This window comes from Streptomyces sp. ISL-96 (assembly GCF_018614035.1).
Lineage (GTDB): Bacteria > Actinomycetota > Actinomycetes > Streptomycetales > Streptomycetaceae > Streptomyces.
The window spans coordinates 1-55,334 of record NZ_JAGGPA010000039.1; the positions used below are offsets into that span (position 1 = coordinate 1).

Genomic DNA, 55,334 nt, shown 5'->3' on the forward strand with positions numbered 1-55,334 from the left:
GGGGTGGAGAGTGCGACGGGCTCCGAGGGGCGGGGTGGGTGTGCTATGGCGCTAGGTGGTCCGTATAGGGCAGGGGTACAGGGTGCGTAATCATGCAGTTCATTGCATGGTGATTTGTCAAAGCAGAATTCAGAATCGAAAATCATGAAATTCATTTTTTAGTTGTTCATTGATGCATTGGCATTGCATCATGCATTGCACATGCTGAGTCAATACCATGCGCAGGGCGCAGGGCGCAGGGCATGGGCCATGGGCCATAGGGGGTAGGCGGAGCGGGGGTGTGGGCTATGGGTATGGGTATAAGCCATATGTGCATAGGCATATGGGCCATGCGCTATGCGTGCATGGGTGCATGCACGCATAGGCATATAGGCATGGGCTTATGGGGTTAGGAGCTATGGACTATATGGCTATATCACCATGAGCTATGAGTGTATGGTTATAGGCGCATATGCATAGGTGCATAGCACTATATGACATAGGGTTATACGCATATGGGTGGTGCACCCCCGCTCACCCCCAGCGGCCAGCGGGGGTGGAGCCGCCACCCTTGGGAGGGGCCGTGATACCCAAGGGTGGCGGCAGCTTCAGTTGCCGTCAGCGTCGCTGTCCGGCAACGCCCGCCACAGTTCGACCGGAATGCCTTCCCGACGCTCCCCCTCCACGACCTCGTGCCACGCCTTCTCGGCGGCCTCTGCGTTGTGCTGGGCGACGTCGACGAGCACCTCGAAGCCGCCCATCACGCACGCACCCCCGTGTCGACCACGAACGCAGTCGGCTGGAAGAGCTGCACGTCTGCCCGCAGGTGGGCCAGGAACGCTACTTGGAGGTTGTCGGCGTACCGCTCACGCAGAAACTCCAACTCAAAGCCGGTACGGATACCGATGCCGAGCATCCGCCAGTCGGCGGTGTAGATCTCGGAGCAGTCCGTGCTCGTACCGACCGTGAGATTGGTCGGCACCTGCTTCGTGTTCAGCCTCAGGATATTGGCCAACGCTGCCGGAGGAGCCAGGTACGCGTTCTGAGCGTCCTTCAGCTTCGACAGCGACGTCTCCGAACGCGGTGCCTGAATCTGCGCGTTCGGCTCGAAGTTGTTGTTGCGAATCGTGCCCACCGCGTCGAGCCACCAGTCGTAGTTGGTGATCGCAGCGCCGTTCGCGCCGTGTGTCGTGATGGTGATACCCGACGCGTTGAGCACGCCCCTGGGCTCGGGTGCGGTGCCAGAGCCGCGCAGAGCGACGCGGTCCAGTTCCAGGGCGATCTGCTGCGCGAAGCTGTGGGCGATGATGCCCTCGGCGGAGGGGTCGGAGTCCTCGAACAGCTCCCTGGAGAGCTTGACCATCCGCGCCATGGAGTGCGCCTGGAAGGTGACGGCGTCGAACGCAAGGTCGGTGTCGGTGATCGCGGCGTTCTCGTTCCGCCACGCGGGCGTTCCCTCGCCGGTCAGCCGGGGCACCTTCAACGTCGATGACGTCATCGGGACGAAAGTCGCCCCCGCCTGCGCCACCCGCATCTGGTTGCGGGCCATGTCGATGATCGACCCTGCGAGCGGCGTCGGCACCACGTGTCCGCCCGCCGTCAGGGTGCCCTCGTTCATCGCCTTCCGCTCGGCGTCGGCTCCCTTCCAGTTGCCGGTCACGAGCCCCTTCAGGTACCGGTCGAAGCTGAGGTTCTCGGTGTCCGGGTCGCTGTGCCCGTTGCTCTTCATCCAGCGGCTGACGGACTGGCCCTTGGCCAGGGTGAGCGCGCCCTGGAGGCCGCCACGCGGTGCACCGTAGGCGGCGTACGACGCGGCGTCGATGCGGGCCCCGTCGCCCGATTCAGCGGCGTACCGGCCAGCGTTTACGGCGTCATGCGTCGCCGTCAGCGCGTCGATCTCGTGGTTGAGCTTCTTGATGTGGCCGAGGATTTCGGCGTGGGTGCCGCTGATGCACTTGACACGGCCCAGGTCGAAACCGATGCCCTGGCCGGCTTCGTCGATGATGCGCTTGAGCTCAGCCTTCTTGGCTTCCAGCGCAGGGAAATACGAGTTCATGGTGTGTCCTGTCTTGGAGCAAGCAAATGTGAGGCTTTGCTCCGGGGACGGACCACGACCTAATCCACCGGTTTTCCACAGCTACGGCTGCGCGGCGCCAATGGGCCGGAAAGCCGACCAGACCCGTTGAGCCGGTTCGCTCCCCCGAAGGAAAGCCACCGCTGTCCGCACCATGAGCGTTCGCGGCGGCTCCCTCCGATACGGAGATATTCGAATTGTACCCGAAAGAGGGCCCGATAACCATTCCTTCGGGCGGGGAAAATTTTTAGTCCTGGTCATTCTCCCAGTGCCTTACGGACCTCCTCCTCGGCCCTGCGGTGCTCCTCCATCATTTCGTCCCTAAGCCATTCCTGGATCTGCATCAGTTCGTCGAGCCGGGCATTGGCGGACTCCCCCGTGAAGTCGCCCCGGTCCGCGAGCGTGCCCAGTTCCTTTGCACGGGCGTCGATGCGATGGCTCAGCTTCTGGATCAATTCGGTTACGTCTGCGTTCATCGGTCAGGTCCTCTTCGTCGTGATCTTCGCTTTCGGCCGCGCGGTCATGGTGCAGCTAGGATCGTGCCGCCCAGTGATCGACAGCTCCAGGTCAAGCACGTAGTAAGGCGGCGGCGGACATTTCGTCGATGGTCGACCATGGGGGCGTCCAGCGCCTCGGCCGCTTCCGTTCCATTGTCTTCCAATTGCGTTCCCCCGTTCATAATGACCGATCGGTTTCGCAAGGACCCCGACCAGGGGCGAAAGGGGTGGTGGAAGTTCATCGGTAACGATCTTCGGACCTGAACCCTTCGGCGTCGATTTCCGATCTTCGGGGTTTACCAGTTTCGTCGGTACCTCTGTATAGGTTTGTCGTCCTCCCCTCTCGGAACCCTAAGAACCATCTACTGACAAATCTGGTGAACTAATCCCAACGCGCAGGGCAGTGATGTCGACACCGTCAGTGATGGTGTAGATCCAACGGGTCTTGTCGCCGTAGGCCATCTCGTCCACGGTCATCAGCCCCAGAATGTGGAGCGCCTGCAACTGGCGGTCCACCGTTGCCCGGGGCTTGTCCACCCGCTTCCTGATCTCGCCGGTGTGGCTGTTCGGGTTTGCCGCCACGTCTTCGAGCAGCGCCAGCCGCAGAGGCGGCATCGAATCCCGCGCGCACCGGATGGCCAGCCGCAGCGCGTCGGCGCGGTCCATGCCGACCGCGACCGCGCCGCGCACTACCTGCGTGAGCTGCTTGGCGAAGCGCGTCGGCATCTCCGGCGCGTGCGCGTCAATCACTTCCCCCCGGTAGTCGTACTCCACGCCGGTGCGGGCGAGCGTGACCACGTCGGCAGCGGCCAGCAGCCGCTGCGTCTCGGCTTCGTCGACCGTGATACCCGCGTCGGGATCGACCCCGGCCAGCACGCCGCCGACAGCGGCCGACAGCTCGGCGCGCATCGCGACTTCGTCGCCGGTGTTGCTGATGGCACGGTGTCCGGCCCCGACGCGGCCCTTGGTGGAGTCACTGCGGATGAGCACGAACCGGTCGCCCATGGTCGCTACGACGGCGTGGGCCGCGTCCCAGGCCGTCGTTACGGCACCGACCACCGTTATGCGGCCCCTCCAGGGCAGCGTCAGACCACCGTCCGTGCCCAGGTTGCGTTCCCAGTGGCCGTCGTACACCTCGCGGAGCGCGGCCAGCACCGTTGCGCGGGCGTCGCGGTTCGCGGAAAGGATCGAGGTGACGTCCTTGATGACCAGAACGCCGGCTGCCCCCATCTTGCGCAACAGCCCTCCGGTCGCCGCCTTGCTCCGCTCCTTCTTCGGTGAACCGGACAGCAGCGCCGCGTCCGATGCGATCGTGGACGTGACCGTGGCCCCCGCCCCCGCCAGCGCCTGCACCGTCTCGGTCTTGGCGTTGCCGGGGCCGGACACCACCAGGAGCCAGAGCGGGTCGCCATCCAGCCGCTCGACTGCCGCCGCCGCGAGGGTGGCGTTCAGGGTGTCCATGTCGTAGTCCGCGCCGAACCACTTCCGGAACACCGCGTGGGCCTCAGTGAGGGTGATGACCGCCTCCGCGTAAGCGGCCTGATGGGCCGTCGCGTCGCGGCCCGCATTGCAGCCCTTGAAGAGGCACGGCAGGTACTGGTGGTGCTGCGCGCACACGGGCGGAGTCACGTCGCCGCCCTCGGCCCGGGGGGCTGCACAGACCCCCACAAGGGCGTGCTGACCGTCTTGTAGTCGACCCGGGCCGCCCGGAAGAGCCGCCAGCAGCGCGGGCAGGGAAGGAGCGTGCCGGTGCCGAACAAGCTGGTCACCACCCAGCACGCACAGGCAACGTCCAGGTGGTCCAGCTCAGTGGTCACGCGAGCCGCCCCCACCGGCGAAATGACGACGGAGGAAGGGCTGCACTTGGCCTCACCGTCGTGTCGGCGGCGGGGGCGCTGGTTGTTGTCGTGCATGCGGTGGTGTCGTCTCCGTCTCTGGGTGGCGCCTCCGTCGCGGGTTCCGGGGGCTTCCGGTCAAGATCGCCTTTGTTCGTCGTGCTGAACACCCTGCGATCACTTAGGTGGATCTCTACGCGGCTCTTATGCGGCGGCGTCGCCGCGCGCGTTCCTGTCGAGCCAGCGCTCCACGTCGACCCACCGGTACCGCGTGTAACGGCCGACCTTGATCGACCGAGGTCCCTTCCCCAGGTAGCGCCACTGGCCCACCGTCCTCAGTGGCACACCCAGAAAGCGGGCCAAGTCCTCCGGCGTGGCGAGGCCGTCCATGCCCCCTGTTGCCATATCAATCTGTTCCGATCGTCTCACCTATCAAAAATGAAGCATCACCGTTCAAGAGTGCACGGCCGGATGGGACCTGTCAAGAGCGATGGGGCTGGCGTCGAGATGTGTTGCGTTGCTATCAAAAGCGAGCCACCATGGGGGCATGGCAAAGAACCCACTGGGTCCCATCGGTGAGAACGTGCGAGACAACGTGAAGCGCCTCAGGCAGGAGCAAAACCTGACGCTGGCGGAGCTGGCTCGTCGACTCTCCAAGATCGGCAGATCGATTCCATCTCTTGGTCTCTCGCGCATTGAGAACGGTGAACGGCGCGTAGACGCCGATGACCTGGTCGCGCTGGCCAGCGTCCTTGGGGTCTCCCCGGCGGCGCTGTTGTTGCCGCCCGTCGACCTCGGTGCCCCTGTGGGCCTCGTAGAGAACGAGGAGTACGCAGTGCCGTGGGAGCGCGCTTGGCGGTGGGCAACGGGTGACAGGCCCCTGCATGAGCCCACGGACTGGAACTTCGCCCGATGGGCGTCGGAGCGGTTGCAGTACCAGCTTCAGAACCGGCCGTACCTCACTAAGGAGGAGGTTCAGCGCATGACTAGCGCCGAGCTTGGAGTCAAATTCAGCCAACCCGCTCCACTGGATGAGAACGCCGACTACTCCGACCCGGACCCGATGGAAGAAGGTGACGATGATGGCCCAGGTGGTTGACCGGTGGCATCTGTCCCGGCCCAAGAGGGGTGCGACGCCCTGCGCCGAGCACAACAGCAAGACCCGGACGCTGGTGCCCAGTGCCGACCATGGCAAGGGCATGCGGTGGTCGGTCCGGTACCGCGATGTGAAGGGGCAGCAGAAGAAGGAGAACTTCGCCCGGAAGCCGGACGCCGATGCCCGTGCCGCTGCGGTTGAGACGGATCTGAACCGGGGCGAGTTCGTTGATCGCAAAGCCGGCCAGGAGACGTTCCGCGCCGCTGCCGAGCGCTGGCGAACCTCTGCCGTGCACCGCCCGTCGACGGCGGCCAGTGTTCGGCAACGGCTGGAGACCCACGTGTATCCGTCGATCGGGGACCGCCCGATAGGTCAGATCCGCCCGTCCGAGATACAGGCTTGGATCAAGGGCCGGTCGTCCGTGCTTGCTCCGGTGAGCTTGCGCAACACCTACGCGATCATCGTGACCGTCATGCGTTCGGCAGTGCTGGACGGGGGCATCCGGTCGTCACCGTGTGACGGCGTGAAACTTCCCTCCCGCCGTCGGACCGAGGTTGTGCCGCCCAGTGACGCGGCGGTGCGGGCGCTCATTGACGCCGCGCCGACCCTGAGGGAACGGGCACTGATTCTGCTGGCAGCGGCCTCTGGCCTCAGGCAGGGCGAGCTGTTCGGTCTGGAAGTGGATCACATCGACTTTCTTCGCCGTGAGGTGCGGGTTAAGCAGCAGCTCGTCTGCGTAACCGGCAAGCAGGCGGTAGGTGTCTACCTTGGCCCGCCCAAAACGCACGAGGCGACGCGCACGGTGCCCCTGGCCAAAGCGGCTGTCGAGGCTGTGGCGATATACCTCGCTCACTGTCCGGCGGCGGAAGTCGAGGTCTGGGACCGTACGGACCCACGCAGACCAGTGCAGCGCAAGGTGCGGTTGCTCTTCCCGAACGCCGCTGGCCGCCCCACCCAGCGCTCACCCTGGGCGCGGACATGGTGTGCCATCGTTGGGGAGGCGAACGCCGCCCTGGAGGCTGCCGGGAGCGTCGTGCGGGTGCCTGCTGGGACGACCCTGCATGACCTTCGCCACTACTACGCCAGTCTGCTGATCAAGCACCGGGAGTCGGTGAAAACCGTGCAGAAGCGACTGGGCCACTCCAAGCCGAGCATCACGCTCGACACCTACTGCCACATGTGGCTGGACGACGAGGACACGACCCGGGCGGCCGTGGAGGCGGCCCTGGGAGATGTGCCCCCGATGTGCCCGGAGAGGAGGGTGGGATGACCTTTTCGCAGGTCGGAGCCGTGCGGACCCCACTCAGGGCGGATAAAGGGTATCTGTACGAGCGAACGCCTGACCTGCACTCGTGCTCGAAACTGCGGGTGACCTGCTGAAACCGGCCTTGGCAGGCTCGGCCGAGGGGTGCCCCGAACGTGCCGTTCCCGGCGCCCGGTTCCACAATGGAGCTGTATCCGCCAACGAGGATGATCGTCATGAAGCGCATGCATCCCACTGGTCCGAGCCGCCGGGAAGACCACATCCACACGGCCCTGCTCCTGCTCGACGCGAGGATCTCGGGCGATCAGCAGACCGTCGACCAGATCAGGCGCGAGCATCCACCGGAGTTCCTGCTCGACGGGCTGCTGGAGGTCGGCGCCTGCCTCGCCCCGCCGACGTGGGGCGGCGCCCGACCCGAGCCGGAGCCGAGCTTCGAGGGCAGTGAACCCGGGGCCTGACATAGGAGAGGCGCCCGTCGGCGGAACGTTCCGTCGACGGGCGCAAGAGGGTTGTAAACCGGTCAGTGGATGATTCCGGTGCGCAGGGCTACCGCGACCATTCCGGCACGGTCGCCCGTGCCGAGCTTGCGTGCGATGCGTGCGAGGTGGCTCTTGACCGTCAGGGCGGAGAGGCCCATCGAGACGCCGATCGCCTTGTTCGACTGGCCTTCCGCGACCAGCCTGAGCACCTCGACCTCGCGGCCGGAGAGCTCTCGGTAACCGCCCGGGTGGCTCGGGGCGCCCGGGGGGCGGCGGTGCATTCGTGCGGCCGCGGCGCCGATGGGGGCGGCGCCGGGGCGGGTGGGGTGCCCGATGTTGTTGCGCGTACCGGTGACGACGTAGCCCTTGACGCCGCCCGCGAGGGCATTGCGTACGGCGCCGATGTCGTCGGCGGCGGAGAGGGCGAGCCCGTTGGGCCAGCCCGCGGCGCGGGTTTCGGACAGCAGGGCCAGCCCGGAACCGTCGGGCAGGTGGACGTCGGCAACGCAGATGTCGCGCGGGCTGCCGACGCGGGGGCGTGCCTCCGCGATGGACGACGCCTCGATGACGTCACGTACTCCAAGGGCCCACAGATGGCGGGTGACGGTGGAGCGGACGCGTGGGTCGGCCACGACGACCATGGCCGTCGGCTTGTTTGGGCGGTAGGCGACCAGGCTTGCGGGCTGCTCGAGGAGAACGGACACCAGGCCTCCTGGGGGAGTGGCGGAATCCGCCGGCTCGGGGAAGTAGCCGGGGAACCGTGCTGAAGGGTCATTGACTCCTTCGGCAGCAGTGCCGCTCTCCTTTAGGGAAAGATCACGATTTGGTGAGTAACAATTCGGGCAATTCGGACGCGTGATCGATCATGTGAAGAATTGCCGGACCGGCCACACGAAAGAGGGCGCGCCTCCTCGGCGCGCCCCCGCGTTGCCTGCTAAGGCGCCTGCGGGCCCCGCCGCTGCGGCAACGACACCACACCGGCACCGGCACCGGCACCTGCACCTGCACCTGCACCTGCACCGGCGTCCACGGAACCCGGCCCGTGGCCGGCCACCGGAGGCAGCCCGGCGATCTGCGCCAGCAGGTCGCACCAGGCCGCCAGATGCGCCGCCGTGTCCGGCACCCCGCCGCGCCCCTCGCGGGGCGTCCACGACGCCCTGATCTCGATCTGTGTGGCGGGCCTGCGCTCGGCCAGACCGCCGAAGTAGTGCGAGCCGGCCCGCGTCACGGTGCCGCTCGCCTCGGCGTACGACAGGCCGCGTGCCTCCAGCGCGCCCGTCAGCCAGGACCAGCTCACGTCGGGGAGCAGCGGGTCGGCCGCCATCTCCGGCTCCAGTTCCGCCCGTACGAGCGTCACCAGCCGGAACGTGCCGTGCCAGGCGTCGTGGCCGGCCGGGTCGTGCAGCAGCACCAGCCGCCCGTCCGCCAGATCCTCGTCGCCCTGTACGACCGCCGCCTCCAGCGCGTACGCGTACGGCGCGAGGCGCTGGGGCGGGCGGGTCGGGTCCACCTCCACCTCGGGGCGCAGGCGCGCCGAGCACAGGGCCTCGACCGCCTGGCGGAAGGCGGGCGGGGCGGAGTTGTTCTCCGCGCCGCTCCTGTCGTCAGCATCATCCGAAAGTCGTCCCTGCGCCGGAGCCATGCGGGGAAGAGTAGGCGGAACGTGGGCCTCGTGCAGGGAAGGACACCCGCCCCGCGACAACCGCTTCGGCCCGCGTGCGAAGATTTGGGCGTGAGTGCCAATGACCGCCGCCCCGTGGGCAGCCCGCAGAGCCAGACGTACGACTCGGCCTTCCTCAAGGCGTGCAGGCGCGAGCCGGTGCCGCACACGCCGGTCTGGTTCATGCGGCAGGCGGGGCGATCGCTGCCGGAGTACCTGAAGGTGCGCGAGGGCATTCCGATGCTGGAGTCGTGCATGCGGCCCGAGCTGGTCACCGAGATCACGCTGCAGCCTGTGCGCCGGCACGGCGTCGACGCGGCGATCTTCTTCAGCGACATCGTGGTGCCGCTGAAGGCGATCGGGATCGACCTGGACATCAAGCCCGGGGTCGGTCCGGTCATCGCGGAGCCGATCCGTACGCGGGCCGACCTGGCCCGGCTGCGGGACCTGACGCCGGACGACGTCACGTACGTCACCGAGGCGATCGGGATGCTCACGGGTGAGCTCGGGTCCACTCCGCTCATCGGATTCGCGGGCGCGCCTTTCACTCTCGCGAGTTACCTCGTGGAGGGCGGGCCTTCGCGCAATCACGAGCACACCAAGGCGCTGATGTACGGCGACCCGCAGCTGTGGGCGGATCTCCTGGACCGGCTCGCGGAGATCACCGGAGCCTTCCTGAAGGTGCAGATCGAGGCCGGCGTGTCCGCCGTGCAGCTCTTCGACTCCTGGGTCGGCGCGATCGCGCCCGCCGATTACACGCGCTCCGTGATGCCCGCTTCCGCGAAGGTCTTCGACGCGGTGGCGTCGTACGGCGTACCGCGCATCCACTTCGGTGTCGGTACGGGCGAGCTGCTCGGGCTGATGGGCGAGGCCGGCGCGGATGTCGTCGGCGTGGACTGGCGGGTTCCGCTGGACGAGGCGGCGCGGCGGGTCGGTCCCGGCAAGGCGCTTCAGGGCAACCTCGACCCTGCGGTTCTCTTCTCGACGCCGGACGCGGTCATGGCGAAGACGGACGAGGTGCTGGATGCGGCGGCGGGTCTTGAGGGCCACATCTTCAACCTGGGCCATGGTGTCCTGCCGACGACCGACCCCGACGCGCTGACCCGCCTCACGGAGTACGTCCACACGCGCACGGCGGCACGCTAGGCGCACCCCCGGGACGCCCTGCGGGCGTGAGGAGCGGGGTCTGGGGCAGCGCCCCAGTTGCGGGAAGGGGCGGGTCGGGGAAAGCCCGCCGCAGGCGCCCGCCCGCTACGTGCCCCCAGCCCGCACCGCCGCCACCGCCTTGCGTGCCGCCACCAGCACCGGATCCCACACCGGGGAGAACGGCGGGGCGTACCCCAGGTCCAGTGCCGTCATCTGTTCCACCGTCATGCGGGCGTGGAGGGCCACCGCCGCGATGTCGACCCGCTTGCCCGCCCCCTCCCGGCCCACGATCTGGACGCCGAGCAGCCGGCCCGTACGACGCTCCGCCGTCATCTTCACCGTCATCGGCGAAGCGCCGGGGTAGTACCCCGCCCGGCTCGTCGACTCGATCGTCGCCGTCACGAACTGCAGGCCCTCCGCCCGCGCGTCCTTCTCCCGCAGACCCGTCCGCGCGATCTCCAGGTCGCAGACCTTGCTGACCGCCGTACCGACGACCCCCGGGAACGTCGCATAACCGCCCCCGGCATTCGAGCCGATCACCTGCCCGTGCTTGTTCGCGTGCGTGCCGAGCGCGATGTGGCGCCGGCGGCCCGAGACCAGATTGAGCACCTCGACGCAGTCGCCGCCCGCCCAGATGTTGTCGTGGCCCACCACGCGCATCGACAGGTCGGTGACGAGGCCGCCGTACGACCCGACCGGCAGGCCCGCGTCCCGTGCGAGGGTCGTCTCCGGTTCGACGCCGATGCCGAGGACGACCACGTCCGCCGGGTAGGTGTCGTCGTCCGTGGCCACCGCCCGCACGTGGCCGTCGTCGCCCGTGAGGATCTTGGTGACCTCGGCACCGGACACGGTCCTGATGCCCATGCCGTTCATCGCCTCGTGGACCAGCCGGCCCATGTCCGGGTCCAGGGTCGCCATCGGCTGTTCGCCCCGGTTCAGAACGGTCACCTCGTACCCGCGAGCGACCAGCGCCTCCGCCATCTCCACGCCGATGTAACCCGCCCCGACGACGACCGCCCGCCGCCCCTTCGTCCGCTCCAGCGCGTCGATCAGCGCCTGGCCGTCGTCGAGGGTCTGTACGCCGTGCACGCCCGGCGCGTCTATCCCCGGCAGCGCTGGGCGTACGGGCCGGGCGCCGGTCGCCACGACCAGTTTGTCGAAGCCGGTCCACGACTCGGCGCCCGATTCGAGGTCGCGGGCGCGCACCCGGCCACCCGCCACGTCGATCTCGGTGACCTCGGTGCGGATCCGCAGGCCGATGTCGCGCGCGCGGTGCTCCTCGGGCGTACGGGCGATGAGTTCGTCCCGCGCCGAGACGGCTCCGCCGACCCAGTACGGGATGCCGCAGGCCGAGTACGACGTGAAGTGACCGCGCTCGAACGCGATGATTTCCAGCTCGTCCGGGCCCTTGTGCCTGCGGGCCTGCGATGCGGCGGACATGCCCGCCGCATCGCCGCCGATGACCACCAGTCGTTCCGCCGCTGCCATGCGTGTCCTCTCGGTCCGTATCGGTCCGTACAACTGAAAGACACGCTACGTCCGTGACGGTTCGCAGGCGGCGGGGTTACTTCGCTTCTTCCGGCTGCTCCGCGGGGTGCGGGACCACGGGCGCCGCTGGCGCCGGTGCCTGGCGCTGCGGCAGCCGGCCGCGCAGCAGCCGCCACAGCACGTACAGCAGGGCCAGCGCTCCGGCGAACGGCGCGACCGCGCCGAGCGCCATCGCGACCCACTTCAGCGTGGTGACGAACGCGTCCCAGCCGCCCCCGAGCGCGTCCAGGAAACCGGGATCGTCGTCCTCCTCGGCCCTCTCCTTCGCCTCGGGCTCGGAGAGTTCGAGGGTGATGGTCGCCATGGTCGTACGGTCCTTCAGCGACGCCTGCCGCGCGAGCAGGGCCTCCAGCTCCGTCTGACGGGTGCTCAGCTCGCCTTCCAGCATGACCACATCGCTGATCTCGGTGGCCCGGTCCATCATGTCCCGCACCCGCGCGACGCTCGTCCGCTGCGACTTGATGCGGCTGTCGACGTCCACCACCTGGTCGGTGACGTCCTTGGCGTCGGCCTTGCGGTTGAGGAGCTTGCCGGTGCCGGCGAGCTCCTTCAGCACGGCCTCGTACTCCTCCTGCGGGACGCGCAGCACGATGCGGGAGTAGACGTGGCTGTCGTCGATCAGCTCGGTGGTCTCGTTCCCGACGATGCCCCCGGCGTTCTCGGCCACCGTACGGGCCGTGGCGAGCGCCTTCGTGGCGTTGCCGACCTCGACGCTGAGCGTCGCGGTACGGATGACGTGGGTCTTGTTGAGCGGTGGCTTGTTCGCCCCGGTCGAATCGGCGGGCTTCTTCGACCCGCTCCCCGAATCGGCGTCGGCCACGCTGCCGGGCGCCCTCTCCGCCCGCCCTCCGCCCTTGGAGTCGGCCGCCGCGCCCTGGGCGCTGTCGCTGGTGGCCCCGGTGCCGCCGCCCGCGCTGCAACCGCCGACCGCGAGCGAAGCGGTGAGCAGAGCGGCCGCGAGGACCTTGGTGGAACGGTGCCCGGACCTACGTACTGCACGCATGTCGGCTCCCCCGAACGTCGTGGTGGGTGTTGCCGGTTCGACGTACGAGGCGGGGGAGGGGGTTGCCGTTTTCCGGTCCCGAAGCGGTCACGGTCAGGACTCTTTCCGGATTTGAGAGAGTGGACCCCATGAACGTGGAATCTCGTACGGGCCATGTCGTCGTCATCGGCGGCGGCATCTCCGGACTCGCCGCCGCGCACCGGCTCGTCCGCGCCGGCGCGCGCGTCACCCTGCTGGAGGCGACGGACAAGCTCGGCGGCAAGCTCCTGGTGGGCGAGATCGCGGGCGCGCCCGTCGATCTGGGGGCCGAATCGATGCTCGCCCGGCGGCCCGAGGCCGTCGCCCTGGCACGCGAGGTGGGGCTCGGCGACCGGCTCCAGCCGCCCGCCACCGCCACCGCGTCGCTGTGGAACCGGGGCGCGCTCACGCCGATGCCCAAGGGCCACGTGATGGGCGTACCCAGCGACCCGGCGGTGCTCGGCGGCGTCCTCTCCGCCGACGGCCTCGCGCGCATGCGGCAGGACCACGAGCTGGCGCGCACCGAGGTCGGCGACGACATCGCGATCGGCGAGTACGTCGCGGCCCGCCTCGGCCGCGAGGTCGTGGACCGGCTGGTGGAACCGCTGCTGGGCGGCGTGTACGCCGGTGATGTGTACCGGACGTCGATGCGCGCCGCCGTACCGCAGCTCTTCGAGGCGGCTCGGACGTACGACTCGCTCCTCGACGGAGTGAGGGAGATCCAGCGCAGGGCCGCCGGAAGCCGGCAGAGCGGGCCTGTCTTCATGGGGATCGAGGGGGGCATCGGCACTCTGCCCGACGCCGTCGCCGACGCCGTGCGGGCCAAGGGCGGTGACGTCCTGCTCCGTACTCCGGTGATCGGGCTGACGCGCGGCGCCGGCGGCTGGCGGGTGCGCACCGACGAGCGCGTGATCGAGGCCGACTCCGTCGTCCTCGCGGCCCCCGCCTGGGCCGCCTCCGCGCTGCTCGCCGCCGAGTCGCCCGCCGCCGCCGCCGAGCTGGCCGCCGTCGAGTACGCGTCGATGGCGCTCGTGACCATGGCCTTCCGCCGCCGGGACGCGGAGGGGCTGCCGGAGGGGTCGGGATTCCTCGTGCCGCCCGTGGACGGGCGGACCATCAAGGCGGCGACCTTCTCGACGCGCAAGTGGGGGTGGGTGGACGCCGCCGCTCCGGATCTTTTCCTGCTGCGTACCTCCATCGGGCGTTACGGCGAGGAAGAGCACCTGCACCGCGAGGACGACGAGCTGGTGGAGGTGTCCCTGCGGGATCTCGGGGGGGCCACCGGGCTCGCCGCCCGGCCCGTCGCCACCGAGGTCACCCGCTGGATCGGCGGCCTGCCGCAGTACCCCGTCGGCCACCCCGACCGGGTCGCGCGGGTGCGCGGCGAAGTCGCCAAGCTGCCCGGACTGCGGGTCTGCGGGGCGGCGTACGACGGTGTCGGCATCCCCGCGTGCGTCGCGAGCGGACAGCGCGCCGCCGACGAGATCATGCTCACCCCGGACCCGGCGCGGGGCACGGATCACGAGGCGGGAGAATAGGGACATGACTGATGCTCCGGAGACTGTGACATCCCCCCGAGGCCCGAACGCCGGCAAGAAGGCCAAGGACCTCAACGACGTCATCCGCTACACCCTGTGGTCCGTCTTCAAGCTGCGCGATGTGCTGCCCGATGACACTGCGCGCGCCGGCTTCGCGGACGAGGTGCAGGAGCTGTTCGACCAGCTCGCCGCGAAGGACGTCACCGTGCGCGGCACGTACGACGTGTCGGGGCTGCGCGCCGACGCCGACGTCATGATCTGGTGGCACGCGGAGACCGCGGACCAGCTCCAGGAGGCGTACAACCTCTTCCGCCGCACCAAGCTGGGCCGCGCGCTGGAGCCGGTGTGGTCGAACATGGCGCTGCACCGCCCCGCCGAGTTCAACAAGTCGCACATCCCGGCCTTCCTGGCCGACGAGACGCCGCGCGACTACGTCTCGGTGTACCCCTTCGTGCGCTCGTACGACTGGTACCTGCTGCCCGACGAGGACCGTCGCCGCATGCTCGCCGACCACGGCAAGATGGCGCGCGGCTACCCGGACGTGCGCGCCAACACGGTCGCGTCGTTCTCGCTCGGCGACTACGAGTGGCTGCTGGCCTTCGAGGCCGACGAGCTCTACCGCATCGTCGACCTGATGCGTCACCTGCGCGCGTCCGAGGCGCGCATGTACGTACGCGAAGAGGTGCCTTTCTACACTGGTCGGCGCAAGTCGGTCGCAGACCTGGTGGCGGGCCTCGCCTGAGCGGCGGCCCACCACCCCCGACCCGGAAGATCAGACGGCGGGCGCCGGCTCCTTCGCCACTGCCCGCTTGTCCAGCGACACCGGGTTCGGCTCCCGGTGCGGCGCGCACTGTGCGCGCCGCACCGGCGTCCGGCCGGTCAGGAGATACGTCTCCAGGTGACCGTTGACGCACTTGTTCGCGCCGCCGCCGATGCCGTGCGCGCCGGCGTCCCGCTCCGTGACCAGCACGGAGCCGGCCAGCCGCCGCTGAAGCTCCAGCGCGCCCGGGTACGGCGTGGCCGCGTCCCGCTCGGCGGCCAGGATCAGCGTCGGGGGCAGCTCACCCGGCTCCGTACCGACGTCGAGCGGCTGCTGGCGCGGCGCGCTCCAGTACGCGCACGGCAGGTTCATCCACGCGTTGTCCCACGTCTCGAAGGGCGCGCGCGCCGCGAGCAGGCTGTTGTCGCGGTCCCACACCCACCACTCGGTCGGCCAGGGCGCGTCGTTGCACTCGACGGCGGTGTAGACGGCCTTGCTGTTCTCGTCGTCGCGCATCGCCTCGGGCTTCGGCGAGGCCTGGTCGATGAGCGGCTTCGGGTTGCCCTTCAGGTACTCCGAGAGCGCTGTGGCGCGCATCGCCCAGTAGTCGTCGTAGTAGCCGGCGCTCAGCAGCGCCGAGTGGAGCTGGCCGGGGCCCACCTTGCCGCCCGCCGGTTTGCGGGCGAGCCCGGCGCGCACCTTCTCGTAGCTGGCGAGCACCTCGTCGGGCGTGGTGCCCAGGTGGTACGTCTTGTCGTGCTTGGCGATCCAGGTACGGAAGTCCCTCCAGCGCCCCTCGAAGGCGAGCGACTGGTCGAGGTTGTTGCGGTACCAGATCTGCTCCGGGTCGGGATTGACCGCCGAGTCGAAGACCATGCGGCGTACGTGGGACGGGAAGAGCGTCGCGTACAGCGCGCCGAAGTAGGTGCCGTACGACGCGCCCATGAAGGTCAGCTTCTTTTCGCCGAGCGCCGCCCGCAGCACGTCCAGGTCGCGGGCGTTGTTGAGCGACGTGTAGTGGCGCAGCGCGCTGCCCGCCTTGCGGGCACAGCCGTCGGCGTACGCCTGGGCCTGGGCGATCCGCTCCTGCTTGTACGCGTAGGAAGGGTGCGTCGGGGCATCGCTGGGCGCCTTGACGAACTCTTCCGGCTTCTGGCAGGACAGCCGGGCCGAGCGGCCGACGCCGCGCGGGGCGTAGCCGACGAGGTCGTACGCCGCGGCGAGCCGCTTCCACTCGGGCAGTACGCCCGCCATCGGGAAGAACATGCTGGAGGCGCCGGGGCCGCCGGGGTTGTAGACGAGCGCGCCCTGGCGGGCGTCGGGCTTTCCGGTCGCCCGGGCGCGGCTGACGGTGAGTGAGATCTGGCGGCCGCCGGGGTCGGCGTAGTCGAGGGGGACCCTGACGGTGCCGCACTTGATGTGTCCGGGCAGTCCCTCGGACTTGGGGCAGGCGCCGAAGGCGATGCCGGTGGCGGCCGCGCGGTGAGCGGCCGCCGCGGTGCCGCGGGTCTCGGGGGAGACGGCGGATTCGGCGGATTCGGCGCTGCCCGCGGGGGCGGCGACGAGGGCGGTCAGGACCAGGGAGCCGATCGATGCCAGGGTCCCGTACATCGCCAGTGCTCTCATCGCGTTCCCTTCGTACTGATGCATGACAAAAGGGATACTTGGTGGGGGAGTTGGCGAAGTAAAGCACCGGTGCGCGGTGTCGGAGTCAATGACCCTGATGAGTCGCCCTGCGCCTGAGGGCGAGGGGCGTCGGTCAGGAACTGCTGCCGCAGCTGGAGCCGGAGCTCGAACCGCAGCTGGAGCCGCCTCCGCCTCCGCTGCTGCCGCAGCTCGAACCGCCGGAGCCGCCGGAGCAGCTGGAGCCGCCGGACCCGGAGCCCGAATCGCTTGAACTGCTGCCGCAACTCGACTTGCCGGAGGCCGAGCCGGCGCACCAGAGCACGGCCGCGGCCGCGTAGGTGGTGCTGTTGGCGCTGTCCGGGGACGACGGCGTGGAGCGGGTGGTACGGGTGCCGCCCGGTGTCTGCCGCGCCGCCTTCCGCAGCCGTTTGCGGAGGAGGGGATCGGGCAGCGCCCGCAGGCCGTGTACCGCGACGAGGTGGCCCGCGCCGGTCCGGTCCGCGTGCGAGACGGCGTACGCGGCGGCTGCCGCACGGCCTGCCGGGGTGATGCGGTGGGCTGCCCTGCCCGCGTTGACGGCGCCGCACACGAGGCCCAGGACCAAGGCGGGCAACACCATGAAGATGAACGGCGTGAAGGTCACCACGACGCTCACCACGATCGCGACGGGCAGCCCGAGAACGCAGGCCAGTAGCAGGGTGATGCTGCCGGTACGCCACTTGCGGCTGGTGCGCGGCGGGATCATCAGGCCGCGGTGGGCGAGGCTGTCGCCGATGTCCTGCACCGCCGCGTTGCGCATCACGGCGTGCCGCAGGGTGTGCAGCGCGCCGTTGGGGGCGGCGGCGAGCTCGGCGAGTACGGCTCGCTCCACGGGGTCGTGGGCCACGGAGCTCAGGGCGGAGGCGACACCGGGGCGGCCGACCGCCAGGCGGCCGTCGGCGCACATCGCGGCCAGGGCGGCGTCAACGGTCCGGGAGGGGCCGCCGTTGAGGAAAGCGACCTCCATGAGGTCGTGGTCCTGGCCGGGGCCGTTGCCGGAGCCGCGGTGGAGGGCGGAGATGCCCCGGGTCAGGACGATGCATGCCGCGACCATGGCGAGCGTGATCAGCAGGGCGAGGACGGTTATGGTCATCGGCGCCTCACTTCCGGACGAGTGCGGCACGCGCCGCACGGACGAATCGGGTCGAACGGCTGGGAGGGCGCGCGGCCGCGCGGTCCTGCCACCAGTAGGTGAGCCGCCTGCGGGCGGCGTCGTCCTCGGGCCGGCCGGTGGCCAGCAGGTGCTCGGCGAAGTCGAGCGCGTCGCGCCGGTAACCGGCCGACATCGGGCGGGACTTGGCGTACGCCAGGAACGCGGCGCGGTATGCGGCCCCGAGGATCTCGGGGAGTTCCGGGGCCACCTTGGCCACGACGTCGGCCCGCTTCCCGGCGAGCGCGCGGCTCTGGACGCGCAGCCGCTCGCGGTCGAAGCCGGCTGGGACGGGGGTCCCGGCGACGAGCGCGGAAAGCAGCGCGGCCTGTGAGAGCGCGAGGCGCGTACGGGTGGCGGTGAGCTCCGTATCGCGACCGGCGCCGTGGGAGGAACGAGGCGCCGGGCCTTCGGCGGGCGAGTTGCCACCCCCGCGAGCTCCGCCGCGCGGAGGAGTGGCCGGGAGTGTCAGGGCTTGGCGGATCTTGGTCAGTTCGGCCGCCAGGGCTTCCTTGGAGGGGAAGTTGTCGTCTCGTTCCAGCAGGACGCCCGGGGGGTCCGTGCGGGAGCGGAGGTCCGTCAGGATGTCGAGGATGGGCCGGGTCACCGGGTGGGCGTGCGTGTCGTGCCACACGCCGTCCTTCTCGACTCCGCCCGCCACGTGGACGTACGCGATCGCCTCCACCGGGAGCTCGTCGAGGGCCGCCGAAGGGTCCTCGCCCCGGTTCACGTGGTTGGTGTGGAGGTTGGCCACGTCTATCAGGAGGCGGACGCCGGTGCGGTGCACCAGCTCGGCCAGGAACTGACCCTCCGTCATCTCCTCGCCCGGCCAGTTGATCAGCGCCGCGATGTTCTCCAGCGCCAGCGGCACCGGCAGGGAGTCCTGCGCGATGCGGACGTTCTCGCAGAGGACGTCGAGCGCGTCGCGGGTGCGGGGGACCGGCAGGAGGTGGCCGGCCTCCAGACGCGGGCTTGCCGTGAGCGGGCCTCCCGCCCGTACGAACGCTATGTGTTCCGTGACGAGAGGAGCGGCCAGGGCCTCAGCCGTCGCCGCCAGGTCGGCCAGGCGGGCCGCGTCCGGGCGGTCCGCGCCGCCCAGGCCCAGCGAGACGCCGTGCGGGATCACCGTCGTACCGCGGGCCCGCAGCCGGAGGATGGACTCGGGGAAGTGGCCGGGGCAGAGGTTTTCCGCCACCGCCTCCACCCAGTCGATCCCGGGCAGCTCCTCCACCGCTTCGGCTGTCTCCGGCCGCCAGCCGATCCCCGTACCGAGACGTCCAAGACGCTCCATGAGTCCCCCTCCGCTGCTTCGTGCAGGGGTAATGGCCCCGGCGGACGGCGCCGAATCCACAGGAGGGGACGTTCAGAGGTTGATTTGAGGTTACGGCGACGGTTCCGGGCGGTTCGTGTTGACCGCCGGGCTGCCGATCTCGCCCTCCGGCTGCGCGGACGGCCGCGAGGTGAAGGTCTGGTCGCCGGTCGGCAGGGCGGGCGGCGGCGACGGGACGGTGAACGAGTTGTCGGGCGCGGGCGGCCCGGTGGGGCTCGCCGTGGCCGCGCCCGCCGCCTCGTTCGCGATGGCGTCGAAGTCGACCAGCCCGGTGGCCTCCAGCATGGTGATGTGGTCGAGCACGGTCTGGTTCGCGTCGCTCGCCAGTTGCCGGATCAGCGCGTTGCGGGTGGTGTGCCGCACCTGGGCTACGAGGGCGAAGACCTTGCCGTGCGCGTTGCGCAGCAGATTGGCGAACTTGCGGTCGTACTCCGGACCGGTCGCCGCCGACAGCTCCCTGAGCCAGCCCTGCTGCTGCTCGTTGGGCTGATTCGGCAGCGGTACGTTCAGCTGTGCGGCCACCGTACGGGCCCGCTTGTCGAGGTCGGCGTGGCCGACGACCAAGTGGTCGCCGGCCTCCTTGATCGCCTCGCTGGGGGCGCGTTCGATCGCCTGCTGTCCGGCGGGCAGCTCCCACAGGCCCGCCAGCCGCACCTTCACCAGAAAGTCCCGGTCGGTGGCGGACAGCGGGCCCCACTGGGTCGCGACCGTGGACGCGTTGAGGTTGGCCTGACCGGTGCCCGAGCGGTCCGCGTAGGACCACACGGGGAAGGCGAGCGCGCCGATGGTGGCGACAAGTGCCGCGATGATGAGCGCTGTTCCGTTGATGCGTCGCAACAAGATGTCTCCCGGGCCGATGCGTTACACCGTCGAACCTACTTGCAAGTATTCATAGGTACGTGCGGTGCGGCCGAGGCGTTCAACGGCGTACGGGGGAAATCCCGTTCAGGAGCGCAGCGCCGGGTGGTCCGCGACGACCGTGCAGGAGCCGGGCGTGATCTCGGTGAAGCCCGCGTCCCGCACTATCGGCAGCCCGCTCGCGATGAGTTCGCGCCACCGTGCGGCGTCGGGCGTACGTACCGAAAGCGGGAAGCCGGCGGCCTGCCACGCCTTCCGCTGCACCTCCGTCAGCTCCCACCAAGCCAGTTGGGCCCCGTGACCCGCCTGTGCCATCGTTTTGCCCGCCGACATGTCGAGGTTCGGATTCAGCCAGAGAACCGAGCCCTCGGGAACGGCCGGGCCCGGCGGCCGCGGATCGTCCAGGTCCGTACCCGAGACCTGAAGCTTCGCCAGCACCTTGGGCCAGCCGTCCAGGGGTACGGGCGGGAAGACCCGCACCTCGGCGGCAGCACCGGTGACGGTGATCCCCGGCAGCGCGGACGCCTTGCGCCACTCCGCGCCGCGCGCCCGCCGCACCACCTTGCGGATCCGCGCGTCCTGCCAGAGCCGCATCGCCTCGGCCCACTCGCCGTCGCCCAGCGACCGCTCGTCGCTGAGCATCACCAGCACCGCGCGGGCCGCCGTCTCCAGGGCGTCCGTACGGGCCGGCGGATCGTCCTTCTCGATGTGGACGACCAGGGGCAGTACGAACTGCGGGGCTTCGTCGTGGGTGCTCACGCGGCCAGTCTGCCAGCCGAGGTTCTCCGGTATCTCAGCCCCTGGCATCTTGGCGGAGCGTATGCCTCCGGGTGAGGATGATCCGCATGAAGAGCGATCTTTTTGCCACAGAGAACATGGCGCAGCAGGCCACTGTCCCGGGGATGACCCTCCAGAACGCCAAGTCGGTGAAGTACGCCGTCAATGGCGAGATGCACGCGCGGCAGGGCTCGATGATCGCCTTCCGCGGCAACCTCCAGTTCGAACGCAAGGGCCAGGGCATCGGCGGCATGCTCAAGCGCGCCGTGACCGGCGAGGGCCTGGCGCTGATGGCCGTGCGCGGCCAGGGCGAGGCGTGGTTCGCGCACGAGGCGCAGAACTGCTTCATCGTCGACATAGAGCAGGGCGACGCGCTCACCGTCAACGGCCGCAACGTGCTGTGCTTCGACGCGACGCTCTCGTACGAGATCAAGACGGTGAAGGGCGCCGGCATGACCGGCGGCGGCCTCTTCAACAGCCTCTTCACCGGCTACGGCAAGCTCGCCGTGATCTGCGAGGGCAACCCGATCGTGATCCCCGTGACGCAGCAGCAGCCGGTGTACGTCGACACCGACGCGGTGGTGGGCTGGAGCGCCCAGCTCAACACGTCGCTGCACCGCTCGCAGTCGGTCGGCTCCATGATCCGCGGCGGCTCGGGCGAGGCGGTCCAGCTGATGCTCCAGGGTGACGGCTTCGTCATCGTCCGGCCGAGCGAGCTCAAGCCCGAGAAGCCGGCGAGCAGCTGACCCGGAGGGGCGGGGCGCGACTGCTCAGGCCCGGGCGGGCCTGAGTAGGGTCGTACGCATGGATGAGAAGAGCCCGCCGTACGCCGAGTGCGTGCTGTGCCGGAAGCCGACCGAGTACCCGGAGTCGGTCAAGGGCATCGTGTACTGCCCTGTCTGCGAGTGGCAGGAGGCGCAGCGCACGGCCTGCTCCGGCTGAACCTGCTCCGGCTGAACCTGCTCCTCCTGAAACCCGGTGGACAGCCTCCCGTGCGCCGGACGATCATCCGCAGCGTGACAGAACTGAGCTTCGTGGAGCTGGACGGCGCGGTCATGACCGCCCTGCTGGACCGGGACCTGGCCCGCGCCAGTGCCCGGGCCGGTATCCCCCTGACCGACTTCTTCCTGACCGACAGCGCGCTGTGGCTGTGGCGCTACCGCCTCGGGCAGATGGCCGGCGACCCCGCGCGGGCGAACTGGTGCGGCCGGCTCGCGGTGTGCGGTCCCGGCGGCGCCGTCGTCGGGCACGGCGGGTTCCACGGGCCGCCCGACGACCGGGGCATGGTCGAGCTCGGTTACGCCGTCGACCCCGCCTTCCGCCGCCGGGGGTACGCCAGGGCCACCCTCACCGAGCTCCTGCGCCGGGCCGCCGCCGCGCCGGGCGTGAGCACGGTGCGGGCGTCGATCCGGCCCGACAACGTGGCGTCCCTGGCCACCATCGCCGGCTTCGGCTTCACGGAGGCCGGCGAACTGTGGGACGAGGAGGACGGGATGGAGACGCTGTACGAAGTACCGGCCGCCCGCTTCCTCAGCGCTTCATGAGCTCGGACACCTTCACGAAGCGGTAGCCGCGCTCGCGCAGCTCCGGCACGATCCGCCGGACCGCCTCCTCGGTCACGGGCGCCGCGCTGCGCGTGCAGTGCATGACGACCAGGGAACCCGGCCGCACGTCGGCCAACACCTGCTCGGCCACGGCGTTGCCGTCGTTCGCGAAGGCGTCGCCGCTGACCACGTCCCACTGGACCGCCGTCACCTTCACCGGGGCCAGGGCGCGCAGCGCCTCGTCGTCGTAACAGCCGCCTGGAAAGCGGAAGTACGGGACGACGTTCCGCGCCCCCGCCTGGCGGAAGGCGGCGAAGGCGCGCTCCACGTCGGCGCGCATCTGCTGCGCGGAGACCGTGGGGAGGCCGTAGCAGGGGGACTTGAAGGCGTGGTGGCTGTACGAGTGGTTCGCGATCTCGAAGAGGGGGTCCCGCCCGATCGAGCGGGCCTGGTCCGGGTACTCCTCGGCCCAGCGGCCCGTCATGAAGACCGTCGCCGGGACCTTCAGGCTGCGCAGGGACGCGATCAGGGCGGGGTTGTCGAAGTGCTCGCCGCGTGCGGCGCGTGCTCCCTGGTCCGCCGTCATGTCGGCGTCGAAGGTCAGTGCGACGGTCTTGGTACGGGTGTCGGGGGCGCGTTCGAAGACGGGGGTGAGGCCGCCGGGGCCCGCGGCGAGGGTCGGAGGCGCGGCCCGTTCCGGCGCCGCCCGTTCCGGCTCGGCTTTCAGGGGGGACGGCGCGGGCGCGGGACGCCCCGGCGGCGAGGCGGGCCGGGAGGCGGGCGCGGTAGCGGTGCTCTTGCGCGGGGTGGTGTCAGTGCCGCCGCCGCATCCCGCGAGGGCCGCGCCGAGGACCGCTGCCGCCACCAGTCTTCGTACGATAATGATCACTCACGGAAAATATCCGATCATCCGGACATCAGGCGCCTACGGCACTCCGCCACGTCGAAGTCCGCCTCCGGGTAGTGCGGATCCAGCGCCTCCAGATGTTCGAGCAGCAGTCTGCTGATGGCCCAGTTCCGGTACCACTTCCGGTCGGCCGCGACCACGAACCACGGCGCTGCCCGCGTCGAGCAGCGCTCCAGCGCCAGCTCGTACGCCTCCTGGTAGGCGGGCCACAGTGCGCGCTCGTCGATGTCGCCCGGGCTGAACTTCCAGTGCTTGTCCGGGTTGTCGAGCCGCTTGAGCAGTCTGCGTCGCTGCTCCTCGTAGCTGATGTGCAGGAAGACCTTGACGACGGTGACGCCGTCGTCGGCGAGGGACTTCTCGAAGCGGTTGATCCGGCCGTAGCGGCGGCCGATCTCGTCGCGCGGCGCCAGCTCCCGCACCCGGGCGATCAGCACGTCCTCGTACTGCGACCGGTCGAAGATGCCGATCTCGCCCGGCTGCGGCAGCGCCTTCTTGATTCGCCAGAGGAAGGAATGCTTCCGTTCTTCGGCCGTCGGCGCCTTGAAGGCCTTGATCCGGCAGCCGGACGGATTGAAGAGGCCGATCACATGCTTGACGGTGCCCCCCTTGCCGCTGGTGTCCATGCCCTGGAGTACGAGCAGCAGGCGCCGCCGGTCGCCCGCGGTGCTCGCCGCGTACAGGCGCTCCTGGAGACCGGCGAGACGTTCACCCATGAGGGCGGTCGCCGCCACCCCGGCGGCCTTCGTCGGTGGCAAGCCCTCGGGCAGCCCCGGGACGCTCTCGGGGTCGTACGAGGAAAGGAGGACCGGCTCGCCCTCGGGAACGCGCAGCAGCTCACGCAGGCTCGCGGGCTCCGGCTGCTCCTTCGCCGGCTTCTTCGTGGCCACTGCGCACCCCTCGCCGGTCCGTCAGTTTCTTGTCGGCTCAGTCGTGGAACGGGCCCGTTACGGCGAATGTCGTACCCGGCGTGTAGCAGTTGACGTACATCGTCCCCAAGTCGGGCGAGAAGGTGACGCCCGCGAACTCGCCCCACTCCGGTTCCTCGGCCGTGCCGATGTTCTGCCGGTTGCGCGCCATCTCGTACACCTCGCCGCGCCTGGTCAGCCCGTACACGTGCTGCGCGCCGTTGCCGTCCTCGCACACCATCAGGCCGCCGCTGGGGGCCAGGCAGATGTTGTCCGGGGACTCGCCGGGCAGCTGGATGTCCGTGCTCGGGCCGAAGACCACGACCAGGGTGAGGCGCCGCCTGTCCGGCTCGTACTTCCACACCTGCCCGAAGTGGTCGGCCGCCGAGCCCTCCCGGCTGCGCGCGAAGCTGGAGACGAAGTAGACCTCCCTTTCGCCCCAGTAGCAGCCCTCCAGCTTCTGGGCGTGCGTGATGCCCTTGCTGCCGAAGTCCTGGAGCCGGATGGGCGTCTCCTTCGCCAGCGGGTCCGGTACGGGCACCCATTCGACACCGCGGAAGCTCGCGCCGGTCTCCTGGACCGCCGACAGGTCGGGTACGCCCGGAACGCGCATCGCCTCCAGGGCGCCGCCCGCGCGCAGCGAGCCGGTGCCGCCCAGCGGCCTGTCGGGCAGGAAGCGGTAGAAGAGGCCGAAGGGCCGCTGGAACGCGTCCTCCGTCTCGTAGACGATGCCGCTCCTGGGGTCGACGGCGATCGCCTCGTGCTGGAAGCGGCCCATCGCGGTGAGCGGGACGGCGCCGGTGCGGCGCCCGTCGACCGGGTCGACCTCGAAGATGAAGCCGTGGTCCTTGGTGTAGCCGTTGGTGCCGGCCTTGTCCTCGTTCTCCTCGCAGGTGAGCCAGGTGTTCCAGGGGGTGGGGCCGCCGGCGCAGTTGACGGCCGTACCGGCTATGGCGACGCGCTCTCCGAGGACGTTGTTGCGGGCGTCCACGGTGATGGCCGTACAGCCGCCCTTGGCGGCCGGGTCGTACGTCAGGCCCCTGACCGTCGGGACGCCGAGCTCCGCGGTGTGGCGGTTCTCGTGGTTACGGACGAGGTGGACGCGGCCGTGGTGGCCTCTGAAGGCGGCCATGCCGTCGTGGTTGCCGGGGACCTTGCCCTCGCGCGAACTCAGCGGCCTGCCCTCGCGGGAGAGGACCTTGTAGCGGAAACCTTCCGGCAGGTCCAGGAGGCCGTCCGGGTCGGGCACGAGCGGTCCGTAATCGCTGCGGCCCAGTCCCCGGGCGGCGGCGGTGCCGGCGAAGATGTCCGACAGTGATCCGGCGAACGCGATACCGACGCCGACGGCGCCCGCGCGGGCCAGGACTTCACGCCGGGATGCGTACGAGCCTGTTTCAGTCATGAGGTAACTCCCTGCTGGCGGACAGGAACGTGTGACCCGCACGTGTGTAGCACGCAAGCGATCTCACGTGAACCATGCGGGCCACAACACCTCAACCGCGTCGCCTGCGGACGCGTGTGCCCCGGATCAGACGAGTGACGCGCTCAGCGTGATCGTCGTACCCGCCAGCGCCTGGCTGACCGGGCAGTTCGCCTTGCCCTCCTCCGCCGCCTTGACGAAGGCGTCCTCGTCCATGCCAGGGACCTCGCCCTGCACGGTGAGGTGGACGCGGGTGATGCCCTCGCCCGGCACGAAGGTGACCTCGGCCTTGGTGTTGAGGCGGGTCGGCGGGGTGCCGGCCTTCGCGAGCACGTTGGAGAACGCCATGTTGTAGCAGCTCGACTGGGCGGCGGCGATCAGCTCCTCGGGGCTGGTCATGCCGTTCGGCTCCTCGGTCCGGGCGGGCCAGGAGACGGGGTGCTCGCCGATGCCGGACGAGTCGAGGGTCACGGTGCCCTTGCCCTTGAACAGGTCGCCTTCCCAGACGCTGTGTGCCTGACGCGTTGCAGCCATATCGAAAAGCCCTTCTCGCGGATGGTGATCCAGATCCAGGCCCAACTTACTGGGCGACAAGGCCCTTCGCGTCCCGCGCCAGCGCGGTCAGCCGGGAGATCGCCCGGAAGTACTTCTTCCGGTAGCCGCCGTTCAGCATCTCTTCACTGAACAGGCGGTCGAACGGCAGCCCGGAGGCCAGCACCGGCACCTCGCGGTCGTACAGCCGGTCGGCGAGCACGACGAGCCGCAGCGCCGTCGACTGGTCCGGCACGGCGGTCACGTCGGTGAGGCAGACGGCCCGTACGTCGTCCGTGAGCGCTCCGTAGCGGCTCGGGTGGACCTTGGCGAGGTGGTCGAGCAGGTGGGGGAAGTCGTCGAGGCTGGCGCCCTCGGTCGCGTACGCCGCCTTGGTGACCTCCTCGTCGGAGTACGGGGGAGGGGCCTCGGGCAGCCCGCGGTGGCGGTAGTCCTCGCCGTCGATGCGCAGTGGCCGGAAGTGGGCCGACAGGCCCTGGATCTCGCGCAGGAAGTCGACGGCGGCGAAGCGGCCCTCGCCGAGCTTGCCGGGCAGGGTGTTGGAGGTGGCGGCCAGCGCGACGCCCGCTTCGACGAGCCTGCGCAGCAGCGACGACACCAGCACCGTGTCGCCCGGGTCGTCGAGCTCGAACTCGTCGATGCAGAGCAGGCGGTGCTCGCTCAGCGTCCGCACGGTCTGCTGGAAGCCGAGGGCGCCGACGAGGTTCGTCAGCTCCACAAAGGTGCCGAAGGCCTTGAGCTCGCGGGGCGCGGGGGTGGCGTGCCAGAGGGAGGCCAGGAGGTGCGTCTTGCCGACGCCGTACCCGCCGTCGAGGTAGACGCCGCGCGGCGCGGCGGGCGCGGCGGGCTTCTTCCCGAACTCGAACCAGCGCCGCTTGCCCCCGCCGATCGCCGTCGCCCCGCCGAGACCGGCCGCGAAGGTGCTCAGGACCTGGACCGCCTGGGTCTGGCTGGGCTGGTTCGGGTCCGGTACGTACGTATCGAAGCGCACCGAGTCGAAGCGCGGCGGCGGCACCATCTCGGCGACCAGACGGTCGGCGGGGACGTGCGGCTCGCGTGCGCACAGGGACAGGGGGGCCGCTTCGGCTATGGGGGCGGACCCATGAGCGGCGGTGGAGGACGACACGGGGCTCAAGTCTAGGGGCCATGCCAGACTGCACGGCATGCGACGCCTGTTCCCTGTGACCGACGAAACACGCTCCGCCGCCGAAGGCGAGTGGGGGCTCGACGAGCTGGCCGACGCCTACGCGTATCCGAAGGAGCGCGGGCCGGCGGGAGCCTGGCTGCGGGCCAACATGGTCTCCACGCTCGACGGGGCCGCCCAGCACGAGGGCCGCTCGCAGCCGATCTCCTCCGACACCGACATGCGGATCTTCGGCACGCTGCGAGCGCTCGCCGACGTGGTGATCGTCGGTGCGGAAACGGTGCGCCTGGAGGGTTACCGTCCGGCCCGCGCCCGCGAGGCCTTCGCGGAGCGCAGAGCGGCGGCGGGGCAGGGCCCGGCGCCCGCCATCGCGGTGGTCAGCGCGAGCCTGAACCTGGACTTCTCCCTTCCGCTCTTTACGTCCCCCCTGGTCCCGACGCTCGTACTGACCGGCGCCACGGCTCCCCTCGACGGGATCCGCGCAGCCAGGGAGGCCGGGGCCGAGGTCCTGATCGTCGGGGACGGCGCCGTGGTGGAGCCGCCGCGCGCGGTGGAGGCGCTGGCGGAGCGGGGGCTCACCCGGTTGCTGACCGAGGGCGGGCCGCGGCTGCTGGCGCAGTTCATCGCGGCCGGGGTGCTGGACGAGCTGTGCCTCACGGTGTCGCCCATGCTCACGGCGGGCAACGCCCAGCGGATCGCCGACGGGCCGGGCGTGGCGGTTCCGGAACGGTTCGCACTGGCGTCCGTACTGGAGGAGGCCGGGTTCCTTTTCACCCAGTACCGTCGGATCTGACCCTCGTCGGAATTTGCCGTTCCGCTTAGCTTTCGCTGGGCACACTTATCTCACGCAGACCTCGTGCGGGCACGGGGAAGGATGGTTTCCGCAGGGGGCCGGCGGCGCCACCCAGAAGCGCCGGCCCAAGAAGAAGAGAAGGGCGCCCGTCGTGTTCACGAGCGTATTGATGATCGAGAAGCCCCTGTCGTCCGTCGACGTGGAGTTCGTCAGCACCCTTCACGGCGACGAAGGTGTCTCCTTCATCGTCCTGATGCAGCCGCGCGGCGACCAGGCGGACGTCCTCCTGCGCGCCATCGACGACGTAGCGCTGGGCCGGGTCGACGAAGCCGTCCGGGAGCCCGAGACGCCCCGGGGCGAGGAGGCGAAGCCCCTCGCGCAGCGCGGCCTGGAGGCGACCCTGGAGGCGCTGCGGGCGCGTGGCAACGAGGCCGTGGGCCAGGTCGTCGAGGAGCACCCGCTGGACCTGCTCAAGGCGGTCGTCGCAGAGACGGGCGCCGACGAGGTGATCGTTCTGACCGCGCCGCACTACGTCGAGGAGTTCTTCCACCGGGACTGGGCCTCGCGCGCCCGTCACAAGGTCGGCGTACCGGTGCTCAAGCTCTTCTCCCACAACGAATAGGCTGGGGCACCGCTCACACCGGGGCACCCGCTCCACGGGAGCACCGCCCACACGTCACACCTTGGGAGACACACGTATGGCACCCGGCCTTCCCACCGCCATGGACCGACCGCACTTCATCGGCATCGGCGGCGCCGGAATGTCGGGGATCGCGAAGATCCTCGCCCAGCGCGGCGCACGGGTCGCCGGCAGCGACTCCCGCGAGTCCGCCACCGCCGAGTCCCTGCGCGCGCTGGGCGCCACGGTCCACATCGGCCACGCCGCCGAGCACCTGGCGGACGACTCGACCTGCGTCGTCGTCTCCAGCGCCATCCGCCCCGACAACCCGGAGCTGGTCCGCGCCGCCGAGCTCGGCATCCCCGTCGTGCACCGCTCCGACGCGCTGGCCTCGCTGATGGGCGGCCTGCGGGCCATCGCGGTGGCGGGCACGCACGGCAAGACGACGACGACCTCGATGCTGGCCGTCGCCCTCACCGAGCTGGGCCTGGACCCGTCGTACGCCATCGGCGGCGACCTGGAGGGCCCCGGCACGAACGCCCGCCACGGCGAGGGCGACATCTTCGTCGCCGAGGCGGACGAAAGCGACCGCAGCTTCCAGAAGTACGACCCCGAGGTCGCGATCGTCCTCAACGTCGAGCTGGACCACCACGCGAACTACGCCTCGATGGACGAGATCTACGACTCCTTCGAGACCTTCGTCGGCAAGGTCGTCCCCGGCGGCACGCTCGTCATCTCCGCGGACCAGCCCGGCGCCGTAGAACTGACGTCCCGCCTCCGCGACCTGTCCACCCTGAAGATCGTCACGTACGGCGACTCCCCGTCGGCCGACGTACGCGTCCACAAGGTCACCCCGCGCGGCCTGACCAGCGAGGTCACGGTCGTCCTCGCCGGCCGCTACCTCACCTTCACGGTCTCGGTCCCCGGCAGGCACTACGCCCACAACGCGGTGGCCGCCCTGGCGGCGGGCGTGGCGCTCGGCATCCCGGCACACAACCTGGCCTCGGCCCTCGGCAAGTACACCGGCGTCAAGCGCCGCCTCCAGCTCAAGGGCGAGGTGAACGGCGTCCAGGTCATCGACTCGTACGCCCACCACCCGACCGAGATGACCGCCGACCTGGAAGCGATGCGAGGCGCGGCGGCCGACGCTCGCCTTCTCGTCGTCTTCCAGCCCCACCTCTTCTCCCGCACCCAGGAGCTGGCCACCGAGATGGGCCAGTCCCTGGCCCTCGCGGACGCCTCGGTGGTCCTCGACATCTACCCGGCCCGCGAGGACCCGATCCCCGGCGTCACCAGCTCGCTGATCATCGACGCGGCCCGCCGGGCCGGCGCCGACGTGACGGCGGTCCCCGACAAGGCGACGGTCCCGGACGTGATCGCGGGAATGGCGAAGCAGGGCGATCTTGTTCTCACGATGGGCGCGGGCGACGTGACGGACCTGGGTCCCGCCATCCTGGACAAGCTCAGCCTCGCCCGCCTGTCGAACTGAGGGAGCCACCATGTCGTACGACGTCGAGAAGCCCGACGAGCAGTGGCGCGCGGAACTGACTCCCGCCGAGTACGCCGTCCTTCGCCAGGCCGGCACGGAGCCCGCCTTCGTCGGCGAGTACACGGACACCAAGACGACCGGCGTCTACTCCTGCCGCGCGTGCGGCGCCGAGCTGTTCCGCTCCGACACGAAGTTCGAGTCGCACTGCGGCTGGCCGTCGTTCTACAACCCGAAGGACACGGACGCGGTCGAACTGATCGCGGACACCTCCCACGGCATGACCCGCACCGAGGTCCGCTGCGCGAGGTGCGGCTCGCACCTCGGCCACGTCTTCGAGGGCGAGGGCTACCCGACCCCGACCGACCAGCGCTACTGCATCAACTCGATCTCGCTGCGGCTGACCCCCGACGAGGCGGCCTGAGCTCCCGAGCTGTCTACCTCTGATCTCGCCCTTCACCACCGCCCTTCAGGGTGGTGGTGAAGGGCGTCTTCGAGGATGAAGCCGTACGCCGCGTTCGGCCGCTCCCGCAGCAGCCGCTGTCGGCTCCGTCCGTGCCGCGAGCTGTGCCTCGCCCGGAATCAACCGGCATTCGTACGTGTAGAGACTGATCGCCTGCTCGGCCACCGTGCGTCTCCGTACGCGGACGCAGCGTACGCGCGCCGCCCGCGGTGATGCCGCGCGACGCCACACCGCGACAAGTTGGCGCCGTCACTTCACTCAGTCCTCGTGTGCCCTCTGACCTGCGATGACGGGATAACTGTCACCAGCTGAACCTTGCCGCGCGCCACCTGTTGCGGCCTTCGGGCTTGCGAGTGGCGCCATTGTGGTGCCACTATGGAGTCATGGACCTCACGCCGTACGTCGAAACACTCCAACGGGAACTGGCGGTGGCCGCCGAAGCCGGGGGTGACGAAGCCCGCGAGCTTGCCGAGCGGCTGACCGCGCCGTTGGAGTCGGCCACCCGTCTGACCCTGCTCAATGTGCTGTCCGCCGCCATGGGCGAGATCACCCGTGAACTCGCCCCCGGCTCGGTCGACGTACGACTGCGTGGCCTCGACCCGGACTTCGTGGTGGTGCTGCCGCAGCACGAGGACCGGGGGGCCGAACCGCTCGACGCGCCGGCGCCCGCGCCCGCACCGGCCCCGGTCCCCGCCGACACGGACGAGGGTGGCACCGCCCGCGTCAATCTGCGCCTGCCCGCCCACCTCAAGACCCGCGCCGAGGAGGCGGCGGGCAGGGAGGGTCTGTCGGTCAACGCGTGGCTCGTACGCGTCGTGTCGGCCGCGGTCGACACGGGCGGCGCCGCCACCCCCCGTACTCCCGGGAAGACCCGGACCACCGGCCAGAGCTTCACGGGCTGGGTGCGTTAACCAGCCCCTCGGAACGGCTTCACCCACGCCACGTCCCACCAGCGGGGACGCCACGAACACCTCAGAGGACCCAAGAGGACGGGACAGCCATGCCTTCTTTCGACACTCCCCAGCCGATCTCGGTCAACGCCCACGTGGACGCGGGATCCCTCCAGTTCGCCGCGGCCGACCGCGCCGACACCGTCGTGGACGTAGCTCCCCGCGACCCGAAGAAGGACCAGGACGTGCGGGCCGCCGAGCAGACCGAAGTCACCTACTCGGGCGGCAAGCTGCGCATCAGGACGCCCAAGCAGCGCTACCTCTTCGGGCGCACCGGCACCGTCGACGTCACCGTCGAACTGCCCGCGGGCTCCCAGGTCGAGGCGACCGGCGGGTGGGCCGAGGTGCGCGGCGACGGGCGCCTCGGCGAGGTCCGCGTGAAGACCTCGTCCGGTGACGTCCGCCTCGACACGACCGGCCCGCTGCACCTGACCGCTTCCCACGGGTCTATCACCGTGGACCGCGTCGAGGGCTCCGCCGAAATCACCACCAGCTCCGGCAGCATGCGCGTCGGCACGGTCACGGGCGTCGCCGTCCTGAAGAACTCGCACGGCACCACCAGCGTCAGCGACGTCACCGGCGACCTGCGGGTCAGCGGCGCCAACGGCGACATCATCATCGAGCGCGCCCGGGCCTCCGTCGCGGCCACCACCGCGAACGGCACGCTGCGGGTCGCCGAAGTCACCCGCGGGACCGTCCAGTTGGAGACGTCCTACGGAGCCATCGACGTGGGCGTGCGCGAGGGCACCAGCGCCTGGCTCGACGTCAGCTCGGGCGCCGGGAGCGTGCACAACTCGCTGACCGCGTCCGAGGGCCCGGAAGAGTCCCAGGACACCGTCGAGGTCCGCGCCCGTACGCGCTACGGGAACATCGACGTCCACCGCGCCCGCGCCTGAGAACCCGCCTTTCACTCCGCCTTTCATTCCATTCCATTCATTCCAGCCTTCGATCGGGAGGGCCCCATGCGTTCATCTGTCATGCCCGCATCAAGGAGCGCCAACGGCCAGGAGCCGCCCGCCGCCGTCTCCGCCGTCTGCCTGCGCAAGTCCTACGGCGACAAGCTCGTCCTCGACGGGATCGACCTGCGCATCCCGGCAGGCACCGTCTTCGCGCTGCTCGGCCCGAACGGCGCCGGCAAGACCACCGTCGTCCAGATCCTCTCCACGCTCATCTCCGCCGACGCCGGCTCCGGCGACATCCGCGTCAGCGGCCACGACCTGTCCGCCGACCCGCAGGCCGTGCGCGCCGCGATCGGCGTCACCGGCCAGTTCTCCGCCGTCGACGGCCTGATCACCGGCGAGGAGAACATGCTCCTCATGGCGGACCTGCACCACCTCTCGCGCCGCGAGGGCCGCCGCACCGCCGCCGAACTCCTTGAGCGCTTCGACCTGGTGGAGGCCGCGAAGAAGCCCGCCTCCACCTACTCCGGCGGCATGAAGCGCCGCCTCGACATCGCCATGACGCTGGTCGGCAACCCGCGGATCATCTTCCTCGACGAGCCGACCACCGGCCTCGACCCGCGCAGCCGCCACAACATGTGGGGGATCATCCGCGAGCTGGTCTCAGGCGGCGTCACCGTCTTCCTCACCACCCAGTACCTGGAGGAGGCCGACGAACTCGCCGACCGCATCGCGGTGCTGAGCGACGGCAAGATCGCCGCCGAGGGGAGCGCCGGCGAGCTGAAGCGGCTCGTCCCGGGCGGGCACGTGCGGCTGCGGTTCGCCGACCCGTCCGCGTACCAGTCCGCCGCCGTCGCCCTGAGCGAGGTCACCCGCGACGACGAGGCGCTGTCGCTGCAGATCCCCAGCGACGGCAGTCAGCGCGAGCTGCGCTCCATCCTCGACTGGCTGGACTCGGCCGGAATCGAGGCGGACGAGCTGACCGTGCACACCCCCGACCTCGACGACGTGTTCTTCGCCCTGACCGGCGGAAGCGCAGCCAATGTCCCCAACCAGCCCAAGGAGAACGTCCGATGAGTGCCCTCTCCCTCGCCGTACGCGACTCGAACACGATGCTGCGCCGCAACCTGCTGCACGCGCGGCGCTATCCCTCCATGACCCTGAACCTGCTGCTCACGCCGATCATGCTGCTGCTGCTCTTCGTCTACATCTTCGGTGACGTGATGAGCGCGGGCATCGGCGGCGGCGGCGCGGACCGCTCCGACTACATCGCCTATATCGTGCCCGGCATCCTGCTGATGACCATCGGCGGCACCGTGGTCGGGACAGCGGTGTCCGTCTCCAACGACATGACCGAGGGCATCATCGCCCGCTTCCGCACGATGGCGATCCATCGCGGTTCCGTGCTCGTCGGGCACGTCGTCGGCAGCGTGCTGCAGTCGATCATGAGCGTGGTCTTCGTGGGCGCCGTCGCCGTGGCCATCGGCTTCCGGTCCACGGATGCCGGCGTCCTGGAGTGGCTGGCGGCGTTCGGGCTGCTCGTACTCTTCGCCATGGCGCTCACCTGGGTCGCGGTCGGCATGGGCCTGATCAGCCCGAACGCCGAGGCCGCCAGCAACAACGCGATGCCGATGATCCTGCTGCCGCTGCTTTCCAGCGCCTTCGTCCCGGTCGACGCGATGCCGGGCTGGTTCCGGCCGATCGCCGAGTACCAGCCGTTCACCCCGGCCATCGAGACGCTGCGGGGGCTGCTGCTCGGCACCGAGATCGGCCACAACGGGTGGCTCGCGGTCGGCTGGTGCCTGGGTCTCGCGGTGCTCGGATACTTCTGGTCGATCTCGAAGTTCAACCGCGACTCCAAGTAACCGACCGCCATGACGGCGCGGGCGGCGTACTCCGACACCACGTCGGCGTACGCCGCCCTGCCGCCGCGGTGCCGGGCTTCGGCTGCCCCGTGTCACTCAATGACGAGTTCGACCTCGATGTTGCCGCTGGTGGCCTTGGAGTACGGGCAGTAGGCGTGGGTCGCCTCGACCAGCTTCCGGCCCGTCTCGCCCGCCAAGGCGTCCGGGAGCTCCACGCGCATCACGACCGCGAGCCCGAAGCCCGTGTCGTCCTTGCCGATGGAGACCTCGGCGGTCACGGAGACGTCCTTGGTGTCGACCTTCATCTGGCGCGCCACCTGCCCCATCGCGCTGGCGAAGCAAGCGGCGTACCCGGCGGCGAAGAGCTGCTCGGGGTTGGTTCGCTGACCGTTGCCACCGAGGGCCGGCGGCATGGCGAGGGGGAGGTCGATGTGACCGTCGGAGCTCACGGTGCGGCCCTCGCGGCCATTGGCGGTGGCGACAGCGGTGTACAGCGCGTTCATGGGGTCTCCTCATTCGTCTGCGGGAGGCTCAAGAGTTGCCCATCATTAAATTGTGCACAATCTAATGATGGGCGACGGGTTACTCTGGACCCATGACGCCCGCCCCCACCACCGACCCGGTCCTCCCCGCAGTCTCCGATGCGGAACTGCTCCGCCTCGATCACCAGGTCTGCTTCTCACTGCACGCGGCCTCGCGCGCCTTCGGCGGCGTCTACCGCGACGCGCTCAAGGACCTCGGCCTCACGTACCCCCAGTACCTGGCCATGCTCGTGCTCTGGGAGCACGGCCCGCAGCCCGTCAAAGCGATCGGCGACCAGCTGCGCCTCGACTCCGGCACGCTCTCTCCGCTGCTCAAGCGGCTGGAGACGGCCGGCCTGGTGCGACGCGAGCGCAGCGCCGCCGACGAACGCTCCGTAACGGTCCGGCTGACAGAGGCAGGCGCCGAGATGCGTGAGCGGGCGCTGCCGGTGCCGCGCAGGATTCTTGCCGCGACGGGCCTCTCGATCGAGGAGATCCTCGGCCTTCAAGGGCTCCTGGGCCGCTTGACGGGCGCACTGGACGAGGCTCAGCGCCAGTAGTGCGTCGCTCCGCTGGGACCTGACCGGCGACCTGTGTTGCTACGGGCGGGCGGTGAGCGAGGGCTAGGCCGGACACGGGCTTCGATGTCTGCGCCGAGGCAGTGCGGTCAGCCGGCCACCGCCTCTATGAGGGAGAACGGTGCGGCCTCCGTGAGCGGGGTGACCGAGGTGATGGACAGGCCCGCGCGGCGGCACACGTCCTCGAAGTCCCTGCGGGTGCGCTCTCTGCCGCCCACGTTCACCAGCATGTTGAGGTCGCTCAGATAGGTGACTCCGCCGTCGGTGACGCCGGCGTCGGTGTCGACGATTTCGGGAAGCACGGGCTCCACGATCAGGACGAGACCACCGGGCGGCAGCACCTCACGGCAGTGGCCAAGGATGGTGACCGCCTGGTCGTCCGTCCAGTCGTGCAGGACGCTCTTCATCAGGTAGAGGTCCGAGCCCTCGGGGACCGTACGGAAGAAGTCCCCAGCGATCAGAGAGCAGCGCCCCTTCAGCCCGTGCCGCTCCAGCGTCTTCGGCGCCTCGGCCAGGCCCTGCGCCGTGTCGAAGACCACACCGGTGAGGCCCGGATGCGCGTCCAGTACACCGGCCAGGAGGGTTCCGTCGCCCCCACCGACGTCCGTGACCGTGGTGAACCGGCCGAAGTCGAAGGCGCACGGCAGTGCGGCGGCGGTCTCCGAGACGGCTTGGCTCATCGCCGCGTTGAACTCCGCGGACAGCTCGGGGTGCTGGGCGAGGTGGCTGAAGAAGTCTGTGCCGAACACGGCGTCGAACGCGATCTCGCCGGTGCGGACACTGTCGTCCAGGTGTTCCCAGGCGCGTACGATCGCCGGCTCGGTGAACATCCGCACGAACGACGTGAACGAATCGGGCCGGCCGGGGTCGAGGAGTGCGCCCGCGGCGGTAACCGAGAAGTAATCGGGGGCGTGTTCCTTCAGCAGGCCGAGCCCGGTCAGGGCGCGCAGCAGCCGCGTCATGGGCTGCGGTTCGGCTCCGGCGTCGGCGGCCACCTCGGCGGCCCGGCGGGGCGTATCGCCGATCAGCTCCACCACCCCCAGCCGGACCGCTGCGCGCAAGGTTTGCGCGGCCATGCTCCCGAACGCGAGCCGGACGATCAGATCGCGGTCGGCCATGCCTGCTGCTCGGACATCGGTGTTCGCCACAGGTGTCTTCCTTCTCTCGTGTGGTGGTACGTGCATGAACCGGTGTGGGCACGGGTCAGGCGGCGGACGTAGTCCTGCCGGCCAGGGCGCGCGGTGTGCACCCGGCAAGGGCCAGTACGTCGCGGTGGAGATGGGGCTGGTCGGCGTATCCGCACGCCAGGGCGACGTCGCTGGCGCTCCCGCCCGCGCGGAGTGCTCGGGCAGCATGGTCGAAGCGGACCAGCATGGCGGCCCGCTTCGGAGTGAGGCCGATCTGGGCACTGAATCTGGACCACAGCCGCTTGCGGCTCCAGCCGCAAGCCGCGGCGAGGTCACCGACCCGTATCCGGCCTCGACGGGCCACGATGGTGTCCCAGGCGGCGGCGACCTCGGGCGACATCGGCGGTGCCCCGGCCGCCCGCTTCCTGAGGAAGTCGTCCGTCAGCGCGAGGCGTTCCTGCCATGTCGTGGCGTCGGTCAACTGCTCGCGAAGGCGCCGCTCGTGCTGCCCCCACAGGTCGTCAAGACCGGTGACAGACCCGTTCAATTCGCGCGGGGAGACGCCCAGCAGCGCATAGGCAGCCCGGGGTGACAAGCACACTTCGACGCACTCGACGTGCTCGCCGCGGATGCGGGCCGGACCCGGCGACAATGAGGCAACGAGGCTTCTCATGGGCTGGTGCCCAGTGGCCCTCTCCACCGTGAGCGGGTCGTCCCCGAGCCCGATGACGACGATCACGGCGGGCTGGGGGAGCACCCGCATATCCAGCCCGGCGGCGACGCGGTCACGGAATCCGGCCATCCGGACGCCGTCGAGGGATGTGCCGCCGAGGGGGCGGGCGACCTCCCAGCCGTTCTCGGCATCGCGATCCGTGGGGGTGGGGGTGGACCCCACTTCGTGGCTGTGCATGCCTCTACCGTCGCCGACTTTCGGTGGTCCTGTCTTGGACGAAAGTTCCGTGGGTCCGACCCGGAGGGGATTTCAGAGCGTCACCTGGTTGGGGCGGCCCAGTTCCTTGCGGAAGAGGGTGAGGACGTTGTCGCCGAGGATCTTGCGGATGGTTGCCTCCGGCAGACCTCGGGCCAGCAATGCCTCGGTGAGCAGGGGCAGGCCGCGGGGTCCCTCGATGCCGGGAAGGGACCACGGGAAGCCGTAGTCGGGCTCGCAGCAGGGCGGGGTGATGTCGCCGATCACCTCCTGGATGAAGTCCGGGCCCAGGCCCACGTGGTCGGCGCCGGCGACCTCGGTGACGTACAGGATGTGGTCGGTCAGGCGGTCCAGGGTGCACTCGGCCGGGTCGTCGGCCAGGAACTCCGGGAGGAAGTTCACGCACACCGTGCCGCCGGTCGCGGCGATGCCCCGGATCTGGGCGTCGGTGAGGTTGCGGTGGTGGTCGCGCAGGGCCCGGGCGCAGGAGTGGGTGGCGAGGATGGGGCGGGTGGCCAGCTCGAGGACGTGGGCGACGCCCGAGGCACTCAGGTGCGATACGTCGAAGAGGATGCCCAGGCGTTCCATCTCGGCCAGGGCCTCGACACCGGCTGCGGTGAGGCGGCTTCCGGTGGCGTCCTCGCCGCTGCCGTCGGCCAGCGGCGTACGGCCCCATTGGGCTATGGAGGCGATACGTACGCCAAGGCGGTGGAAGGTGGGGACGAGTTCTGTGTTGGCGTCCATGCCGGGGGCGCTCTCCAGGGCCAGGACCAGGGCGATCCGACCCGCCCCCAGCGCCGCGTCGATGTCGGCGCCGTCCAGGCACAGCCGTACCTCGTCCGCGTTGCCCTCGGCCAGCGTGTGCGCGCACTCGATCATGCGCAGGGTCTCGCGGAGCGCGCCCTCCGGGCGGAAGTTGTCCTCGATGAAGACCGGCAGCACCTGGAGGTTCACCCCTCCCTCTCGGAGCTGCGGAAGCCACTGCTCCCGGAAGAAGCCCGCCCAGCGGCGGGGCGGGCGGGCGGTGACCGCCAGGAGGAGGTCGTTGTGGGTGTCGGCTACAACGGCGTCGTGGTGCAGTTCGGGAAAGGGCATGTGGGCGGATGTTACGCCGAGAGCGTGGTCCGGCCTTGGCTGTTTCAGGCTCTCGATCCGGGACCAGAACTCCATCGGCCGGCGCTCTCAGCCCCGCGCCAGACGAAGCGTCAGAATCTGGAAGGGGCGCAGGGTCACTTCCAGCGAGCCCCCATGATGGATTCCGTACGCCGCCGAGTCCGCCAGGGGCCGTTCCAGCAGGTCCGTCTCCGTCGCCGAGGTGACCGGGAAGCCGGTTCCGAGCGTCGCCGACGCCCGGCCGCCCGCCGCCTCATACAGGCGCACGATCACATCGCCGCTGCGGTCCTCCGCCAGTTTCACCGCCTCCACCACGACGCGGTCGTCGTCCGACGTGAGCAGTGGTTCGACAGCGGCGCAGGCGCCCCTGACCGTACGCTCAGGAAGGTTGATCCAGTGGCCCTCGCGCACCGCGTCCATGACCGTCGCGCCGGGCGCCAGCGCGAAACACAGGCGGTGGGTGCCCTGGTCGGTGGCGGGGTCCGGGTAGCGCGGGGCGCGGAGGAGGGAGAGGCGGACGGTGGTGGTCTGGCCGCCGTCCTCCCGTACGGCGCGTGTCACATCGTGGCCGTACGTCGAGTCGTTCACGATCGCCGCACCCCACCCCGGCTCCTCCACCTGGATCCAGCGGTGCGCGCAGATCTCGAACTTCGCCGCCTCCCACGACGTGTTGGTGTGCGTGGCACGGAAGACGTGCCCGAACTGCGTCTCGGCGGCCGACCGGTCGGCCTTCACATCGAGCGGGAAGGCCGCCTTCAGGAACTTCTCCGTCTCGTGCCAGTCCACCTCCGTCTCGATGTTCAGGACCTTCGCGCCCGAGTGGAGGGTGAGGCGTTGTACGGCTGTTGAGCCGTCGCCGAAGGAGCGCGAGACCGTCACCACCGCCCGGTCGTCCGTCGACTCCGTCAGGGCGATGCCGTCCACGTCCACCAGGTCCGTCACGTTGTGGCGGTAGAACTCGTCGATGTCCCACGCGTCCCACATGTTTGGGAAGTCCCGGTGGATCTGGAGGAGGTTGGCCGCCCCGCCCGGCGCCACCGCCTCCCGCCGCGCCCCGATGTCGTACGCCGATACCACCAGGCCGCGGCCGTCGACGACGATCCGCAGCAGACCGTTGGCGAGTTCGTAGCCGCCGGACTCGTGGCTCACAGCGGTGACGGGGGTGACGGGGTTGACGCGGGCAGCGGCAGAAGCGGAAGCCACCGCCGCGCCGCCCGCCGGAACTGAACGCCGGGCGTGCGGCGCCGCGTTGAAAGTCACCTCCGCCGAACCCTCGCCCGCCAGCACCCCCTGCGCCGCCGCCGTGATCGCCTCCAGCTCCGCCCGCACCCGCGCGTACGTCTCCCGCGCCTCCCGGTGCACCCACGCGATCGACGAGCCCGGCAGGATGTCGTGGAACTGGTGCAGCAGGACCGTCTTCCAGATCCGCTCCAGGTCCTCGTACGGGTAGGAGTAGCCGGCCACGCGCACCGCCGCCGTCGCCGCCCACAGCTCCGCCTCCCGCAGCAGCGACTCGCTGTGCCGGTTGCCCTGCTTGGTCTTCGCCTGCGAGGTGTACGTACCGCGGTGCAACTCCAGATACAGCTCGCCCGCCCACACCGGCGCGTCCGGATACTCCGCCTCCGCCTTCGCGAAGAAGGCGGACGGCTTCTCGACCGTCACCCTCGCGGAGCCCTCCAGATCCCGCAGGCGCTCCGCCCGCGCCAGCATCTCCCGCGTGGGGCCTCCACCGCCGTCACCCCACCCGAAGGGGGCGAGGGAGCGCGAAGCCCGGCCCTTCTCGCGGTAGTCGCGGGCCGCGTGCGCCATCTGGGCGCCGCCGAGGTCGGAGTTGTACGTATCGACCGGCGGGAAGTGCGTGAAGACGCGCGTGCCGTCGATGCCCTCCCACCAGAAGGTGTGGTGCGGGAACTTGTTGGACTGGCTCCACGAGATCTTCTGCGTCAGGAACCACTTCGAGCCCGACAGCTTGACGAGCTGCGGCATCGCCGCCGTGTAGCCGAAGGAGTCCGGCAGCCAGACCTCATTCGTTTCGATGCCGAATTCGTCCAGGAAGAACTTCTTCCCGTACAAGAACTGCCGGGCCATCGCCTCCCCGCCCACCATGTTGGTGTCCGACTCCACCCACATCCCGCCCACGGGCACGAACTGCCCGCTCTCGATCTTCTTTTTCACCTTCGTGAACACTTCCGGCCGGTGTTCCTTGATCCACGCGAGCTGCTGAGCCTGCGACATCGCGAAGACGAAGCCGGGGTGGGTGTCCATCAGGGCGACCATGTTGGAGGAGGTACGCGCCACCTTCCGCACCGTCTCGCGCAGCGGCCACAGCCACGCCGAGTCGATGTGCGCGTGCCCGACCGCGCTGATGCGGTGCGCGGACGCGTTCGCGGGGGAGGCGAGGACCCCGGCCAGCTCCGCGCGGGCGGGGGCGGCCGTACCGGCGATGCCGGCCAGGTCGACGGCGTCCAGCGCACGCTCGACCGCCCGCAGGATCTCCCAGCGGCGCGCGTCGTCGGTTGCGAGCTCGGTCATCAGCGAGCCCAGCACCTCCAGGTCCTGGACCAGCTCCCACACCTCGCCCTCGAAGACCACCAGGTCCATCCGCCCGACGCGGTACAGCGGATCGTCCGACGCCGTCAGCCTGTCTCCCTCGTACGTCGGCGTATGGCTCGCCAGCACCGGATTGGACGCGGCCTCGACGTACAGCAGCACCTCCTCGCCGCCCTCGGCCGGGTCACCGATCCGCACCCAGTCGTTGAACGGGTTGAGGGCTTTCACGGCCTCCCCGTCGGGGCGGTAGACCAGGCCCTCGCACTGGAAGCCCGGCATCTGCCGGTCGAAGCCGAGGTCGATGACGGCCTCGACGGTACGGCCCCGCCACTCGGCCGGCACCCGCCCCGTGACCCTGAACCACGTGGTGCCCCACGCCGGGCCCCATGCCTGCCCCGCCGCAGCCGGCTCGTACACGGCGGACAGGCCCTCCGCGACCGGGACCGGCTCGCCCGGGGCCTCCCACTTCTCGATGGTCATCGGCAGCGGCCGCGAGCGGACGGCGGGCTTGACGCGCTCGGTGAGGACGCGGCGCAGGCGGTGTTCCACGATGCTTCGGTCGTCATGCATGAGTGACTCCGATGGTGTGGGGCAAGGCGGGACGGCACGGCACGGCGGCGTACTCCCTCTGTGCCCTCAGGCCGGCTGGAGCAGATCCCAGCGGTTGCCGTACAGGTCCTCGAAGACGGCGACAGAACCGTACGGCTCATGGCGTGGCTCCTCCAGGAAGCGGACGCCCGCCGCCGTCATCCGGGCGTGGTCGCGCGCGAAGTCCTCGGTGTGCAGGAAGAAGCCGACGCGCCCGCCCGTCTGCCCGCCCACGCGCGCGAGCTGCGCGTCGTCCTTCGCGCGGGCCAGCAGCAGGCCCGCACCTCCGTCCGTGGACCCGGGCGGGCGCACCACGACCCAGCGGGAGCCGTCGCCCCGGTCGGTGTCCTCGGCCAGCTCGAAGCCGAGGGCGTCGGTGTAGAACGCGATGGCGTCGTCGTAGTCGCGGACGACGAGGGTGACGAGGGCGATGTGCGGCATGGGTTTCTTCCTTCCCCGGCCCGCCCTTTCCCGAACGGGATGAATTCGCGCGCCGAGCGGCACCATGGCTCCATGGAACCGCGCCACCTCGTAGACCGCGCCCGCCGCCTGATCGCCCCCGGCCGCCGCCGCGTCCTCGGCATCGCCGGCGCGCCCGGGGCCGGCAAGTCCACCCTCGCCGCGTACCTCGTCGACCGCCTCGACGGACTCGCCGTACTCGTCCCCATGGACGGCTTCCACCTCGCCGGCGCAGAGTTGGAGCGCCTCGGGCGTACGGGCAGGAAGGGCGCCCCGGACACCTTCGACGCCGCCGGATACGCCGCCCTCCTCGCGCGCCTGCGCTCCCCCGAGACGCCGGACACCGTCGTCTACGCGCCCGCCTTCGACCGGGCGATCGAGGAACCGGTGGCGGGCAGCATCGCCGTACCGGGGCCGCAGGACGTACCGCTCGTCGTCACCGAGGGGAACTACCTGCTCCTCGACGAGGGTCCCTGGGCGCGGGTTCGGGACCTGCTCGACGAGGTGTGGTTCCTGGAGGCCGACGAGGAGGAGCGGGTACGCCGCCTCGTCGACCGGCACGAGAGGTTCGGCAAGTCCCGCCCGGCCGCCGAGCGCTTCGTCCACGCGTCGGACGAGGCCAACGCCCGCCTCGTCACGGGGTGCCGGCACCGCGCCGACCTCGTCGTCACTTTCGCCCTGGGCGCAACCCCGCCATCGCCTGGCGAGGACACCGCGCGCCCGGCAGGATGAGGCCATGTCCTCCGCGCCCGCGTCCGCCGCATCCGCTCCCGCCCCCGCGCCCTTCACCGCCGACGACTACCGCGCCCGCATGGCCCGCGCCGCGCGGTCGGCCGCCGACGCCGGTCTGAACGGCGTACTCGTCGCGCCCGGACCCGACCTGGACCACCTCACCGGCTACCGCCCCACCGCCACCACCGAACGGCTGACGATGCTCGTCCTGTCCGTCGAACAGGACCCGGTCCTCGTCGTGCCGACCCTGGAGGCGCCGGACGCCGAGCAGGCCCCCGGCGCCGCCGCACTCACCCTGCGCGACTGGACGGACGGCAAGGACCCGTACGCCGTCACCGCGCCGCTCCTCGACTTCGACGGCCGCTTCGCGGTCAGCGACAACACCTGGGCGATGCACCTGCTCGGCCTCCAGCATGCTCTGCCGGCCACCTCGTACGTATCGCTGACCGAGGCCCTGCCCATGCTGCGGGCCGTCAAGGACGCCGCCGAGCTGGCCCGCCTGGAGGCCGCGGGCGCGGCCGCGGACGCGACGTACGAGGAGATCGTCAAGGTCCGCTTCTCGGGGCGGCGGGAGAACGAGGTGGCCGCGGAACTCGCCCACCTCCTCACGCAGTTCGGACACGAGCAGGTGGACTTCACGGTCGTCGGCAGCGGCCCGAACGGCGCCAACCCACACCACGAGGCCGGTGAGCGCGTCATCGAGGAGGGCGACATGGTCGTCCTCGACTTCGGCGGCCTCAAGCACGGTTACGGCTCCGACACCTCCCGTACGGTCCATGTCGGCGCCCCGAGCGCCGAGGAGCAGCGCGTCCACGACGTCGTACGGGAGGCGCAGCAGGCGGCGTTCGAGGCGGTGCGGCCGGGGATCGCCTGCCAGGAGGTGGACCGGGTGGCGCGCGCGGTCATCACCGAGGCGGGGTACGGCGAGCGGTTCATCCACCGCACCGGACACGGCATCGGGGTGACCACGCACGAACCGCCGTACATGATCGAGGGCGAGGAGCAGCCGCTCGTACCGGGCATGTGCTTCTCCGTCGAGCCCGGCATCTACCTGCCGGGGCGCTTCGGGGTACGCATCGAGGACATCGTGACCGTGACGGGGGACGGCGGGCGCCGCCTCAACACGACGGCCCGCGAGATGGCCGTCGTCGGTTAGCGCTTCGGGGGGAGGTGTCAGCCGTTGGCGGGGCCCAGTACGACACACGACTCCGGCGGCAGGCGCAGCAGCCCGTCCGCCACCGGCGCGTCCACCGGCTCCCAGGCCGCCAGCACGCGGCTCAAACCGTTGCGGCCGAGGCCGATCGTGGCGGGCTCCTTCGACAGGTTCACCGCGACGCGGATGTCACCGCGCCGGTACGCCAGCCAGCGCGCGCCCTCGTCGTACGCGACCTTGACCGCCGCCAGGTCCGGGTCGGCGAGGTCGGGCCGCTCGCGGCGCAGCGCGATCAGCTCGCGGTACCAGGCCAGCACGCGCGCGTGCGGCTCGTTCTCCCGCTCGGACCAGTCCAGACAGGAGCGTTCCCTGGTACGCGGGTCCTGCGGGTCCGGGATGTCCTCCGCCGCCCATCCGTGCGCCGCGAACTCCCGCCTCCTGCCCTCCCTTACGGCCTGCGCGAGCTCCGGATCGGTGTGGTCGGTGAAGAACTGCCAGGGGGTGCGTGCCGCCCATTCCTCACCCATGAAGAGCATGGGGACGTACGGGCCGGTGAGGACCAGGGTGGCGGCGCAGGCGAGCAGACCGGGGGAGAGGGTGGCGGAAAGGCGGTCTCCCAGGGCCCTGTTGCCGACCTGGTCGTGCGTCTGGGCGTAACCGAGGAAGCGGTGCGCGGCGGTTTTCGTGCGGTCCACGGAACGTCCGTGGGTGCGTCCCCGGAACGTCGAATACGTGCCGTCGTGAAAGAACACCTGCGTGAGGGTCTTGGCGAGCGCACCGAGGGGAGCGCGGGCGAAGTCGGCGTAGTAGCCCTGGGACTCGCCGGTGAGGGCGGTGTGCAGAGCGTGGTGGAAGTCGTCGTTCCACTGAGCGTGCAGACCCAGGCCCCACGACTCGCGCGGAGCAGTCGTCCGAGGGTCCCCCAGATCCGACTCGGCGATCAGGAAGAGCGTCCTGCCCAGCTCGCCGGAGAGCGTGTCCACGGCCGTGGAGAGCTCTTCCAGGAAGGTCAGCGCGCGCGTGTCGGCGAGGGCGTGGACGGCGTCCAGCCGCAGTCCGTCGATGCGGTAGTCGCGCAGCCACGCGAGCGCGCTGCCGAGCAGGTACGCGCGTACCTCGTCGGACCCGGGAGCGTCGAGGTTGACGGCCGAACCCCAGGGCGTGTGGTGCGTGTCCGTGAAGTAGGGGCCGAAGAGGGGCAGGTAGTTGCCCGAAGGACCGAGGTGGTTGTGGACCACGTCGAGCACGACGCCGAGCCCGAGACCGTGCGCCGTGTCGACGAAACGCTTGAGCCCTTCGGGGCCGCCGTACGGTTCGTGCACCGCCCACAGGGACACACCTTCGTACCCCCAGCCGTGCGTTCCCGGGAACGGGCAGACGGGCATCAGCTCGACATGGGTGACGCCCAGCTCCGCCAGATGGCCGAGCCGCCGGGCGGCCGCGTCGAAGGTGCCCTCGGAGGTGTACGTACCGACGTGCAGCTCGTAGAGGACCGCCCCCGCCAGTGGTGTGCCGCCCGGCCAGTCCGTCCGCCACTCGTGGGCGTTGTGGTCCACGACGGCGCTGAGACCGTCGGGCCCGTCCGGCTGCCGGCGCGAGCACGGGTCGGGCAGGACACGGCCGCCGTCCAGGGCGTAGCCGTAACGTGCCCCTTCACCCCCGTCGGCGTCGGCCGTCCACCACCCGTCCCGCGCCGGATCACGCTCCATGGCGTACGTCCTGCCCGCCAGCTGAAGCTCTGCCTGCCCGGCCTTCGGCGCCCACACCTCGAACAGCACTGGCGGCCCCTCTCGTCGACGATGCCGCCAACCATGGTGCGTCAGCCGGGCGTGATCCGCCGGTAAATCGTCAGCTCCAGGTCATATTGATCGCGCGCTCGAAATTGACGTACCCGGCGCGCTCGAAGGCCTTGGCCATCGGAACATTGGCGAGGTCCGTCGCCGCGCGGATACGGGGCACGTCCTGGGCGGCGAGGACACGCGTCCCCTCGGCGAGGATGTCGTCGATGTAGCCGTGGCCGCGATGGGCGGGCACGACACCGATGTAGGCGATGGTGTGGTGGTAGTTGTTGCGCGCCGGTACGACGAAACCGACCGGACCGCCACCGCCCGGGAGTTCGGCGATCCGCCACCACTCGCGCGGTGACGTGTAGGCGGCGAACTCCTCCTCGTACTGCAGATCGGCGGCCTCACGCGCGCTGAGCCCCGACGCCAGCTCGCTCTGGCTGTGCGCGTCGAGCGTGCCCTCCAGGACCAGCGTCATCAGCGCGACGAGCTCCTCCCGGTCTTCCGCCGGACGGAACGTCAGCCGGCCGGCGGGCTCGGGGAGCGGAGTGCCCGGGCGCCATTCGAGCCGCAGGCGCTCGACGAGCAGCCGCGCCCCGGTCTTCTCCAGGACCCTCATCCGGGCCTCGACCACGTCGCGGGCCACCGCGTCGTCGTGCCAGTCGGGCGGAACGAAACGGCCGTACTCGGGACGCGGCGCTCCGGCCGGGAGAACGGCGTCCGACGCCGTCTCCAGAAGGCGCAGGCCGATCTCGCCGCGCTCGGGCTCCGCCAGCGTGTCGTCCAGGTCGAAGAAGTCGAGAGCGCCCGGCGGGTCACCGGCCCTGGAGGTCCACCAGGAGAGGCGGGCCAGTACCCGGTCGCCGCGCAGCGCCACCCACATCCACTCGGGACGGCGGCGGCCGGTGGCGAGGTCGTCCGCCAGCTCGTGGTCGAGAACGTACGCGAGCCGGCAGAAGAGACCGAGCTCCTCCGGTCCCGCGAGCGGTCGTACGATCAGTTCCTGGTCCTGCGGTATGGCGGTCAAGCCGTCCCCCTGTGACGTGTGAGTCCGCAGACAGTAACAATCATGATGCGGCTCCGGGCACGGAATCAGTCCGCGCAGGTCAGGTCGCAGGTCAGGCCGTACGGGATGACCTCTTCTTCTGGACACCTGAGCCCGCTCGGCCCGACAATCAGCTCTGTGACGTCCTCCTTCGAGTTCCCCACGTATCCCGCCCGGCTGTCCGACGCCGAGCGCGACCGTGTCCTCGGGGTGCTCAGAGAAGGCGCGGCCCAGGGGAAGTTGTCGCACGACACCTTCATGCGCCGGATGGAACTCGCCCTGGTCGCCCGCCGCTCCGACGAACTGGCCGTACTCACCTCCGATCTGGAGACCGAGAGCCGCTGGGCGCGGGGGCTGTTCAGCGCGGTGGAACGGGCGTCGGCGTTCACGGTGGGGCTGCGCAGGGCGTGGCAGTCGGAGCGGCTGCCGAAGCTGCTGTTCCCCGAACCGGGTCCGTACCCGCTGAGGATCGGGCGCGATCCCGCGAACGGACTGCGGCTCAGCCACGACACGGTCTCGCGCGTGCACGCCGAACTGTCCGTCCAGGGCGGCAGGTGGATCCTGCGCGACCTCGGTTCGACCAACGGCACGTCCGTCAACGGGCGCCGCGTCACGGGAGCCGTCCTGGTGCGGGACGGGGACCAGGTGAGCTTTGGACGGATGAGCTTCCGCCTCTCCGCGCGCTGAGTTCCAGTTGATTCTCACGGTCGACCGGGTGGTCGGGGTTGAGCGACCCCAGTTCTAGTGCCGCATCAGGCAACGCTCGCCCTGTCAACCACTTCACGTAGCCGTTCGTCGGCGGCGTGCTTGTTCCGCCAGATGATGTAGCGGCGGATCATGCTGCCCTGCTCCTTGTGGCTGGCATGGTCCGTGCCGTCCAGCGCGAAGTAGCGCAGGGCGGTGAACTGGGCCTCGATGCGGTTGAGCCAGGAGCTGTTGGTCGGCGTGTAGGCGAACTCGACGTTGTTGGCTGCGGCCCAGTCGCCGACCCGGGAGTCCTTCTTCGTGGTCAGGTGCGGGGAAAAGTTGTCGAGCACGATCGCGATCCGGACCTCGGGCGGGTGGAGGCCGCGCAGGTAGCGGCAGAACTCCAGGAACCTCGTGCGGTGCTTTCTCGGCTTGATGTGGCCGTAGAGCTGGTCCTTGCCCAGGTCGTAGGCGGCGAACAGGTGCCTGACCCCGTGCGGGCGGGTGTAGGTCGCCCGACGGCGGGGCCTTGGCTCCCGGTCGGGGTCCTTGTGCTTCCCGCCGCGCTCGGCCCACTGCCGGCCCGGGTGCGGCTGGAGGTTGAGCGGCCGAACTCGTCAAGGCAGAACACGACTTCGGGCTCGCCTTCCTCGGGCATGACCTCGCCGTCGGCGATGGCGTAGAGGTGCTCGACGCGGGCCTTCTTGGCGGCATAGTCGGGGTCACGGGAGGTCTTCCAAGTCTTCATGCGTTGAAACGAGACGCCCTCCTCGCGGAGCAGGACCCGAAGGCCCTCGTGGCTGATGTCGTCGACCACCCCCTCGGCGACCAGGAAGTCGGCCAGCTTGGCCAGGCTCCAGGTCGAGAAGGGAAGGCCGTGCTCGGCCGGCTTGGACTTGGCGATCTTCTTGATCTCACGGCGTCTGGGAGGGTGAACGTCTTGGGCCGGCCGCCCTTGTACTTCGGGTAGAGGGAGTCGAAGCCGCCGGCGTTGAAGTTGTGGATCACGTCCCGGACCCGGTCTGCGCTGGTGAACGTCACCTCGGCGATCTTCGCCACGGGCATGCCCTGCGCGGACAGCAGCACCATCTGGGCCCGCCGCCAGGTCACCACCGACCCGGTGCCCCTGCGGATGATCCGCAGCAGCCGCCGACCCTCGTCGTCATCGATCTCGCGGATACGTACTCGTTCGGCCACCAGCACAGCGTGCCGGACGCGCGCCGCCGGAGTGGAATCCGGACGGCGCGTCACCTCAGCACAGCACAAGGGTCACTGATGCGGCGCTAGCCGAGATTCAGAACCTCATCGTCCGCGTGCGTGCCGAACTCGGCGACGCGCACCTCCGCGATCTGCTCGTACCGGCTGATCCGGTCGGTCCACTCCGCGTCGACACCGAACGCCACCTGCGCGAAGCCCACCCGGCCGACGGCCTCGGCCAAGCCCGGATCACCAGGGGCCAGCAGCCGCACCGGCGCGTCAAGCGCCACGGTGTGCGGCGGCACGAAGTACTCGTCCGGCAGAACGGTGCGCGCATGGACGAGCGCGCCGACAGCGACAACCGAGCCAGCCCCCAACCGTGCGCACTGCAGAACCGTCGCCGTGGTCGCCACATAGACGCACCTGCCGACCTCGCAGCCCAGCAGCGTGGCATGCGGCCCCACGAAGACGTGGTCGCCGACAAGCACCGGCTGATCGCCAGCGACCGCAGACCCGCGCAACACCGCGTTCTCGCAGATCACCGCCGCCTCCCCGACCTCGATCCGAGACCCCTCGGCATCGAGCACCGCACCGTACATCACCCGCGCCCTCGGCCCCACGTGGACATTACCGACCAGCGTGGCCGTCGGGGCGACGTAGGCGGTGGGATGGACCTGCGGTTCATGCCCGCGATGCCGGATGCGGATTCCCTGCGTTTCAGCGATCATGAGCGGATTCTCGCCCGACCGACCGCGAGCATGCTGGCGGTTTTCAGACATCGCGTTCGTCGCAGCTCAGCTCAGCTCAGCCCGCCGTGCCGAGTCACGGGCCGGCCCGCCCCGCTACTGCTGGTGCAGGCCCCGTCCGGCGAGAGTGAGGAAGGCTTCGCCGACCGCCTCGGAAAGCGTGGGGTGGGCGTGGATGTGGCGGGCGACGTCGGAGGGCTCGGCGTCCCAGCCGACGATCAGCTGGCTCTCGGCGATCATCTCGGAGACGTTGGGGCCCACGAGATGCACGCCGAGAACCTGCCCGCCACGCGCGGCGACTACCTTCACCACGCCGCCCTGACCGTGCACCATGCCCTTGGCCACAGCGGTCAGGGGCATGGTGTTGACCACGACGTCGTGATCGCGGCCCCGTGCCTCCGCCTCGCCCAGACCGACCGACGCGGTCTGCGGCGAGGAGTACGTGACCCGGGGAACCGCCGCGTAGTCCACGGGCGGTGAGGCGAGGCCCGCCAGCGTCTCGGCCACCAGCAGGCCCTCCGCGAACGAGGCGTGGGCCAGACCGAGCGACGGCGGTGGCAGGAGGTCACCGACCACATGAATGCCCGGTACGGCCGTCTCCAGCCGGGACCAGTCGGCGGGCGCGACGAAACCGCGCTCGTCGGTGGTCAGTCCGGCCGCCGCCAGGCCGAGCCCGTCGGTCACCGGGGCGCGGCCCACGGCGACCAGCAGCCGCGCGGCCTCGACCGTGCGCGTCTCGCCGCGCGAGGTGCGGACATTCGCCCGTACACCGCTCTCGAGCACGGTCGCGTCCAGCAGCCGCGCGCCCACCCGCACGTCGATGCCGCGCTTCTTCAGGCCCCGCGTCAAGTGGCGGGACACGTCCGCGTCTTCGAGCGGTACGAGCCGGTCCGCGGCCTCGACCAGGGTGACCTCGGCGCCCATGGAACGGTGGAACGAGGCGTACTCCACGCCGATCGCACCACCGCCGAGCACCAGGACCGACTGCGGCAGTCCGGGAGCGAACAGTGCGTCGTCACTCGTGACGACGCGGTTGCCGTCCGGGTCGAGGCCCGGCAGCGTACGCGGACGGGATCCGGTCGCAAGGACGATGCCACGGCGCGCGGTGAAGTTGCCGCCACCGCCGCCACCGCCGCCACCTTCTGTCCGTACGCTCCGGGGACCGGTCAATTCGGCGTTCCCGTGAACGACTTCGACGCCCGCGTGCGACAGGTGTGCCTCGACGCCCTTGTGGTTGCGGGACACGATGTCGTCCCTGGTGGCAACGAGCGCCGGCCAGTCCACCGACTCCAGTGTCGCCTTCACACCCCACCGCTCCCGCGCCTCCGCGATGCCGTCGACGAGTTCGGCGGCGTGCAGCATCGCCTTGCTGGGAATGCAGCCGCGGTGCAGGCACGTGCCGCCCACCTTGTCGCGCTCCACCAGGACGACCTTCAGGCCGAGGGACGCGGCGCGCAGGGCGGTGCTGTAACCCCCGGTGCCGCCGCCGATCACGATCACATCGGTTTCATGAGTCTCAGTCATGGCCTCACCCTCCGCCCGCTCCTTGCTATGAGTCCAAGGCAATGTTTCTCTGACTCCCATGCACAGCCTTTATGGGAAAGGGAGGGGTGGCGGATGAGCCTGCGGCAGATGGAGTACTTCCTCACGGTCGTCGAGGAGGAGTCCTTCACCCGGGCGGCCGAGATCCTGCACGTCACGCAGCCCGCCCTCTCCCACCAGATCAAGGCCCTGGAGAAGTCCGTCGGCGGGGCGCTGCTGGAACGCATGCCGCGCGGCGTACGGCTGACGGTGATGGGCCGCGCCTTCCTGCCGCACGCCGAACTCGCCGTGCGCAGCGCCGTCCAGGCCCGGCGCGCCGCCAGGGCGGCCGCCGGGGCGGAGGGCGGCGAGCTGCACATCGCCACCGTCCACTCCGTGGCCGTCGGCATCCTGCCCGACGTCTTCGCCCGCTGGCGTCGCGAACACCCTGGCGTGGCCCTGGTTCTGCACGAGTACGCGACGACCGAGGCACTGGAAGAGCAACTGGAACGGGGCGTGGCCGACCTGGCGGTCGGGCCGGCCCCGCCGCGCTCGTGGCAGGGCCCGGTGGTGCCGGTCGGGGAGGAGGAGATTGTCCTGGTCGTGGCCTTCGACGACCCTCTGGCCGGTCGTACGTCGGTACGCCTGTCGGAGCTGGCCGACCGTACGTGGGTGCGGTGCGCGATGGAGGCGGTGATCGACGGGCGGCAGTTCCTCGACTGGGCCTGCGCCAAGGAGGGCTTCGCGCCGCGCACGGCGGTCCGTACCGAGCACACCTCGACGGCGGTGCGGATGGCGGCGGCGGGGGTGGGGGTGGCGACCGCGCCGTCGCACGTGGTGCGGGGGGCGGTGGGGGAGGACTGTGTGGTGCTGCCGGTCGACCCTCCCTGGCGGCGCGCCCTGACGGTCTTCTCCCGCGTCGAGCTCACCGGCGCGGCGGCGGCGTTCGCCGGTCTGCTGTGCGATGCGTGGCCGCACGGGAAGCCCCGGGATCCCTCGGTACGGGCGTACGGGGACTGCACCGCGACGTCGTGACGGCGGAGGCATTCTTCCCCACCCCGCCCCTTCCCGAACTGGGGCTCCGCCCCAGACCCGGGTCCTCAAACGCCGGACGGGCTGGTTGGTACCGCACGCGGCACGTCCGGCCGTGCTCTGCGGGCCGTGCTCGCCAAGGGGAATTCAGCCCGTCCAGGGGGTCCCTCCCATGCCCTCAAGGCTATGGGGGAGTTTGAGGACACGCCCGCAGGGCGTCTGTGTGGTCTGGGGGCTGGGGCTTGCCCCCCATCGCGGCGGAGCCGCAAAGTGTCACAGCGGGAAGGGGCGGGGTGGGGAACAGCACCGCAGGAGAACGCCCTTACGCCCGCTCCTGCGTCAGGAGCGACACCGGACGTTCTGCGAAGAGGTCGGCCACTCGCACCGCCCCGGAGTAACCCCGCCCCGGAGCCAGCACATCCCCCCACACCCCCTCCGGCAGCACCAGCTCCGTGTCCCGCCAGCCGCCCGCCTCCGCCAGCCGCAGCGACAAGCGCGTGACGGCTGTCACCGCCTCCCCGGAGCGGCAGAACGCCACGCAGTGGCCGGCCGCCGGGCCCACGGCCGTGAGCGGCGTGTACGTGCCCGACTCGCCGAAGACGTCGGGGCGCTCCCGCCGCAGCCCCAGCGCCGCCACTGTGACGGCGTACTTCTCCGCAGACAGGCCCTCCTCGCCGGCGGCGGGCGGCGTGAAGTCGACCGGACGCCGGTTGTCCGGGTCCACCAGGGCGCAAAACTCCCGTTCCGTGCCCTGGTAGAGATCCGGCACCCCCGGCATCGTCAGATGCAGCAGCGCGGCCCCGAGCATATTGGCCCGTACGTACGGACCCAGATCCCGCGCGAACTTCGCCACCGTCTCGAACGGCGGCCCCGCGGGACCCGCCGCCACGAAGTCGGCCACCGCCTGCTCGTACACCGCGTCCTGCTCGGTCCAGCTGGTGTGCAGCCCCGCCTCCCGTACGGACTTCAGCAGCGCGGCCGTCAGCCGCTCCCCGTCGGGCTCCCCGAAGCCGAGCGCGGTCTGCCAGGCCGTCCACGCGAGGTGAGCGTCGGGGGCGGGGACAGGGACCGAGGCCAGCCCCGCCAGCAGCCGGGCCCAGCGCTGCGGGCACTCGGACAGCACTGCGATCCGCGCGCGTACGTCCGCGCTGCGCTTCGTGTCGTGCGTGGACAGCACGGTGCCGGTGGCCGGCCAGTCGCGGGCCAGCCGCGCGCAGAAGGCGTGGAAGTCCGCCGGAGCCGAACTCGGCGCCCCGGGATCGCCGCCCACCTCGTTCGCCGAGAGCAGCGGCGTGTACCGGTAGAAGGCCGTGTCCTCCACCGACTTGGCGCGCAGCGCCGAAGCCGTCTGCGCGAACCGCGCACAGAACGCCGCACGGTCCGGCCCCCCGCCCAGCCTCCCCAGCGCCAGATCGCGCACCAGGTCGACGACCGCCGCCTCCTCCGGCACCGCGAACGCCGCCTTCACCTGCCGCACCGCTTCCACCGGCACGGCGGCCTCGGCGCTCTCGGGACAGGGCCCGCCCGCCGTCACGTACGGGCGGTACACGGGAACGCGCACCAGCAGTTCCCGTACGGCTGTGCGCAGCGCCCACGGCGCGAAGTCGCGCAACGCGGGATCAGCCGCACAGATCCGTTCCGCCGTACGGACGAGGTAACGGGTCTCGGCGGCCAGCTCGTGCGTGAGCACCTTGTACGCCGATCGTCGTACTGTCGCTTCCCAGTAACCGCCGCGGTCCCCGGAAGGGCCCGCGAAATCGCGGTAATGAGCGGTCAGTTCCCCGACGCCGTCCGGATCGGTGAACAGACCGTCGATGCGGTACAGCGCGTCGTACCCCGTCGTACCCGCGACCGGCCATTCGGCGGGCAGCCGCTCGCCGCCGGTCAGGATCTTCTCCACGACCGTCCAGCGGCCCCCGGCCGCCGCACCGAGGCGCCGCAGGTACGCCTCCGGGTCGGCGAGCCCGTCCGGGTGGTCGATCCGCAGGCCCTCCACCACCCCGTCCTCCATCAGCTGAAGGATCTTCGCGTGCGAAGCGGCGAAGACCTCCGGATCCTCCACCCGGACCCCGATCAGCTCCGAAATGGTGAAGAAGCGCCGGTAGTTCAGTTCGGTCCGCGCCAGCCGCCACCACGTGAGCCGGTACCACTGGGCATCCAGCAGCTCGGGCAGTGGCAGCCGCGCCGTGCCCTCGCGCAGCGGGAACACGTGGTCGTAGTAGCGCAGGGTCTCGCCGTCGACCGTGAGCCCCTCCAGCTCGTCACCGATCCGGTGCGCCAGTACGGGCAGGAGGATCTTGCCGCCGGCCGCCTCCCAGTCGATGTCGAACCACCGGGCGTACGGCGAACCGGGACCCTCTCTCAGCACCTCCCACAGCGGTTGGTTCAGGCTTTCGGGCGCCGGTACGGCCATATGGTTCGGCACGATGTCCAGGATCAGACCGAGGCCGTGCGCGTGAGCCGTACGGGACAGCGCGCGCAGTCCCTCCTCGCCGCCGAGTTCGGCCCGCACGCGCGCGTGGTCGACGACGTCGTATCCGTGCTGGGAGCCGGGCACGGCTTCGAGCACGGGTGACAGATGCAGATGGGAGACCCCGAGCGCGGCCAGATAGGGCACCGCTTCCTCGGCGGCCGAGAAGGGGAAGTCGGAGCGGAGCTGGAGCCGATAGGTTGCGGTGGGCGTCATGCGAACGTACGTACCCGGATTGGGCGCTTCTGTGTCATCGGCCCATGCGTACGTGTGATGACCCGGTATTACGTTCACCTGATGCCGGGAACCTTTCGCACCTATGGCAAGGTCATCGCCCTCACCAGTCCCGTGCTGCCCGTCGTGTCGTTCCTCGGCAGGCTGCCGACCGCGATGTGCCAGCTCGGCAGCCTGCTGCTGGTGGCCGAGACCAGCGGCAGCCTCGCCACGGCAGGACTGGTCGGCGGCGCCCTCGCGGCAGGACAGACGGCCGGCGGGCCGCTCCTCGGCCGGGTGGCGGACCGCCACGGACAGCGCACCGTCGTCCTGGTCGCCGCCCTCGTCAACGCGGTCGCCGTCGCGGCGCTCGTGTTCGCCGCCCTCGACCACGTCGGAACGCTTCCCCTCGCGCTCATCGGCGCGCTCGCGGGAGCGAGCGTTCCCCAGGTCGGTCCGATGGCGCGTACGAGATCGGTCGCGATCGCCCGCAGGAACGGCGCCGACGAACGGATCGTCGGAGCCGTCCTGTCGTTCGAGGGAACGCTCGACGAGGTGTCCTTCGTCCTCGGCCCCGCCCTCGTCGGCCTCGCGGCGGCCCTCGCGCACCCGGCGGCCGCCCTGCTCGTGGCAGCGGGTCTACTGGCCGTATGCGGCACCTGGTTC

Annotated in this window: 55 protein-coding genes and 1 pseudogene (1 of these 56 running past the window's edge); 24 read left to right on the plus strand and 32 right to left on the minus strand. The window is 70.3% G+C overall.

What is annotated here, in order from left to right; all coding sequences use genetic code 11:
• Positions 1 to 587: 587 nt before the first annotated feature.
• From J7E96_RS23905 to J7E96_RS23930, 6 genes are all read right to left on the minus strand, one after another.
• Positions 588 to 740 (minus strand): hypothetical protein, encoded by a 153-nt coding sequence (locus J7E96_RS23905; protein ID WP_215133731.1) that lies wholly within the window; start codon positions 738 to 740, stop codon positions 588 to 590.
• Positions 740 to 2,035 (minus strand): phage major capsid protein, encoded by a 1,296-nt coding sequence (locus J7E96_RS23910; protein WP_215133732.1) that lies wholly within the window; start codon positions 2,033 to 2,035, stop codon positions 740 to 742. The genes J7E96_RS23905 and J7E96_RS23910 overlap by 1 nt, the downstream gene beginning before the upstream one ends.
• Positions 2,036 to 2,310: 275 nt before the next feature.
• Positions 2,311 to 2,529: a hypothetical protein gene (locus tag J7E96_RS23915; RefSeq protein ID WP_215133733.1), complete on the minus strand. Its 219-nt coding sequence runs from the start codon at positions 2,527 to 2,529 to the stop codon at positions 2,311 to 2,313.
• 372 nt (positions 2,530 to 2,901) lie between these two features.
• Positions 2,902 to 4,179 carry a hypothetical protein gene (locus tag J7E96_RS23920; protein ID WP_215133734.1) on the minus strand — a complete coding sequence of 426 codons (1,278 nt, stop codon included), beginning with the start codon at positions 4,177 to 4,179 and terminating at the stop codon, positions 2,902 to 2,904.
• A complete protein-coding gene (locus J7E96_RS23925; protein WP_215133735.1) occupies positions 4,176 to 4,463 on the minus strand; it encodes a hypothetical protein in 288 nt (95 codons plus the stop codon). The genes J7E96_RS23920 and J7E96_RS23925 overlap by 4 nt, the downstream gene beginning before the upstream one ends.
• 126 nt (positions 4,464 to 4,589) lie before the next feature.
• Positions 4,590 to 4,775, minus strand: coding sequence for an AlpA family transcriptional regulator (locus tag J7E96_RS23930; RefSeq protein ID WP_251070337.1), 186 nt, complete (start codon positions 4,773 to 4,775; stop codon positions 4,590 to 4,592).
• 157 nt (positions 4,776 to 4,932) lie between these two features.
• Here J7E96_RS23930 and J7E96_RS23935 point away from each other — a divergent pair, with 157 nt between their 5' ends.
• The 3 genes from J7E96_RS23935 (at position 4,933) to J7E96_RS23945 (ending at position 7,203) form a co-directional block, all read left to right on the plus strand.
• A complete protein-coding gene (locus tag J7E96_RS23935) occupies positions 4,933 to 5,484 on the plus strand; it encodes a helix-turn-helix domain-containing protein (RefSeq protein WP_215133737.1) in 552 nt (183 codons plus the stop codon).
• Positions 5,465 to 6,751, plus strand: coding sequence for a site-specific integrase (locus J7E96_RS23940; protein ID WP_251070339.1), 1,287 nt, complete (start codon positions 5,465 to 5,467; stop codon positions 6,749 to 6,751). Before J7E96_RS23935 ends, J7E96_RS23940 begins: the two co-directional genes overlap by 20 nt.
• Before the next feature lie 209 nt (positions 6,752 to 6,960).
• Positions 6,961 to 7,203 carry a hypothetical protein gene (locus J7E96_RS23945; RefSeq protein ID WP_215133738.1) on the plus strand — a complete coding sequence of 81 codons (243 nt, stop codon included), beginning with the start codon at positions 6,961 to 6,963 and terminating at the stop codon, positions 7,201 to 7,203.
• A gap of 62 nt (positions 7,204 to 7,265) precedes the next feature.
• On the opposite strand, the gene J7E96_RS23950 is transcribed toward J7E96_RS23945, so the two are convergent.
• Positions 7,266 to 7,928, minus strand: a complete 663-nt coding sequence (locus J7E96_RS23950) for a response regulator transcription factor (protein WP_215133739.1) — start codon at positions 7,926 to 7,928, stop codon at positions 7,266 to 7,268.
• Positions 7,929 to 8,158: 230 nt separating this feature from the next.
• A complete protein-coding gene (locus J7E96_RS23955; protein WP_215133740.1) occupies positions 8,159 to 8,866 on the minus strand; it encodes a DUF3000 domain-containing protein in 708 nt (235 codons plus the stop codon).
• A gap of 90 nt (positions 8,867 to 8,956) precedes the next feature.
• Between J7E96_RS23955 and hemE the strand changes: the two genes are divergently transcribed.
• Positions 8,957 to 10,030: a uroporphyrinogen decarboxylase gene (gene hemE / locus J7E96_RS23960; protein ID WP_215133741.1), complete on the plus strand. Its 1,074-nt coding sequence runs from the start codon at positions 8,957 to 8,959 to the stop codon at positions 10,028 to 10,030.
• A gap of 105 nt (positions 10,031 to 10,135) precedes the next feature.
• Here the strand turns inward: hemE and J7E96_RS23965 are convergent, their stop codons facing one another.
• Both J7E96_RS23965 and J7E96_RS23970 read right to left on the minus strand, forming a co-directional pair.
• The gene (locus tag J7E96_RS23965; RefSeq protein WP_215133742.1) at positions 10,136 to 11,518 is read right to left on the minus strand and encodes an FAD-dependent oxidoreductase; all 1,383 of its coding nucleotides are present in this window, start codon (positions 11,516 to 11,518) and stop codon (positions 10,136 to 10,138) included.
• Between the two features lie 76 nt (positions 11,519 to 11,594).
• Positions 11,595 to 12,581 (minus strand): DUF4349 domain-containing protein, encoded by a 987-nt coding sequence (locus J7E96_RS23970; RefSeq protein WP_215133743.1) that lies wholly within the window; start codon positions 12,579 to 12,581, stop codon positions 11,595 to 11,597.
• A 26-nt stretch (positions 12,582 to 12,607) separates the two neighbouring features.
• Between J7E96_RS23970 and hemG the strand changes: the two genes are divergently transcribed.
• Together hemG and hemQ are read left to right on the plus strand one after the other, a co-directional pair.
• Complete coding sequence (hemG, locus tag J7E96_RS23975) at positions 12,608 to 14,137, plus strand: protoporphyrinogen oxidase (RefSeq protein ID WP_374196715.1); 1,530 nt, start codon at positions 12,608 to 12,610, stop codon at positions 14,135 to 14,137.
• Between the two features lie 4 nt (positions 14,138 to 14,141).
• Positions 14,142 to 14,879 (plus strand): hydrogen peroxide-dependent heme synthase, encoded by a 738-nt coding sequence (gene hemQ, locus J7E96_RS23980; protein ID WP_215133745.1) that lies wholly within the window; start codon positions 14,142 to 14,144, stop codon positions 14,877 to 14,879.
• 30 nt (positions 14,880 to 14,909) lie between these two features.
• Here hemQ and J7E96_RS23985 read toward each other — a convergent pair whose 3' ends face one another.
• The 5 genes from J7E96_RS23985 to J7E96_RS24005 all read right to left on the minus strand — a co-directional run bounded on the left by J7E96_RS23985 (position 14,910) and on the right by J7E96_RS24005 (position 20,707).
• Positions 14,910 to 16,523, minus strand: a complete 1,614-nt coding sequence (locus J7E96_RS23985; protein WP_215133887.1) for an alpha/beta hydrolase — start codon at positions 16,521 to 16,523, stop codon at positions 14,910 to 14,912.
• 133 nt (positions 16,524 to 16,656) lie between these two features.
• Positions 16,657 to 17,655 (minus strand): TIGR04222 domain-containing membrane protein, encoded by a 999-nt coding sequence (locus J7E96_RS23990; RefSeq protein ID WP_215133746.1) that lies wholly within the window; start codon positions 17,653 to 17,655, stop codon positions 16,657 to 16,659.
• 7 nt (positions 17,656 to 17,662) lie between these two features.
• Positions 17,663 to 19,003 (minus strand): DUF692 domain-containing protein, encoded by a 1,341-nt coding sequence (locus tag J7E96_RS23995; protein ID WP_215133747.1) that lies wholly within the window; start codon positions 19,001 to 19,003, stop codon positions 17,663 to 17,665.
• Positions 19,004 to 19,093: 90 nt separating this feature from the next.
• The gene (locus J7E96_RS24000) at positions 19,094 to 19,879 is read right to left on the minus strand and encodes a DUF4142 domain-containing protein (RefSeq protein WP_215133889.1); all 786 of its coding nucleotides are present in this window, start codon (positions 19,877 to 19,879) and stop codon (positions 19,094 to 19,096) included.
• Positions 19,880 to 19,987: 108 nt separating this feature from the next.
• Positions 19,988 to 20,707 carry a peptidyl-tRNA hydrolase gene (locus tag J7E96_RS24005; protein ID WP_215133748.1) on the minus strand — a complete coding sequence of 240 codons (720 nt, stop codon included), beginning with the start codon at positions 20,705 to 20,707 and terminating at the stop codon, positions 19,988 to 19,990.
• A gap of 38 nt (positions 20,708 to 20,745) precedes the next feature.
• Here J7E96_RS24005 and J7E96_RS24010 point away from each other — a divergent pair, with 38 nt between their 5' ends.
• The 3 genes from J7E96_RS24010 to J7E96_RS24020 all read left to right on the plus strand — a co-directional run bounded on the left by J7E96_RS24010 (position 20,746) and on the right by J7E96_RS24020 (position 22,221).
• Positions 20,746 to 21,423 carry an AIM24 family protein gene (locus tag J7E96_RS24010; RefSeq protein ID WP_215133749.1) on the plus strand — a complete coding sequence of 226 codons (678 nt, stop codon included), beginning with the start codon at positions 20,746 to 20,748 and terminating at the stop codon, positions 21,421 to 21,423.
• A 58-nt stretch (positions 21,424 to 21,481) separates the two neighbouring features.
• The gene (locus J7E96_RS24015) at positions 21,482 to 21,619 is read left to right on the plus strand and encodes a hypothetical protein (protein WP_215133750.1); all 138 of its coding nucleotides are present in this window, start codon (positions 21,482 to 21,484) and stop codon (positions 21,617 to 21,619) included.
• A gap of 74 nt (positions 21,620 to 21,693) precedes the next feature.
• Positions 21,694 to 22,221 carry a GNAT family N-acetyltransferase gene (locus J7E96_RS24020; protein ID WP_308296107.1) on the plus strand — a complete coding sequence of 176 codons (528 nt, stop codon included), beginning with the start codon at positions 21,694 to 21,696 and terminating at the stop codon, positions 22,219 to 22,221.
• On the opposite strand, the gene J7E96_RS24025 is transcribed toward J7E96_RS24020, so the two are convergent.
• From J7E96_RS24025 to zapE, 5 genes are all read right to left on the minus strand, one after another.
• A complete protein-coding gene (locus tag J7E96_RS24025) occupies positions 22,208 to 23,110 on the minus strand; it encodes a polysaccharide deacetylase family protein (RefSeq protein ID WP_308296108.1) in 903 nt (300 codons plus the stop codon). The two genes, J7E96_RS24020 and J7E96_RS24025, sit on opposite strands and share 14 nt — an antisense overlap.
• Before the next feature lie 17 nt (positions 23,111 to 23,127).
• Entirely contained in the window at positions 23,128 to 24,015 is an 888-nt protein-coding gene (locus tag J7E96_RS24030) for a PPK2 family polyphosphate kinase (RefSeq protein ID WP_215133751.1), read from the minus strand.
• A 37-nt stretch (positions 24,016 to 24,052) separates the two neighbouring features.
• Complete coding sequence (locus tag J7E96_RS24035; RefSeq protein WP_215133752.1) at positions 24,053 to 25,435, minus strand: alkaline phosphatase PhoX; 1,383 nt, start codon at positions 25,433 to 25,435, stop codon at positions 24,053 to 24,055.
• Between the two features lie 126 nt (positions 25,436 to 25,561).
• Positions 25,562 to 25,987: an OsmC family protein gene (locus J7E96_RS24040; RefSeq protein ID WP_215133753.1), complete on the minus strand. Its 426-nt coding sequence runs from the start codon at positions 25,985 to 25,987 to the stop codon at positions 25,562 to 25,564.
• Between the two features lie 46 nt (positions 25,988 to 26,033).
• Positions 26,034 to 27,131, minus strand: a complete 1,098-nt coding sequence (zapE, locus tag J7E96_RS24045) for a cell division protein ZapE (protein ID WP_215133754.1) — start codon at positions 27,129 to 27,131, stop codon at positions 26,034 to 26,036.
• 37 nt (positions 27,132 to 27,168) lie between these two features.
• Between zapE and J7E96_RS24050 the strand changes: the two genes are divergently transcribed.
• The 8 genes from J7E96_RS24050 to J7E96_RS24085 all read left to right on the plus strand — a co-directional run bounded on the left by J7E96_RS24050 (position 27,169) and on the right by J7E96_RS24085 (position 34,224).
• Positions 27,169 to 27,942 carry a pyrimidine reductase family protein gene (locus J7E96_RS24050; protein WP_215133755.1) on the plus strand — a complete coding sequence of 258 codons (774 nt, stop codon included), beginning with the start codon at positions 27,169 to 27,171 and terminating at the stop codon, positions 27,940 to 27,942.
• A 151-nt stretch (positions 27,943 to 28,093) separates the two neighbouring features.
• Positions 28,094 to 28,564 (plus strand): indole-3-glycerol phosphate synthase, encoded by a 471-nt coding sequence (locus J7E96_RS24055; RefSeq protein ID WP_215133756.1) that lies wholly within the window; start codon positions 28,094 to 28,096, stop codon positions 28,562 to 28,564.
• 76 nt (positions 28,565 to 28,640) lie between these two features.
• The gene (murC, locus tag J7E96_RS24060) at positions 28,641 to 30,050 is read left to right on the plus strand and encodes a UDP-N-acetylmuramate--L-alanine ligase (RefSeq protein ID WP_215133757.1); all 1,410 of its coding nucleotides are present in this window, start codon (positions 28,641 to 28,643) and stop codon (positions 30,048 to 30,050) included.
• A gap of 10 nt (positions 30,051 to 30,060) precedes the next feature.
• Positions 30,061 to 30,471, plus strand: a complete 411-nt coding sequence (gene msrB, locus J7E96_RS24065; RefSeq protein WP_215133758.1) for a peptide-methionine (R)-S-oxide reductase MsrB — start codon at positions 30,061 to 30,063, stop codon at positions 30,469 to 30,471.
• A gap of 422 nt (positions 30,472 to 30,893) precedes the next feature.
• Positions 30,894 to 31,421 carry a hypothetical protein gene (locus J7E96_RS24070; RefSeq protein ID WP_215133759.1) on the plus strand — a complete coding sequence of 176 codons (528 nt, stop codon included), beginning with the start codon at positions 30,894 to 30,896 and terminating at the stop codon, positions 31,419 to 31,421.
• An 89-nt stretch (positions 31,422 to 31,510) separates the two neighbouring features.
• Positions 31,511 to 32,356: a DUF4097 family beta strand repeat-containing protein gene (locus tag J7E96_RS24075; RefSeq protein WP_215133760.1), complete on the plus strand. Its 846-nt coding sequence runs from the start codon at positions 31,511 to 31,513 to the stop codon at positions 32,354 to 32,356.
• An 81-nt stretch (positions 32,357 to 32,437) separates the two neighbouring features.
• Entirely contained in the window at positions 32,438 to 33,436 is a 999-nt protein-coding gene (locus J7E96_RS24080) for an ATP-binding cassette domain-containing protein (RefSeq protein WP_215133895.1), read from the plus strand.
• Positions 33,433 to 34,224, plus strand: a complete 792-nt coding sequence (locus tag J7E96_RS24085) for an ABC transporter permease (RefSeq protein WP_215133761.1) — start codon at positions 33,433 to 33,435, stop codon at positions 34,222 to 34,224. Before J7E96_RS24080 ends, J7E96_RS24085 begins: the two co-directional genes overlap by 4 nt.
• A gap of 92 nt (positions 34,225 to 34,316) precedes the next feature.
• On the opposite strand, the gene J7E96_RS24090 is transcribed toward J7E96_RS24085, so the two are convergent.
• A complete protein-coding gene (locus J7E96_RS24090) occupies positions 34,317 to 34,727 on the minus strand; it encodes an organic hydroperoxide resistance protein (RefSeq protein WP_215133762.1) in 411 nt (136 codons plus the stop codon).
• A 92-nt stretch (positions 34,728 to 34,819) separates the two neighbouring features.
• Between J7E96_RS24090 and J7E96_RS24095 the strand changes: the two genes are divergently transcribed.
• Entirely contained in the window at positions 34,820 to 35,305 is a 486-nt protein-coding gene (locus tag J7E96_RS24095; RefSeq protein ID WP_215133763.1) for a MarR family winged helix-turn-helix transcriptional regulator, read from the plus strand.
• Positions 35,306 to 35,412: 107 nt separating this feature from the next.
• On the opposite strand, the gene J7E96_RS24100 is transcribed toward J7E96_RS24095, so the two are convergent.
• The 5 genes from J7E96_RS24100 to J7E96_RS24120 form a co-directional block, all read right to left on the minus strand.
• On the minus strand, positions 35,413 to 36,471 hold the full coding sequence (locus J7E96_RS24100) for a methyltransferase (protein ID WP_215133764.1): 1,059 nt from the start codon (positions 36,469 to 36,471) through the stop codon (positions 35,413 to 35,415).
• Positions 36,472 to 36,526: 55 nt separating this feature from the next.
• The gene (locus J7E96_RS24105) at positions 36,527 to 37,360 is read right to left on the minus strand and encodes a helix-turn-helix transcriptional regulator (protein ID WP_215133765.1); all 834 of its coding nucleotides are present in this window, start codon (positions 37,358 to 37,360) and stop codon (positions 36,527 to 36,529) included.
• 72 nt (positions 37,361 to 37,432) lie between these two features.
• On the minus strand, positions 37,433 to 38,473 hold the full coding sequence (locus J7E96_RS24110) for a dipeptidase (RefSeq protein WP_215133766.1): 1,041 nt from the start codon (positions 38,471 to 38,473) through the stop codon (positions 37,433 to 37,435).
• 87 nt (positions 38,474 to 38,560) lie between these two features.
• Entirely contained in the window at positions 38,561 to 41,611 is a 3,051-nt protein-coding gene (locus J7E96_RS24115) for a glycoside hydrolase family 38 C-terminal domain-containing protein (RefSeq protein WP_215133767.1), read from the minus strand.
• 66 nt (positions 41,612 to 41,677) lie between these two features.
• On the minus strand, positions 41,678 to 42,070 hold the full coding sequence (locus J7E96_RS24120) for a VOC family protein (RefSeq protein ID WP_215133768.1): 393 nt from the start codon (positions 42,068 to 42,070) through the stop codon (positions 41,678 to 41,680).
• Positions 42,071 to 42,109: 39 nt separating this feature from the next.
• Between J7E96_RS24120 and J7E96_RS24125 the strand changes: the two genes are divergently transcribed.
• Positions 42,110 to 42,820: a nucleoside/nucleotide kinase family protein gene (locus J7E96_RS24125; protein ID WP_285439509.1), complete on the plus strand. Its 711-nt coding sequence runs from the start codon at positions 42,110 to 42,112 to the stop codon at positions 42,818 to 42,820.
• A gap of 4 nt (positions 42,821 to 42,824) precedes the next feature.
• Positions 42,825 to 43,976, plus strand: coding sequence for an aminopeptidase P family protein (locus J7E96_RS24130; RefSeq protein WP_215133770.1), 1,152 nt, complete (start codon positions 42,825 to 42,827; stop codon positions 43,974 to 43,976).
• A 17-nt stretch (positions 43,977 to 43,993) separates the two neighbouring features.
• Here the strand turns inward: J7E96_RS24130 and treZ are convergent, their stop codons facing one another.
• Both treZ and J7E96_RS24140 read right to left on the minus strand, forming a co-directional pair.
• The gene (gene treZ / locus J7E96_RS24135; protein WP_215133771.1) at positions 43,994 to 45,751 is read right to left on the minus strand and encodes a malto-oligosyltrehalose trehalohydrolase; all 1,758 of its coding nucleotides are present in this window, start codon (positions 45,749 to 45,751) and stop codon (positions 43,994 to 43,996) included.
• Positions 45,752 to 45,821: 70 nt separating this feature from the next.
• Positions 45,822 to 46,784: a GNAT family N-acetyltransferase gene (locus tag J7E96_RS24140; protein WP_251070346.1), complete on the minus strand. Its 963-nt coding sequence runs from the start codon at positions 46,782 to 46,784 to the stop codon at positions 45,822 to 45,824.
• 156 nt (positions 46,785 to 46,940) lie between these two features.
• On the opposite strand from J7E96_RS24140, the gene J7E96_RS24145 reads away from it, so the two are divergent.
• Positions 46,941 to 47,489 carry a DUF1707 and FHA domain-containing protein gene (locus tag J7E96_RS24145; protein WP_215133772.1) on the plus strand — a complete coding sequence of 183 codons (549 nt, stop codon included), beginning with the start codon at positions 46,941 to 46,943 and terminating at the stop codon, positions 47,487 to 47,489.
• A 65-nt stretch (positions 47,490 to 47,554) separates the two neighbouring features.
• Here the strand turns inward: J7E96_RS24145 and J7E96_RS38525 are convergent.
• Positions 47,555 to 48,635, minus strand: a pseudogene (locus tag J7E96_RS38525) (IS630 family transposase).
• On the opposite strand from J7E96_RS38525, the gene J7E96_RS37635 reads away from it, so the two are divergent.
• Positions 48,520 to 48,765 carry a hypothetical protein gene (locus tag J7E96_RS37635; protein WP_308296120.1) on the plus strand — a complete coding sequence of 82 codons (246 nt, stop codon included), beginning with the start codon at positions 48,520 to 48,522 and terminating at the stop codon, positions 48,763 to 48,765. The pseudogene J7E96_RS38525 and the gene J7E96_RS37635 overlap by 116 nt on opposite strands.
• A 7-nt stretch (positions 48,766 to 48,772) precedes the next feature.
• Here the strand turns inward: J7E96_RS37635 and J7E96_RS24155 are convergent, their stop codons facing one another.
• Positions 48,773 to 49,414 carry a gamma carbonic anhydrase family protein gene (locus J7E96_RS24155; protein ID WP_215133773.1) on the minus strand — a complete coding sequence of 214 codons (642 nt, stop codon included), beginning with the start codon at positions 49,412 to 49,414 and terminating at the stop codon, positions 48,773 to 48,775.
• Between the two features lie 114 nt (positions 49,415 to 49,528).
• Positions 49,529 to 50,956: a dihydrolipoyl dehydrogenase gene (gene lpdA / locus J7E96_RS24160; protein WP_215133774.1), complete on the minus strand. Its 1,428-nt coding sequence runs from the start codon at positions 50,954 to 50,956 to the stop codon at positions 49,529 to 49,531.
• A 93-nt stretch (positions 50,957 to 51,049) separates the two neighbouring features.
• Here lpdA and J7E96_RS24165 point away from each other — a divergent pair, with 93 nt between their 5' ends.
• Positions 51,050 to 51,988 carry a LysR family transcriptional regulator gene (locus J7E96_RS24165; protein ID WP_215133775.1) on the plus strand — a complete coding sequence of 313 codons (939 nt, stop codon included), beginning with the start codon at positions 51,050 to 51,052 and terminating at the stop codon, positions 51,986 to 51,988.
• 319 nt (positions 51,989 to 52,307) lie between these two features.
• On the opposite strand, the gene treY is transcribed toward J7E96_RS24165, so the two are convergent.
• The gene (gene treY, locus J7E96_RS24170; RefSeq protein ID WP_215133776.1) at positions 52,308 to 54,671 is read right to left on the minus strand and encodes a malto-oligosyltrehalose synthase; all 2,364 of its coding nucleotides are present in this window, start codon (positions 54,669 to 54,671) and stop codon (positions 52,308 to 52,310) included.
• A gap of 81 nt (positions 54,672 to 54,752) precedes the next feature.
• Here treY and J7E96_RS24175 point away from each other — a divergent pair, with 81 nt between their 5' ends.
• On the plus strand, positions 54,753 to 55,334 hold the 5' portion of the coding sequence (locus J7E96_RS24175) for an MFS transporter (protein WP_215133777.1). Its footprint extends 666 nt past the window's final position; only the first 582 of its 1,248 coding nucleotides appear in the window; it begins with the start codon at positions 54,753 to 54,755; its stop codon lies beyond the right edge, outside the window.

Bases quoted from the DNA above. Each gene is read 5' to 3' on its own strand.
- J7E96_RS23905 (WP_215133731.1), bottom strand. From the start codon at position 740: ATGGGCGGCTTCGAGGTGCTCGTCGACGTCGCCCAGCACAACGCAGAG.
- J7E96_RS23910 (WP_215133732.1), bottom strand. From the start codon at position 2,035: ATGAACTCGTATTTCCCTGCGCTGGAAGCCAAGAAGGCTGAGCTCAAG.
- J7E96_RS23915 (WP_215133733.1), bottom strand. From the start codon at position 2,529: ATGAACGCAGACGTAACCGAATTGATCCAGAAGCTGAGCCATCGCATC.
- J7E96_RS23925 (WP_215133735.1), bottom strand. From the start codon at position 4,463: ATGCACGACAACAACCAGCGCCCCCGCCGCCGACACGACGGTGAGGCC.
- J7E96_RS23930 (WP_251070337.1), bottom strand. From the start codon at position 4,775: ATGGACGGCCTCGCCACGCCGGAGGACTTGGCCCGCTTTCTGGGTGTG.
- J7E96_RS23935 (WP_215133737.1), top strand. From the start codon at position 4,933: ATGGCAAAGAACCCACTGGGTCCCATCGGTGAGAACGTGCGAGACAAC.
- J7E96_RS23940 (WP_251070339.1), top strand. From the start codon at position 5,465: ATGATGGCCCAGGTGGTTGACCGGTGGCATCTGTCCCGGCCCAAGAGG.
- J7E96_RS23945 (WP_215133738.1), top strand. From the start codon at position 6,961: ATGAAGCGCATGCATCCCACTGGTCCGAGCCGCCGGGAAGACCACATC.
- J7E96_RS23955 (WP_215133740.1), bottom strand. From the start codon at position 8,866: ATGGCTCCGGCGCAGGGACGACTTTCGGATGATGCTGACGACAGGAGC.
- J7E96_RS23965 (WP_215133742.1), bottom strand. From the start codon at position 11,518: ATGGCAGCGGCGGAACGACTGGTGGTCATCGGCGGCGATGCGGCGGGC.
- J7E96_RS23970 (WP_215133743.1), bottom strand. From the start codon at position 12,581: ATGCGTGCAGTACGTAGGTCCGGGCACCGTTCCACCAAGGTCCTCGCG.
- hemQ (WP_215133745.1), top strand. From the start codon at position 14,142: ATGACTGATGCTCCGGAGACTGTGACATCCCCCCGAGGCCCGAACGCC.
- J7E96_RS23985 (WP_215133887.1), bottom strand. From the start codon at position 16,523: ATGAGAGCACTGGCGATGTACGGGACCCTGGCATCGATCGGCTCCCTG.
- J7E96_RS23990 (WP_215133746.1), bottom strand. From the start codon at position 17,655: ATGACCATAACCGTCCTCGCCCTGCTGATCACGCTCGCCATGGTCGCG.
- J7E96_RS23995 (WP_215133747.1), bottom strand. From the start codon at position 19,003: ATGGAGCGTCTTGGACGTCTCGGTACGGGGATCGGCTGGCGGCCGGAG.
- J7E96_RS24005 (WP_215133748.1), bottom strand. From the start codon at position 20,707: ATGCCAGGGGCTGAGATACCGGAGAACCTCGGCTGGCAGACTGGCCGC.
- J7E96_RS24010 (WP_215133749.1), top strand. From the start codon at position 20,746: ATGAAGAGCGATCTTTTTGCCACAGAGAACATGGCGCAGCAGGCCACT.
- J7E96_RS24015 (WP_215133750.1), top strand. From the start codon at position 21,482: ATGGATGAGAAGAGCCCGCCGTACGCCGAGTGCGTGCTGTGCCGGAAG.
- J7E96_RS24035 (WP_215133752.1), bottom strand. From the start codon at position 25,435: ATGACTGAAACAGGCTCGTACGCATCCCGGCGTGAAGTCCTGGCCCGC.
- J7E96_RS24040 (WP_215133753.1), bottom strand. From the start codon at position 25,987: ATGGCTGCAACGCGTCAGGCACACAGCGTCTGGGAAGGCGACCTGTTC.
- J7E96_RS24050 (WP_215133755.1), top strand. From the start codon at position 27,169: ATGCGACGCCTGTTCCCTGTGACCGACGAAACACGCTCCGCCGCCGAA.
- murC (WP_215133757.1), top strand. From the start codon at position 28,641: ATGGCACCCGGCCTTCCCACCGCCATGGACCGACCGCACTTCATCGGC.
- msrB (WP_215133758.1), top strand. From the start codon at position 30,061: ATGTCGTACGACGTCGAGAAGCCCGACGAGCAGTGGCGCGCGGAACTG.
- J7E96_RS24070 (WP_215133759.1), top strand. From the start codon at position 30,894: ATGGACCTCACGCCGTACGTCGAAACACTCCAACGGGAACTGGCGGTG.
- J7E96_RS24075 (WP_215133760.1), top strand. From the start codon at position 31,511: ATGCCTTCTTTCGACACTCCCCAGCCGATCTCGGTCAACGCCCACGTG.
- J7E96_RS24080 (WP_215133895.1), top strand. From the start codon at position 32,438: ATGCCCGCATCAAGGAGCGCCAACGGCCAGGAGCCGCCCGCCGCCGTC.
- J7E96_RS24085 (WP_215133761.1), top strand. From the start codon at position 33,433: ATGAGTGCCCTCTCCCTCGCCGTACGCGACTCGAACACGATGCTGCGC.
- J7E96_RS24090 (WP_215133762.1), bottom strand. From the start codon at position 34,727: ATGAACGCGCTGTACACCGCTGTCGCCACCGCCAATGGCCGCGAGGGC.
- J7E96_RS24095 (WP_215133763.1), top strand. From the start codon at position 34,820: ATGACGCCCGCCCCCACCACCGACCCGGTCCTCCCCGCAGTCTCCGAT.
- J7E96_RS24105 (WP_215133765.1), bottom strand. From the start codon at position 37,360: ATGCACAGCCACGAAGTGGGGTCCACCCCCACCCCCACGGATCGCGAT.
- J7E96_RS24110 (WP_215133766.1), bottom strand. From the start codon at position 38,473: ATGCCCTTTCCCGAACTGCACCACGACGCCGTTGTAGCCGACACCCAC.
- J7E96_RS24115 (WP_215133767.1), bottom strand. From the start codon at position 41,611: ATGCATGACGACCGAAGCATCGTGGAACACCGCCTGCGCCGCGTCCTC.
- J7E96_RS24120 (WP_215133768.1), bottom strand. From the start codon at position 42,070: ATGCCGCACATCGCCCTCGTCACCCTCGTCGTCCGCGACTACGACGAC.
- J7E96_RS24125 (WP_285439509.1), top strand. From the start codon at position 42,110: ATGAATTCGCGCGCCGAGCGGCACCATGGCTCCATGGAACCGCGCCAC.
- J7E96_RS24130 (WP_215133770.1), top strand. From the start codon at position 42,825: ATGTCCTCCGCGCCCGCGTCCGCCGCATCCGCTCCCGCCCCCGCGCCC.
- J7E96_RS24155 (WP_215133773.1), bottom strand. From the start codon at position 49,414: ATGATCGCTGAAACGCAGGGAATCCGCATCCGGCATCGCGGGCATGAA.
- lpdA (WP_215133774.1), bottom strand. From the start codon at position 50,956: ATGACTGAGACTCATGAAACCGATGTGATCGTGATCGGCGGCGGCACC.
- J7E96_RS24165 (WP_215133775.1), top strand. From the start codon at position 51,050: ATGAGCCTGCGGCAGATGGAGTACTTCCTCACGGTCGTCGAGGAGGAG.
- treY (WP_215133776.1), bottom strand. From the start codon at position 54,671: ATGACGCCCACCGCAACCTATCGGCTCCAGCTCCGCTCCGACTTCCCC.